This window comes from uncultured Fibrella sp. (genome assembly GCF_964250085.1).
GTDB lineage: Bacteria > Bacteroidota > Bacteroidia > Cytophagales > Spirosomataceae > Fibrella.
The window spans coordinates 1-57,671 of record NZ_CAXUEC010000008.1; the positions used below are offsets into that span (position 1 = coordinate 1).

The window sequence follows — 57,671 nt, forward strand, 5'->3', positions numbered from 1 at the left end:
ACTGGTGTCACGACCGGGAGAGTAGGCGGTCGCCACCCCTAGACAACAGAGTCCCCACTTCGCAAGAGGTGGGGATTTTTGTTGCTACATACTCCAGCAATAGGAAGGAGAGCTAGAGTTACTGTTAACTATTATTTTATCTATATCAGTATTCTGTAAACTAGGTATCAGAAAAGATTTATTTAGGTATAAACTAAGCCAGTAAATAAAATACATTGTAGGCTAATTTGTAATTAACCCGCTTATAATGAGATACTTGTTTATATGTAAATTAATTGGTATTTGCTCAATTACGTCGTGCTTCGCGCAGCCAACCGCCTTTAGGTGGCGTGAAGAGTTAACCGACAAATACATTGGAATCAATGTGTCTACGAGTCGCTACAATGGTGACTTGAGTGAACGATACAACTTCTCCCATCTGGAACTGGGTTGGGCTATTGAGGGACATGCCAGGTATCGATTTAAAGAGCAATGGTGTGTAAGTGGTCAAGTAGGTGCCTATCATATTCGGGCCGATCAACAGTACACGCGAAATAAAGCAAATTACCTCTCGTTCGCGTCAACTAACTTCGTGGCAACCGTAGGCCTACAATGGGATGTAAGAGATATTGATTATAACCAGCTTAATATACCATATGTCTTAGCTGGGGCGGGAATAACAAATCTAGCACCTACTACCGTTTTGAAGGGCATTACGTACTCGTTACCTGCTTTCAAAACGGAAGGAGTAGCGTATGCCCGCTGGGTTGGCCAAATTCACTACGGCTTAGGCATGCCAGTTACGCTCACTCCGGCCACGCAACTCAGAATAGAAGGACGGTACACGCATGTGTTTAGTGACTATCTGGATGATGTCAGTGCTCAATACGTTGATAAAGCGACGGCCTCTATCATAGAGCAAAGTCTGGCTGATAGGCGAATTGCAGAAGGCCTTCCTTCCAACTCAGTTGGGGCTACAAGAGGAAATGGAAGCAAAAACGATGGGTATTTTCTGTTTACTTTACAGCTTATCGGTAAGTTTCGATGACTTACTACTATTCCTAAACCGACTAGAATGGCTTCCTTCATTGCAGCAATTGATCAGGGTACTACTAGCACCCGGTGTATCATCGTAGATAAACAGGGAAATATTCACTCAGTTGCTCAAAAAGAGCATACACAGATTTACCCTAAACCGGGCTGGGTAGAGCATGACCCTGAAGAGATATGGCAGAACACGCTGGAAGTGATTGCCAAGGCACGTATCCAACTTCACCTGGCAATACGCGACATTGAGGCTGTTGGCATCACGAATCAACGGGAAACGACCGTTGTTTGGAATAGCAAAACTGGTAAACCCTACCATAATGCCATTGTCTGGCAGGATGTCCGGACGGAAGACAAGGTGGCAGACTTAGCCAGAGATGGCGGTCCTGATCGGTTTCGGGCTAAAACAGGCTTACCGCTCGCCACTTATTTTAGTGGCCTTAAGCTGGGCTGGTTGTTAGACAACGTACCTGGGTTGCGTGAAGACGCTGAACGCGGTATGGCGTTATTCGGTACAATCGATACTTTCCTGATCTGGAACCTGACAGGTGGTCCTCAGGGCGGTGAGCATGTTACCGATGTGACGAATGCGAGCCGCACACAACTGATGGACTTGAAAACTCTGGATTGGGACGACGAATTACTCACAATCTTACGTGTACCCAGGACGATGTTGCCTGCCATAAAGCCTAGCAGTGGCCTGTTTGGAACAATCACATCAGAAGTAATACCTGGTGTGCCTATAACCGGCGTGCTGGGCGATCAGCAGGCGGCTTTAGTGGGGCAAACGTGTTTCGAACCTGGTCAGGCGAAGAATACCTACGGAACAGGCTGCTTTTTGCTAATGAATACGGGAACCGAAATTCGCGCCTCTACCTGCGGGCTGCTCACGACGGTAGCCTACCAGTTTGGCAATGAAGTGCCCCGTTATGCGCTGGAAGGCAGCGTTGCCATTGCTGGAGCGCTCGTGCAGTGGCTGCGCGATAACCTGGGAATTATTCAGACAAGCAGCGAAGTACAAACGCTGGCCGAGCAGGTAGAAGACAATGGCGGGACCTATATTGTGCCCGCCTTCTCTGGTTTATACGCCCCTTATTGGCGGACAGATGCGCGGGGAATTATGGCTGGCCTAACCCGGTTTGTCACAAAGCACCACATTGCCAGAGCCGCGCTTGAAGCCACGGCTTTCCAAACGTACGATGTGCTGCAGGCCATGCAGGAGGATGCCGACATTGCCTTGAAGACACTACGGGTTGATGGGGGTATGGTAGTCAACGATCTATTGATGCAGTTTCAAGCCGACATCAACAACGTACCTGTGATTCGGCCGAGGGTTACCGAAACTACTGCTATTGGTGCCGCCTACGCCGCTGGGTTGGCAGTTGGTTACTGGGAGTCCATCGATGAACTCAAGGCTAATTGGGGTGTGGAGGCAACATTCACGCCAGCTATGCCCGAAGGGAAACGGAGTGATTTACTGCTACATTGGCAGAAGGCCATTCAACGATCGTTTGATTGGGCCTGATATTTTTTTAACAGAATTCACGGCCGCCGGCGAAATCCTGTTGAAAACAAAGCTTGCCTTCCACTGTAGTTGAAAAGTTGCAATATATACCCGGTATTTCACTAAATTGAGATTGTTTAGTCTAAAAGAAAGAAGCGGTATGACATTCGATTACATCATTGTTGGTGCTGGCTCGGCGGGCTGTGTATTGGCCAATCGCCTCTCGGCTGACCCGGGAACATCGGTATTGTTGCTGGAAGCAGGGGCACCAGACAAAAAGCTGGAAATACACGTACCTGCGGCCTATTCTAAGCTAAACCGGACTTCGGTTGACTGGGCCTATGAGACAGAGCCACAGGAACATATCGATGGGCGGCGGTTATACCTACCCCGTGGCAAGACACTGGGTGGAAGTAGCTCTACCAACGCAATGGCCTACGTGCGTGGTAATAAAGCAGATTACAACGCCTGGGCGGCTCAGGGCAATACAGGTTGGGATTATGAATCGATTCTGCCCTACTTCAAACGCTCGGAATGCAACGAGCAACTGAATCAGTTAGACGCGCACTATCATGGGGGCGATGGCCCCTTGAACGTCACCTATGCCACCCGGTTTAGAACGCCGCTAGCCGATGCGTTTGTCGAAGCCTGCAAGCAATATGGTATTGCCGAAAACCAGGATATGAACGGGGCTAAACAGGACGGGGCAGGTCTACTTCAATTCACCATCAGGAATGGTAAGCGGCACAGCACAGCGGCGGCTTTCCTGAAACCTGTTCTTAATCGCCCGAACCTGACTGTTCGCACACAGGCGCATACGCAGCGTGTTGTAGTGAAAGATGGAAAAGCAGTAGGTATTGAGCTAACGACTGGTAAGAGCTTAACCGAAACCATTATAGCCCGTCGCGAAGTGATTCTGTCAGCAGGATCGTTCAATTCGCCGCAGTTACTGATGCTGTCGGGTATTGGGCCAACTGATGAGCTACGGAGGCACAACATCGATGTGAAATTTGAGCTACGGGGCGTTGGGCAGAACTTACAGGACCACCTTTTTGCCGGCGTCAGCTCACTCGCCAATCAACTGGTAGGTACCAATCACTGGCTGAAACCTGCTAATCAGCTAAAAGGGTTGTGGCAATACCTGACTGCTCAGAAAGGCCCGTTTACCATCAGCCCTCTGGAGGCCAATGCATTCGTGCGTACACAGGAGGCCTTGCAGCAGCCGGATCTACAGCTTCATTTTGCCCCTATTCACATTGGCGATGACTACAAACCTGACTTTTACGACGTAAACACGTTTCCAACAAAAGCCGATGGCTGGTCTATTCTGCCAACGCTGTTACAGCCAACCAGTCGTGGGTACGTTGGGTTGCGGTCGGCGAACCCGATGGAAGCGCCGGTGATTCAGCCGAATTTCATGTCGACGGAAAAAGACCGGCAGTTGTTGCTCACCGGTGTAAAAATGGCGTTGGAACTGAACCGATCGGCTGCTTTTTCTCACTGGCGCGAACGGGCGTTAGTACCAGCCGATAACGCCTCAGACGAAGCCCTGATGGCGCATATCCGTAGAATCGTCGAAACAGTGTATCACCCGGTAGGTACGTGCCGGATGGGCCAAGATGAAGGAGCCGTTGTAGACGATCAATTGCGGGTGCGGGGCATCGACGGATTGCGCGTTGTTGATGCGTCTATCATGCCAACGATTATTTCGGGCAACACAAATGCACCGGTCATTATGATTGCCGAAAAAGCGGCCGATCTGATTCTGGGTCGCGAACGGCAACGAACTACCGCCAAAAATGCGACTACCGCCTAGAAGACTGCTGATACGAGGCTAATTTATCTACTTTTGGGGCTGCAAAGCCCCTTTTTTGTGCATGTCAGTTTTCAGTTCAATTTCTTCCCGCACGGCTGATCGCTGGGTGGCTGGTGCCATTTGTTTGCTGGCTACTGGCTTCTATGTCGCCATTGTCCGGTATGCGATCAACGTACCTCAGGTCGACGATTTCCTGTATATCGATAGCATTCGGCGCATTACAACCGCTGGGACACCGTTTTCGGAAGTAATACGGCTGCTGGTCGAGCAACATAACGACCATCGAATTCTACTTTCCCGCTTACTCGTCCTAGCCGATTACTGGGTTGAAGGCCAGGTAAACTACCGCACCCTTGCGCTCATTGGCAGCATAAGCATAGCCGGTGTAGTATGGCAGGTATATCGCTTATTCAGGCAGGCAGGGTTGTCGTCCTGGCTGCTGCTGCCCGTTGCGCTACTCTTGTTTCAACCCTCTTACCAGGAAGATGTGTGGTGGGTGTTGTGTCTCCTGCAACATACCCTGACGCTGTGGTTGATGGTGATCGTCTTTCGCCTGCTGATCCGCCCCGAAACGTCGGCACAGGTTGGTGCACTGGCGCTGGGCGGACTGGTCCTGTACTCAAATAGCAATGGGCTGTTTATGTGGGTAACCATAATTGGTCTGTTGCTGCTAACCCGCCAATGGAAATGGGCTACCATCTGGACTACAACTGGAGCAGTGCTGATCGGCCTTTACTTCAGCATCAACTACAACTTTATTGCTAAGGATTCGCTGGTAACCGTTGCACAACATCCTGACTGGGTCGTTAAAAGTATCATCAGCTTTACGGGCAGCGCCGTTTACTTCGATCAGCGACGCTGGTTTCTATTGCCGGGCCAATGGTTTGTGCTAGCACTTGGCGTCCTGGTGTTGAGCACCATCGTGGTGAGCTGGCTACGGCTGCTTAGCCAACCTGCCAGACGAATTTCGCCAGCAATACTACCATTCCTAGGGCTGGGCATGGTGCTGATTGGCTCAGGTGTAGCGGCTGCTCTGACGCGAAGCGACGGTAGTTTAATGATTATAGACCGGTATCAGGTTTACGCCGTATGGTGCCTGGTTGTTGGGTACGTGTTGCTAGTCATGCAGTTAACCGATCGGCTCCGGAAACTTGCCGGGCTAGTAGGACTGGGGTTTACCTGCTGGTTCTGGCTCAATGCCTGGTTACTGTATGGCCCTCAGTTAGCCGATCGGTACAACAGGCAGGTAGCCGAAGGCATAGCGCTCAAACAATACCGGTATTCGGTGCTAAGCCAGCGGTTTGGAATGGACCCTTACTGGCAGCGTGGCTGGGTAGAGGCGATGAACCGGGGAATTTATCAGGTTCCAGACCTACCCGAGATCCGTGGTATCGAGACCGCTATGCGTTCCGTGGCTAGTCGAGATACTGTTACTCAGTTTAGTACGGCGGTCAGACGGTTGTCGTTCCTGAATGCCGATGCTTGCTTTATTGAACAGGATACCCTGGCTAAGCCTGATTTTATGTACCTGCGGTCGGCTACCAACTGGTATGTGCTACCCGCTCAGCGTAGGCCAAAGCCCATCATGAAGCCCTGGCTCGCTAATAAAGGTGTGAAATCAGTTGTGCTGCCCGTGATGCTGAAGCCAGGTACGTATCGGCTCGGCTGGGTACGTCACACAAACGGTAGCTGGCTGACTACCCTCACTCAGCAGGAAATTTCCATTCCACTGCAATAGGTTTAGAGCATCGTAACCGAAGAAGGCCACTCAAACGGGGAGTGGCCTTCTTCGGTTACGATGCTCAGAATGAAACTAGAAAAACAGAATCCTGATCGTAAACGGGCTGGTTCCATAAAGAATCTGGTCAGTTGTTGAACTGGAATAACTGACATTATACAGTGCTGATAAGTTAGCTGAGAAAAGGCGGCCAATTGGTTGCGAGTATGTAACGCCAAGCCAAGTCGCTGTTGAAAGACCTGTAGTAGGTATATTCGGAGTGACTAATAGACTCGTTAGGCTATACGAACGCTGGTCAAGCTCAACATGGGCATAGATGTTGGGAATCAAGGCGGGCAGAATCTCATACATCCCAAAAACCCGGCCTGAATACTGGTTAAGGTTGTATCCATAGTAGTTTTTTAAATTGGAGTAGGTGTACCCTACCCCCAGACCAGCTACAAAATGCTCAGATACCTGGTAAGCAACCACCGGCGATACGCCGATGCTGAATGGGTTGAACTGAAGCGCTGAAATGCCGCCGCCAAACCGAATCCGTTCTTTTATCGGTAATGGCTCGCCAGTTGGCGTTTGCGATTTCAATGGTGTCTGGCCCTGATCGCGACGTTCTTCCGGGTCTTCGGTAATCTGCCCGAAGGCTACGCTGCTGGTCAATAGCGCAACCAGCAGTAACAAATGGTGTATATGTCTCATAATAGTCCGCCGAAGCGGTAGTGTCACAACAAAAATCAGTGTAAATAACGATATAACGGGTCGCTTTCGCGTGAAGGAACCGTTAAAACACGAACTCCTTTACGTCAGTATCATTGAGTAGTCGTTTAATGCATTTCTCATGCGCCTGCTCGGGCCCGGAAACCTTCCAGCGACCAATAATCTCAGTACCAATACGCTGTTGCGGGCCTCTTCGTGGCGACAAACCGTACTCAATAAAAATGCGTTCGTACTGGTTCAGCGTCTTGTTCTTGTAGGTGGTCACTACTTTATACTCGCGGGTCTGGTTAAGGCGCGTGATTCGGTACGATAGTTTGGCCAGAAAAAGAAGCGAACCCATGATCAGGCCAAAGCCCGCAAGCGCAATATCATAGTGACCGGCACCGAGACTCATGCCCAGGGCAGAAACGGCCCAAACGGTTGCCGCGCTGGTGAGCCCCTTCACCCGGTTTTCTTCTTTGTAGATCAACCCGGCGCCTAAAAAACCAATGCCATTGACAATGTTGGCCGCTATACGGTCGTCGCCTACGCGACCTGCTATCATGGTGAAGAGCGTTGCCCCCACGCAGATCATGATGGTGGTTCGGAAGCCCGCTGCTTTGGAACGGTACTCACGCTCAGCACCAATTAGCCCACCCAGAAGTAAAGCTAGCCCAAGCGGCATCATGTCTTCGACGTAGAAGGTCATTTTGGTGAGTTTACAGTTTCCCGTTTGCTGGTTGGTGGGCCGCTGCCGGATCAGGAGCAACGTACCTGCGGCATTTTTTCATACTTGTTCATCAGTAACTGGTCAACGAAAACTGAACGTAGTAGCGCTATTTTCCGTTGAAAATTAGATAAGGTAACGCTAATTCAACGCATGATTCAACCCGCCGAAACCGACGTTATGACCAGTAGGCCTACTGGCCCATCTGATAAGTCGGTCGACCATCTGGACCCCAAACAGTTCATCATTATCAAGGGGGCGAAGGTACATAATCTCAAGAATATTGATGTAGCCATTCCGCGCAACAAGCTGGTGGTGGTAACGGGCCTGTCGGGCTCCGGCAAGTCGTCGCTGGCGTTTGATACATTGTTTGCCGAAGGGCAGCGCATGTACGTTGAGAGCCTGAGCAGCTACGCCCGCCAGTTTTTGGGTCGGATGGAAAAACCGGAAGTGGAGTACATCAAAGGAGTATCCCCGGCCATTGCAATCGAGCAGAAAGTGACCTCCCGAAACCCCCGCTCTACGGTAGGTACGTCGACGGAGATTTATGACTACCTGAAACTGCTGTTTGCGCGGGCCGGACGTACCTACTCGCCCGTGTCGGGCAACGAGGTGAAGAAAGATACGGTGACCGATGTGGTCCGTTTCATTTTCCAGCAACCCGAAGGCACCCGGGTGATGGTGATGGCCCCACTCTACGTGCGCGAAGACCGGACGGTAGCCGATGAGCTAAAGATTCTGCTTCAGAAAGGCTACACCCGTCTGGTGGCCGATGGCCAGGTATTCCAGATGGAAGACTTGCTCGATGAAGCTACCAAACTAGCCGAAACTGGCAAAGAGGGCGATCTGGTTCGTTCATTGCTGCCTGATCAGGACGCTACGCTGGAAATCCTGATCGACCGGAGTACAGTACAGTTCGATGCCCAGGGTGAACCCGACGAAGACACGCAGTATCGGCTCTCCGATTCAGTGCAAACGGCTTTTAGCGAAAGCGACGGATCGTGCCGGGTCGAGGTGCTGGGTAGCGACAACGTAGCTGGCCAGTCCCGGTCGTTTTCTGATCGGTTCGAGCTGGATGGTGTCGCGTTCGAGGAGCCAAGCGTGAATCTGTTCACCTTCAATAACCCGTATGGTGCCTGCCGCCGTTGCGATGGCTTTGGTAAAGTGCTGGGTATTGACTCCGACCTGGTTATTCCCGATAAAAACCTGTCGCTGTTCGAGGGGGCTATTGCGCCCTGGCGGAGTGAGAAAATGAGCGAGGAATACATGAAGCCGCTGCTTCGGAACGGTATTCGCTTCGACTTTCCTATTCATCGCCCGTACAAAGAACTGACGCCCGAGCAGAAAGAGTTGCTCTGGACGGGCAACAAGTACTTCAGCGGCCTCAACGACTTTTTTGCCTTTGTCGAAAGTCAGACATTCAAAGTGCAGTACCGGGTCATGCTGTCGCGGTATCGGGGCAAAACCACCTGCCCGGAGTGCCGTGGCTCACGCCTCCGCCGCGATGCCAGCTTCGTGAAAGTAGCGGGCAAATCCATTACTGATCTGGTGCTGATGCCCATTGCCGAATCGGCCGCGTTCTTCCGCACCATCGACATTCCCACCGCGCAACGCAAAATTGCCGACCGCATCCTGATCGAAATTCAGAATCGGCTTGATTATATGGAACGCGTTGGCCTGGGCTATCTGACGCTGAACCGACTGACCAATAGCCTGTCGGGCGGTGAATATCAGCGTATTAAGCTGGCAACGTCGCTCGGCTCGGCGCTGGTGGGGTCCATGTACATTCTCGACGAGCCAAGTATTGGCCTGCACCCCCGCGATACCCAACGCCTGGTGAGTGTGCTGGAAACCCTGCGCGACATGGGCAATACGGTCATCGTGGTGGAGCATGAAGAAGAGGTGATGCGCGCCGCCGATCAGATCATCGACATCGGCCCCGAAGCCGGTTCTGGCGGTGGTCATCTGGTGTTCCAGGGCACCTGGAATGAAATAGCAGCGAGCAAGGAGCATGTGGCAGGTAATAAAGGAGAACCGAACGCCGCGCCCATGGCCCTACGCACCTGGCACAGTCATACCCTCGATTTCCTGACGGGGCGAGAGAACGTACCTGTGCCTGCATTCCGGCGCGTACCGACCCACTGGATCGACCTGAAAGGAGCCCGCGAACATAACCTGAAAGACGTCGACGTGCGGTTTCCGCTCAACACGCTCACGGTGGTGACGGGCGTGTCGGGCTCCGGCAAATCGACGCTGATTCGGAAAGTGTTATTCCCGGCGTTGTGTCGATTGAAGGGCGATGCGGGCGAAGAAGCCGGTAAATATTCAGAGCTGAAAGGCTCGGTCGATCGGATTTCGGCCATCGAAATGATCGACCAGAATCCAATTGGTAAGTCGAGCCGGTCCAATCCGGTCACGTATATCAAAGCCTACGATTATCTCCGGCAGGTCATGGCCGACCAGCCCGTATCAAAAGCACGTGGTTACAAACCGAGCCATTTCTCGTTCAACGTCGATGGGGGCCGTTGTGAAGTGTGCCAGGGTGAAGGCGAGGTGAAAGTGGAAATGCAGTTTATGGCCGATATTTTCCTGAAATGTGAAGGCTGTAATGGCCAACGTTTCAAGCAGGAAGTGCTGGAAGTGACGCTGGCCGAGAAAAACGTGTCGGACATGCTGAGCCTGACTGTCGATGAAGCCATTGACTTTTTCCGAAAAGTGGAGCCAAAAATGGCCGATAAACTGATGCCATTGCAGGAAGTTGGCCTGGGTTATATTGGCCTTGGGCAATCGGCCAACACGCTGTCGGGTGGGGAAGCCCAACGGGTGAAGCTGGCGTCGTTTCTGGGTAAAGGCAACCCAAATAAAGGGCAAACGCTGTTCATTTTCGACGAACCAACCACCGGCTTGCATTTTCACGACATTCGTAAACTGCTAAAAGCCATCAACGCGCTGGTCGACCAGGGCGATTCGGTGATTATCATCGAGCATAATATGGAGGTGATCAAATCGGCCGACCATATCATTGACCTTGGCAAAGAAGGCGGCGACGCGGGTGGGTACGTTACCTTCACCGGTACGCCCGAGCAGATGGTTGCGCTCGGCGAAGGCGTGAGCTACACGGCCGATTTTTTGAAAGGAAAATTGTAGAAAACGGCCCAATAAGCTGCTACTAAAAAACGTGCGTTGGTAAGTTGTACATTTGCCAGCGCACGTTTTTTGCTGATCGTATGGAGCCGCCCTATCTTGCAGCTTCTGTCTCGCTATTCCTATGAAAGCCCTGATTGTTTGTACGAACCATACCGATTATCCCACGAAAGCCCAGAAAACGGGTCTCTGGCTCAGCGAAGCCACGCATTTCTATGATGAATTGCAGGATCGCAACATCCAGTTCGATTTTGTGAGCCCGAAGGGCGGGCCAATTCCGCTCGATCAGCGAAGCGTTGAATCGCGCGATACAACGAATGAAAAATGGATGCACAATCCGGCTTTTCAGGAAAAACTTGCCAACTCGATGCGCCCCGACGAGGTGAACCCCGCTGATTACCAGATCATCTACTTCACCGGTGGCCACGGCACCATGTGGGATTTTCCTAACGATACCAACCTGCAAACCATTACCCGGGATATTTACGAGCAGGGTGGTATGGTAGCCGCGGTTTGCCACGGCGTAGCCGGATTGCTGAACGTGAAACTATCAGACGGAACCCTTTTTCTCAAGAATAAGCAGGTGACGGGCTTCTCGAATATGGAAGAGAAAATCGTACGCCTTACCGAAGAAGTACCCTTCCTGCTGGAAGATGAATTGAAGGCGCGCGGTGCTATTTACAGCAAATCGCTGATTCCCTACGTGCCTCACCTTGAAGTTGATGAGCGTCTGGTAACGGGCCAGAACCCACTATCAGCCCGGAAAGTAGGCCGGAAAGTAGTGGAAGAAATGTTTGAAAAGTAAGCCTGGATAGTCGTATAGAAAATAGCCTGAGTCTGGAAAGTCACCACTAAACCGGCTTTTCAGACTCAGGACTATTTTTTATACGACTATCCAGACTAGATCACCACATGCGGGAACAGTGCCCGGAAGGTGGGAAGAATCTGATCTTTTTCGGATACGTTCGGGTTGGTAATGCCCCAGTCGATATTCAGGTCGGGGTCATCCCAGCGAATGCCGCCTTCTGCCTGCTTGTTATACACGTTTGTGCATTTGTAGCTGAAAATACTGTCTTCCAGCGCGACAAATCCGTGGGCAAATCCGGCCGGAATCCAGGCCATATTCGCCAGTTTCGCATCCAGCAGAAACGTCTCGTATTTCCCGAAAGTAGGGGATTCCGGGCGGCAGTCAACGGCTACGTCAAGCACCTGTCCGGTAATAACACGAACCAGTTTTCCCTGGGCAAAAGGTTCAGTCTGAAAGTGAAGTCCACGCAGAACACCTTTTGTTGAAAAGGATTGGTTATCCTGCACAAAATCGAATGGTAAGCCTAATGAAGCAAATAAGGGCTTGTTGTACGACTCGAAAAAGTGGCCGCGTTCGTCTTCAAAAATGCGGGGGGTCAATTCGATCAGACCATCAATGTCTGTTTGGCGTACGATCATAGTACAATGTCATGTAGTTGGTGCAAAAATAGACTTCTCTACACTACGTTCGTACTTTTGGGCTGTTCCATTTTAGGTACTGGCAAAAAAGCGTATGAACTATCAGGCCCTGGCGGCGCAAATCCGGCAAAAAAAATCGTACCTCTGCGTGGGGTTAGACACCGACAGTCAGAAACTGCCACCCCATCTGGCGAACGTACCTGACCCGGTTTTTGAATTCAATAAAGCTATTATCGACGCCACTGCGCCCTATGCGGTAGCGTATAAACCCAACATTGCGTTTTACGAAGCCCAGGGGCCACGCGGCTGGGAAAGTCTACAAAAAACGCTGGACTATATTCCAAAAGACTGCTTCACCATCGCCGATGCTAAACGCGGTGATATTGGCAACACATCGGGTCTCTATGCCCGTGCTTTCTTTGACCCTTCGGCGGCTGGCCTCAACTTCGACGCCATCACGGTAGCGCCCTACATGGGGCACGATTCGGTGCTGCCCTTCCTCGATTATCCCGGCAAATGGGTGATTCTACTGGCCCTGACCAGTAACCCCGGCAGTGCTGATTTTCAGCGCCAGCAGGTTGATAATGAGACGCAGGAACTGTTCGAGACGGTGATTCAGAAAGCGCAGACCTGGGCCACCCACGAACAACTGATGTTTGTAGTAGGAGCTACCCAGGCCGATCAGATCGCCCGAATTCGGGAGCTGGCCCCCCATAACTTTCTGCTGGTGCCGGGTGTTGGCGCACAGGGCGGCTCATTGGCCGATGTCTCCAGAAATGGCCTCACCAAAGATGGTGGCTTGCTGGTCAACGCGTCGCGCAGCATCTTATATGCATCGGCCGGCCCCGATTTTGCCGAAGTCGCCGCAGCCGAAGCGAAGGCGATTCAGGCCGAGATGGCAACGTACCTGAGCTGATTTAGCGACAAGCTGACCTAGTTGACTCGCTTATAGCTGATCGTATAATAAAATGTGCCCATCGGCCCGGATGGGCAGCTTCGCTGGGTTGGGAAGCCAAATTCGTTGACGCGCTGGCTTTCATACACCATAGTGCCCACAGTACAGTAAAATTGGTCAAACGAAGTCGAACAATTCTTTATCGTTCTGGAAATTAAATTGTTGTTGGTCAGTGGGTTGTCCAGTATAACTAGTGCAAGACCAGGCGAAAGTGTCTGGTCAGAAACCGCTATCAGCGCCGCCATGATCTGAAATTCTTTACTGGTTGAAAATATGTTCTGTTGCTGATCGTATTGCTGGTCGAGTATCTGAGTGAATTGCTTCGCGTTTCTTTCTTCGCTCTTCTTCGATTCAGTCAGGTAATCCAGATGACCCTGGCTATCCAGATAGAGCCGACCCAGCGTAACATTCGTATTGACCGGATACCCCGCCTGATTCAGCGCAATGCTAACCTGCTTCACCGCCTGATTGCCAATCTGCGCCTGGGCAGTAAGTGTACTTCCGGCGTAGGTCAGGCTGAAACTAGACGACTGGCTATACGTTTGACCCGTATTGTCGAACAGTCTTGTGTTGAGCGTAATAACAGCTAAGCGATTGTTGGCGTAGGAAAACTGCACCCAGGGCGTAGCGGTAACATTACCAAAAGAAGTAAGCGACGAATCCCGAACAGACAGGAGCTGATTCGCGCTGTTGTAGGCAAACAGCGAACGGTATACCAAATGGGCCAACCCGCCTTCGGCATGCCACTCAATCGACGTAGGCAGCAATACTGGTTTTTGGAGAGGCTGTGAGTTGATCATCGATTGATCCTCACAGGAAAGCAGACCCGCGGTGAGCGAGCCCAAAATCAGAAGCAGTAGAAAGCGAATCGAGCGAGCCATAGCCAGTAATTAATAAGTTGAGTGTAAATGGGTGTACGTAATCAGTTAGCAGTAGGGCGAATTGTTAATGACGCGCCGACCAGAAACGGGTGGATAACCAATTGCCGATCGTTGCTGAAAATGGGGCTAAACCCATACTGAACAGTTGGCCCCAACTGGAGCGAATAAGCGTTTTTTAGCGGTATTCCCATCGTTAATGCCGCCTGCCCCCATAAAAGCGTTTGCCCGGTGGCGGGTAGGTACGTTCCCTGTCCACCCACACGGGCTGCATAACGGCCGGGACGTTTACCCAGTGTGTATTCTTTGGTCAAACCAGCTCCCAGCATAGTCAATGAACTGTTTTCAGCGACCGACCGGCCCAATCGGGTAACTCGATATTCGTTCAGGCCCGTAGGCTCAATTCGATACTCGTTGGTTGCCAGGTCGTAGTAAGCCCAGCGCCTTAGCTGACCGACCGTGAGCTGAACGGCAAACTGCTGCCACACCAACCCGCCACTGACCTGATAGCCCCATGTTGGCGACGAAAAGGAGGACGGTGCATCGACCTGCTGCACGTATGTTTCAGGCCTGGCCATAATAGTCATCAACTGAAACGTACTCAGAGGCGATACACTGGCCAACCAGCGTAAGGGCACCGGGCGGCTTTCCGCAGTGGCTTCGGTCAATTGTTGAGGTAGTTGTACCATCGGCCGTGTAATGGTGTAAACAGGTACACGAGACTGGCGGATCGCTACAGGTTGTAACCCGATCAGCGCCTCCTGCCCGACAATACGATCAGAGACGGCTGGTCCAGACAGTATGCGAACAGGAGTTGATAGCGCCAAATTCGGATTTGCCTGCTTTTCGGTACGGAACGTTGGCCCGCGGTCGACTGATTGATTGGCCTGATTAAGGACTGGGGATAGACGTACCTGATTGGTGGCTAGCCGCGACCGGCCAGCCCGCGCCACAGTTGGAGCGTAAACTGACTGGCGAGGCAGTGTTGCCTTCGTGTCTGAAACCAGATTATCTGACTGCACCTTTTGTATCGTTGGTTGAGCCGATGAGCCAACTGGCTGATCAGTAGCCCGATCGCCGTTAGCAACAACAGCAACCCGATCCAGGGTAACCGCTGACCTCGTCTGAGCTTGAGGCGAAACGGCATTGGTCTGTCCAGGAATTGGTCGCCTGGATTGGCCAAAAACCAACCGATTGGATTGACCATTGGGAGCCCGGCGAATCTGGGTTCGACGTGGCCCGTAAAGCGCCCCACCAATCAGTAGTAGCAGGAGAACAGCCAGAGCAACGTACCTGGAACGCCTGGTTGGAGCGGCAGCTATTTGTTGCCATATACGCTTTTTGAGCGACCTCGACGGCGTGCGCTCAAAGTCCTTGAAAACCTGCTGGAAGCGTTCTTTCAAGGCTTTATCAGTCGAATCATCCGAAGAATTCATGACGTTTGAGGCCGTTTTGATGACTAAGTTTACTCAATAAATGCTTTGCCCGGCTATACTGCGAGCGCACCGTTGCCTCTGGAATACCCAGTAGCATGGCGATGTCGGCGTGGGTGTAATCTTCGATCAGATACAGGTTTACGACCAGCCGATACTGGTCGGGCAACTGATTGATAAAAGCCAGCAGGGCATTGAGATTGAGTTGGTTGACCATCGATTCATAATCGTCGCTGACCAGTTCTTCGGTGCTCTCTTCATAGGGGTCGAAACGTTCCTGTGGGCGGGTGGTCCGGTTATAATAATTGATTGCCGTTCGCACAATGATCGATTTCACCCAGCTATCGGCCGAGTCTGGCTTATTCAACTCCTGGATATGCTGAAAGATGCGGATAAACGCTTCCTGAAAAATATCCTCTGCTTCCGCCACCGTTCGGGCGTAGCGTACGCAAACCCCCAGCATTCTGTTTTTATACCGTTCGTAGAAAGCATGCTGCGCCTGCGCCTCCTCGCGCTGGCAGCCAAGCACCAGATCGCGCAGGGTCGGGTATTTCTTACGGCCAACTAATGCCATCTGAATGAGCCGGTTAAGAGCGAGTAGCCAGCGGCTACACCAGGTTCAGGTACGTCCGGCGCACAAGCTGCCCCTGCTGATCGAAGGTCATAAACCAGGTTTGCCGCCCTTTCTGCAGGTTAACCGTGTAGGTGGTTACCCCGGCATACTGGCTTTTGCCGAGCAGACTAAACTGGCCACTATTGCTGAATTCCACCAGTTCGGGCGTTTGCTGCAGGTACGTTTGTATCGAGGCCGGTAACTGATTGATGAAGGAATAATACTGGGTATTGGCCGAGCCAGTGGCGGTAAGTAATTGACCGTTTTCCGCATAGGTCAGGTTGTAGTAATTATTGTTTTGCTGCACCGAAACGGCATACTGCTTTTTGTTTTGGGCATCAACAGTCACTAGTGCGTAACTAAAGGTAGCGCCCTGTGCCGTCAGCGACTGTTGGATAACGAGCGGTAGATCGAGCAGTGTTTCGGTGCGGAATTCCAGTTGATTGCTGGGCAGCAACTCTGTCACGTAGGTGATCTTACCGTTTACACTGGTGACGGTCCAGCGGAACGTGTAGCGGTTTCCCTGCCAGTCATAATCAGCAAAAAGAAACTGCCCACTATTGCCACCATCTTTAAACCAGCTATAATCCTGCACTCTAAGGTTTGTGAACGTACCTCCGTCGATAACGGTGTTACGGACCAGGGAAGACAGCGAATCCGGTACCGACTGTGTTTGCAACTGATAGGCGATCAATAACTTTTGTGGGTTGGCGGCGGCGCTGTATCGGGCCGATTGCTGCGTGAAATTTGCCTGCCACACCCGATTTTTCTCCAGGGTTTTAAAGACCATAGCTGTCGCTCCCGGATACTGATTGGTAAGGGCCTGAATAGCGCTTGCCGGAACCGTTTCGGTAGGAGCGGGTTGCTCATCGGTTACCCGGTTACAGGCCAGTTGGGAGACGAAGAGAAGCGAAATCAGGAATGCGTTTTTCATGTGTCGAGCAGGTTGGCTGTATCTGGTTAACGTGTGGTTACCGAAATGAGCCAGCGGTGAAGTTAGTCAGTGATATAGACACCGTACGCACTCGCCGTTGTTGCATAGCCCTGCTTTATTTTTTACGGTGGCTAGCAGTTATCTACATCAAAACCCGCTTCCTGATCTGCAACTTTTTGATTACAAGCGCATTAGTAGCATTGGCGTTGGACTCATCAACCACTAAATGTTAAACGAGCCTTTCTGGAGAATAACAGCAACCAGCCCACCGGTTGGTGAACTGGGCAAAGCAGGTAGCCTGAGATGGAAACGTACCTACTCGTCTATTCCCGGTCGATCGCCAACAGCGTTTGTAGCAGCAGATTGGCACCATTACCAATGTCGACCCCTTTTGAGAATTCTTTGGGCGAGTGACTAATGCCGCCAACACTGGGTATGAAAATCATGCCGACTGGGGCAATCTGAGCCATCTCCTGGGCATCATGTCCGGCCCCGCTTTGCATGTACCGATGCGAAAAGCCTAGCGATTTGGCTGCCCCGATGATTTTATCCTGAATGGATTTGGCCGTAAGAGCGGGCGTTACCCCGACAGACGACTGCACAAATGTGATCGGTGTTTCCTGCGCTTTGGCAATTGCCTGTGCTTTGGCCTCTACTTCATGAAATAGCGTCCAGATCTTATCATGCGACAGATCCCGTATTTCGACGCCCAGCACCACCTTGCCCGGAATAACATTATACGCCCCCGGCTCGGCCGAAATTTTGCCGATCGTGCCCACCTGCCGACCTTCATGGCTGGTGATTACCTCATTCAGGGCGACAATCAGTTTAGCGGCCGACAGTAGTGCGTCGCGTCGGGCATTCATGGGCGTGGTGCCGGCATGATTGGCCGCCCCCTCGATCGTGGCATCCCAATGTTCAATTCCAACGATGCCTTCCACCACGCCAATCTGTAGTTGCTCGGTCATCAGGATACCACCCTGTTCGATGTGCAGTTCGATAAAAGCAACTACGTCGCCCTTTTTTCGCACTACTTTGCTGAGGCTGTCCGGGTTACCGCCAATGGCCCGGATGCCGTCGGCGATGGTCAGGCCGCTCTGTGTTACCGATTTCAGGGCGGCTGGGGTTATTTTGCCGATCATGGCTCCACTACCCACTGTACCACCTTCTTCATTTGAAAAAATGATGAGTTCGAGCGGGTGTTCGGTAACGACGTTGTTTTCGTTGAGGGTTTCGATCAACTCCAACCCGCTAATCGAACCGAGGGGGCCATCGTAGTTGCCCCCATTGGGTACGGAATCAATATGAGAGCCAAAGGTGATGGGCTTCAGAGCTGGATTCTTTCCTTCTCGGCGACCGATGATGTTACCCGCGTAGTCGATCGTTACGTTGAGTTTGGCTTTTTTCATCAGCCCGATAAAGTAAGCGCGTCCTTCCTGATCGGCTTTGCTGTAGGCCACCCGCCCATTCCCTCCGTTGGCCAATTCACCAAATTTCGACAGTTCTAGCAGCCGGGTCTGAATTCGCCGCTGATTGATTTTCAGGCTGGTTGGCTGCGTTTGAGCAATGGTTCCAGACGAAGCCAGGAGTAAACAGACGAGTAGCGTGTTTTTCATTTTTTGATTTCTATTGAAGTTAAATTATGTGTGATTGGCAAAGCTGGGGTAAAAACGTCCAGGTGGCCCTTACACGTAGGATACATACCTAAAAAACGCTGAAATAGAGCCTAATCATGTTTAAGATGGAGGCCTGTCTGGCTAAAGTTAGGCTAACCTGTGCCAACTTTAGGCGTAAGCGATGCAACTTTGAGCAGCATACATCAACCACTAACCCTTAAACGAGACCTTGTCATTTATTCCTGCTTCTGAATCGCCCGCCGAACTATCGGTGAAGGCCGTTATCGTTGGTGCGCTGTTTGGCGTGCTGTTCGGGGCCGCTACGGTCTATTTATCGCTGAAAGCCGGTTTGTCGGTGTCGGCGTCCATCCCGATTTCGGTGCTGGCCATCTCGCTGGGACGGCGTTTTCTGAACACGACCATTCTGGAAAACAACATCATCCAGACCACCGGTTCGGCGGGCGAAAGCATCGCGTCGGGGGTGGTGTTCACCATGCCCGGTTTCTTGTTCCTGACCGACGGAGCCTCTGCCGATTTTTTCAACTACTGGACGATTCTGACGCTGGCTATTGTGGGCGGGCTGGTAGGTACGTTGATGATGGTGCCGCTGCGCCGCTCCCTGATCGTGCAGGAACATGACACCTTGCCTTACCCCGAAGGAACGGCCTGCGCCTCGGTGCTGATTGCCGGTGAAAAAGGCGGTGATTTTGCTAAAACGGCCTATCTGGGTCTGGGTGTGGCTTTTTTGTACGCGGCCCTGCAAAAAGTGCTGCACGTGGTGGCTGAAGTGCCCGTCTGGGCAACTAACCAGGTAAACCGCTACTTTCCGTCGGCGCAGGTAGCGGGCGAGATCACGCCGGAATACCTGGGTGTGGGCTACATCATCGGTTTTCGTATTTCGGCGGTGCTGGTGGCGGGTGGTTTTCTCGCCTGGCTGGGTTTGATCCCACTGCTGGCGTCGGTGGTGCCGGGCGAAACCATTGCCCTGCAACTCCAGAAACTGGGCTACCTCGCCGACCTTGCCAAAGCCGGCGGGCCAGGCGGCTGGAATCCCGATACGAAAACATTTACCGACACGGCCGCCGCCATTTACCGGGCCTACATTCGCCAGATTGGGGCCGGTGCCGTTACAGCGGGTGGGTTTATGACGCTCCTCAAAACGATTCCCACTATCGTTTCATCGTTCAAGGCATCTATCGGAAGCGGAGCCGGTTCCAACGCCGAACTGGCCAGTCAACCTGGCGGTATCTTGCGAACCGATGTTGAACTGAGTGGGCGGTTTGTCATTATTGGCTGCCTTGTACTGGCCGTGTTGATGATCCTGCTGCCGCAAATTCCCGGCGACACGTACCTGACCAAAGCGCTGATTGCCATCCTGGTGCTCGTCTTTGGCTTTTTCTTCGTCACCGTCGCCAGCCGCATCGTGGGCCTGATCGGGTCTAGTTCATCACCGGTTTCGGGCATGACCATCGCCACCATTATGGGCACAGCTCTGATCTTCATTGGCATCGGCCTGACGGGACGTACCTACGAACCGGCCGTACTGGTGGTTGGTAGTCTGATCTGTGTGGCCGCCGCCAATGCCGGAGCCACCTCCCAGGATTTGAAAACGGGTTACCTCGTGGGTGCTACACCGCGCGCGCAACAACTGGCGCTGTTGGTTGGCGTTGTGGTCTCGTCGCTGGTAGTGGGTGCCACGGTGAAACTGCTCGATACACCCACGCCCGATCTGGTGGCGCAGGGCATCACCCATGCCATTGGCACCGACAAATTCCCTGCGCCGCAGGGCACGCTGATGGCTACGCTCATCAAAGGCTTGCTGTCATTCAACCTCGACTGGCAGTTTGTGCTGGTGGGGGCCGTGCTGGCCTTCGTCTTTGAACTGATCGGCGTGAGTGCACTAGCCTTCGCCGTGGGCCTCTACCTGCCTCTGTCGACAACGCTGCCCATTTTTGCGGGTGGCTGCGTGAAAGCCTTCACCGACTGGCGTAAAAAGAAACCAGCCCCTCATGCTGGTATGGCTCTGGAAGAAGAAATGGAGGAAACCGATGACCTGAGCAAAGGCAATCTCTTCGCCACGGGTTTGGTGGCTGGTGGCGCATTAGCAGGTGTGCTGGTGGCGCTACTGTCCGTCAACGATAATGTATACACAGCTCTGTCGAAGCTGTCGCTCGAACCGGTGCTGGAAAGTGCGTTTGGTGATGGGGGCTACCAACTACTGGGCGCGCTGTTCTTCGCTGGCCTTGCCGGTATGTTAGGCTGGATGGGACTCCGGAAATAGATTATATAGCTGGTGACGCCTGCTATAAGGCGTCACCAGCTATAAATCATTGGTAGTTATCGATTTCGCTCAGTTATGATCATGAAAAGAATAGTAGCCATTTCTGCCTTTCTTCTTTACGCTCAGCTAGGGCTGGGGCAGGCTAAACGTCTGTCTATTCCACTGTACGGCAGTGGCGATACGTCACTCTGGTTTAACTGGCAAAAAGAGAAATTTAGTCAGGTCGGGTTACTTGATTTAGTCACGGCCACAGATAGCCTACACGTTCGTCTGTCAACCGAGACGCAGGCAGTAGACATATGGACAAGCGATCTCAAAACATTTCATGGATCTTTTGCCAACTTCACGACGAGATATGATCCCGAAAAAATTAGAAATCCAAGCAAAAAACAAGACAGGATTTTCAGTAGAAAGGTCGCGCTGAGTCCTGCCGTTGCCGGTCAGATACACGCACTTATTGATGAATTAACTATTCTTTCCATACCAACCAGCGAGCAGATAGAGGGCTGGGGCTTAGGGGCTGACGGAAATACTTATTTAATCGAACAGTCAACACCCAGTCAATACACATTTAAGGAGTATTGGACACCTTCTACCTTCAAAGACAGACTGAAAGAAGCGGCTATCATCCAACAATTTATTGATGAACTTGACACACGTCTGCAAATGAAATCGTCTTTCCGCACGTTCATCAATACACTACCTAAAGGCACTTATCGAGCTGGTGGTCTTATGCTGATTACGTCATCAAGTCGGTAACGCTGAAGTCGCTTACTTTGCCCAGACGGTACTATCCCACTCGTCCATCCACTCGATAACGGGTTGGGCGTTTTCAAATTTGATCGGTAGCCACAAATAACGGCTGTCTTTCAAATCCTTGGGATTCCAGCGGTCGGCCATGAAAATAAACGCGTCTTTTTTGCCCTGAACCGGCTGAATATAAGTTGATTGCCCATCGAACGTTTTGTCGGCCATCGGTCCTTTCATCGGGTCGCCGATGAGCTTCCAGGGACCAAACAGCGACGTCGCTACGTGCAGGCTGGCCTGGTTGGGTGCCCAGCCCGTACAGCCACTGGTGATGAGGTAATACTGCTTGTCCTTCTTGAAAACGGCCGGTGCCTCGCGGTGATTACTGAACATAAGTGTGTCCTGCGTGGTCGCGCTCAGGTAATCGTCGGTTAGTTTGGTGATGCGCAGGTCGTAGTTTTCGCGGGCCGAATAAATATGGTAGGCGCTTCCATCGTCATCAACGTACAGGGTCATGTCGCGCGACATATGGCCGTTGGGGCGAAAGCTGTTCAGGTACGTGTATGGGCCGGTCACTTTATCGCTGACGGCCACACCAGCGCGTGCTGCCTTGTAGCCCTGGCGCGGCAGTTCAAGGTGAAACCACATCACGTACTTTTTTGTCTTTGGGTTGTAGATAACCTTGGGTCGTTCCATCAGGCCACCCACGGCGATCTCACTCTGCGGATCGGCCGATTTTTCGAGCGCCATGCCTTCCGCTTTCCAGTTGTGCAGATCGGTCGACGAGTACACCGAAATGCCCTGCGAGGCCGACTGGCCCCGTTTTTCGCCAAACCAGTAGTACATGCCTTTGTCGAACAGCAGTCCGCCGCCATGCGCGTTGATGAGTTCGCCTTTATTGTCGTACCAGCGTTCGCCGGGTTTGAACGAGGCTGTCGATTTCGGTTCCGGGGCTTGGGCAAGGCATACGTTAACCCATAGGATTAGTGCTGCAGTAGCAAGTTGGATGATTTTCATAAACGTGTGTTTTTGATGATTGATGCTAGTACGGGCGGGAAGCAGCGTAGGGCGCAAAACAAACCCAACCAACGTACCCAGCTTATTTCTGATACACGCGGACGTAATCCACTTCAAAGCGGTTAGGGAATTTGGTGTTGGCCGGATCCCCGCCGTTGTCGCCACCAATGGCGAGGTTCAGCAGCATGTAATGCGGTTGATGGAACGGGTTTTTTCCCGTGCCGTCCTGATTAATAGTTTCTGTGAGCAACACCTCATTCAACAACTGGTCATCAACATAGAGGCGAATGGCCGTTTCGTCCCAGTCCATGCGCCAGACGTGAAATTTGGCCGACCAGTTTGGGTCGTTGAACGACGCCATGGGCTTTTTAGTGGTGCTCCATTTAGCCGTATACTTTTTCGACGTACCCCAGGCCACGTTTGCCAGCAACATGTTCCGGTAATACTCCATAATGTCAATCTCGCCGTTGGATGGCCATTCGCCCGCCACGCCGAGGGTCCAGAAGGCGGGCCACAGGCCAGGACTTGTATCGATTCGGCCCCGCATGTCGAAGCGGCCATATTGCCAGCTATGCAATCCGCTCGTTTTCAGGCTCGACGCCGAATAGTCGATGGTGGGGCGGTTGGTTTTCCAGTTCTGGCTCCCGGCCTGATAATTGGGATTGGGGCGATTTTCTTTCCGGCCTTCGATGATGAGAAAGCCGTTTTCGCAACGGGCGTTATCAGGTTGGTACCACTGCAATTCGTTGTTCCGAACAAAGCCCTGCTCGAAGGTCCAGTTCTTCGGATCGGGCGGACCAGCGTTGTTGAACTCGTCCGACCAGACTAGCTTCCAGTCTTTTGTCTGGCCGTAACTGGTTAGGCTCAGCAGTAATAAGGTGACGGAAAGAAGGTGTTTCACGAGTGTGAGTACTGGGGTTGGGTGTTGGTTGGGCTAAATTGTTATTCTTTGCGGATCGCTTCGTGCTTTAAGTTGCTTTTGCTTTAGGCCCTTCGACAGACTCAGGGTGACAACTCACTCAAGCAAGTTCATGACGACCTTGAGTAGGATTGGCAGCCTGAGCTGGGGGAGCCGAGCCTGTTGAAGGGCTTAAAGCAAAAGCAACTTAAAGCACGAAGCTGAATACGCATTACCAACCCGGATTCTGACGCATCGCCGGTGCTTTGCGAACTTCTGAATCTGGGATGGGTAATAAATACATTTCAGGTCGGAAATTGTGCTGGCGAATCGAGTTGACGACTTCGTAGGTGTAGGTCGTACCCGATTTTACAATCCGAATGCGTTTGTTGAAGCCGTTATTGACAACCATCGCCGTTTTCCAACGACGGATGTCATTCCAGCGGTGATCTTCAAATGCCAGTTCAATGCGGCGTTCGGTGCGTACTACTTCGCGCATTTCCTCTTTGGTCATGTTGGCTTTCAGACCGTACAGATTGTCTGTTCCCGGCAGAATACCCGCCCGGCTTCGCAACTCGATCAGCTTGGGATAAGCCAGCGCCGTTTGGCCGGTCTCGTTGATCGCTTCGGCGTAGTTCAACAGAATTTCGGCGTAACGAAGCAGTGGCCAGCCCCGGTTGGTGTTGAAACTGCTGTTGGCCGAAATATTCACATCACACATCTTCCGGCTGTAATACCCCGTTGTCTGACCAGCGGACGTAAAGCCGTCGGTCGGTGCGTTTTCGTAGGTCAATACGGGCGATAGCGCATTGGTCGATGGCAGGTAATAGGGTGATTCGTTGTAGATGATGCTGTAGCCAAACCGTGGGTCGCGGTTCAGGTACGGGTTCTTCGGGTCGTAGCCCGACGTAGGGTCGGTGATGGGCTTGCCGTTGCGCATGGGAAACGCTTCGGCCAGGTTATGCGTCGGCATGGCGTTGTTGGCTCCGCCGCGCGACGCCGGATTGTAAAACCCTTCCATGTCGCGATTGGCACCCCGGTTCTGGAACACGATGTACTCGGAGTTAACCCGTTTCAGAAATACCTGCGAGAAACCGTAACCCGGTGCCGTGGCATTGTCTACATTCAACGAATACGTACCTGAGCTGATCACCGCCTGGGCCGCATCGGCCGCTTTTTGCCAGAGTGAAGCGTCATATGTAGGCGTGCTCACGATCTTGGCCAGTTCGGTATCAGTCGTTTCGGCACCGCCGTTGAAGAGCGGGCTGGCTGCCTGAAGCAGAATCCGCGATTTCAGGGCCAGACAGGCCCCTTTCGTAACACGGCCGTAGTTCTGTTCCGAATAGTCGGTGGCCGTTGGCAACTGCGTGGCGGCCGCATCGAGTTCGCTCGTCAGGTACGTTACACACTCAGCATAGGAATTCCGGGGCTGGTTGATAAAGTCTTCAATGTCAAATACTTTATCACCGATTAGCGGCACACCGCCGAAACTGATCAGCAGCCAATCGTAATACCAGGCCCGCAGGAATCGGGCTTCAGCGGCCATCCGTGCTTTCAAGGGAGCCGACAGGGGCGTGGCGGGCAACTTTTCCAGCAGCAGGTTCACCCGGCGGATGTTGTTGTAGGGCGTCGACCAGAACTCGAAAAACGGAAAGTTGGTCGGGCTAACGGTGCCGCTGTAGAGGACTACCGCTTTCTGGCCGGTGCCCGAAAATTTATACTCGGCGTCGTCGGTGGCTTCTTCCGTGTTACCGTGCGAATCCCAGCGACCTTTTGTAAAGCTGAAGCCGATGTCGCTGTAAATCCGCGACAGGAACGCCATAGTCCGGGTGCTGTCGGTGAAGACAAGTTCTTCGGTCAGCGCGCTCGTTTTAGGCTCCAGAAAGTCGTCAGACTGCTGGCAGGCCACTGAGGCGGTGAGAAGGAAAAGTATGATCAGTATCTTTTTCATAGTCATGAAATGCCTTAAAACGTGGCGCTAACGCCGAAGTTGAGCAGCCGTTGAGGTGGGTAACTGGCGCGGTCGGTAGCGGTCGTAATCTCGGGGTCGAGCTGGTAAAGTTTGCTCAGTTTCGTGATGGTGAACAGGTTGGAGCCGTTGACATAAATGCGTGCTTCCTTAATGCCCAGCTTCTTTGTGAAGTCGCCCGGAATCTCGAAGTTGATTTGCGCCGTCCGCAGCCGGAGGTAATCGCTGGGAATCAGCCAGAACGTAGATGGGAACGCCGACGGATCGCTGATACCGCCCAGCAAAGTCAGGCGGGGGTATTTGGCGTTATCACCCAGTTCGGGTGTCCAGGCCTGCTCGTGGATCTCGGTCAGGTTTGATGAGAACGCCCGGATCGACTCGGCCACGCCCCGCACACTGAAATTACGGGCACCCTGGAAGAGCGCACTGAAACTGATGCTTTTGTAGCGAAGGCCGAGGTTAATGCCGTACACCGTGTTGGGCGTGTTGGGGAAGCCCGTCACCGACGCGTCGAACCCATCAATCTTGCCATCGTTGTTGAGGTCGGCGTATTTCAGGTCGCCGGGCTGCACGGGAACGGCCGTTTTGGGGCTGGCAGCAATATCGGCGGCATCTTTGTAGAAGCCAATGAACGAATAGACCCGCTGCTGCCCGATACTATTGCCCGTATAAGCCTGATACGGATACAGCGACGAGGGCTCGTCCTGGAATACGATCTTGTTTTTGGCGAACGAGTAGTTGCCTTTGATCGAGAACGATAGCGGCTTGTTGGTCGGGCTTTGATACCCCAGTTCCAGCTCAAAACCCCGGTTGTTTACCTTGCCCAGATTCACCGGCGGCAGGCCCTGCCCGAAGATGGCCGATACGGTTCCCCGCGTGGTCAAAATGTCGTAGCGGTTATTGTTGAAGTAGTCGATGCTACCGGTAATGCGGCTGTTCAATATGCCAAATTCCAGTGCCACGTCGAGCTTGTTCTCCTTCTCCCAGGTTACGTCATTGTTGGCCAGGGTGCCTTCGACAATACCGCCATAGTTGTTGCTCGAGTAGCCAAAATCAGCATTGGTGACGCCGTTACCGTTGGCGTAGTTCTGCTGGTAATAGTAGCTGAACGATGTGCCGAGCGCATCGTTACCCACGAGCCCGTATGATCCGCGCACCTTCAGGAAGTCAACAGCCCGTACATTGGTCTTGAAGAATGGCTCTTCCGAAATGTTCCAGCCTGCCGACACCGCCGGGAAGAAACCAAACCGCTTGTCGCTCACAAACCGGTCAGACCCGTTGTAAGCGGCGTTGAACTGGAACAGGTACCGGTCTTTGTAATCGTAACCAGCCCGCACCGAATAGCCCTGGAAGTTGCTCGGAATGAAGTTGTAGATCGCGTTATCATTCTGGGCCGTATTTGAATTTCGGTTGAACAGGCCTAGGCCATATATGTGATGTAACCCAAAGGTGCGGTCGTAATTGACAATGGCCTGGATGTTCAGCGTTCGCGACGTACTCCGGGGATCGTAGCCGATGAAGAACCGACGTACCCGGTACACGTTCGGGTCGCGGGCTTCGTAGGTGTTGGCCGCCGAGTTATAAATAAACGACGGGAACTGGTCGCGGGTCATGCTGCGGGTATAATAGTAATTGCTGGTATACGACACGCGCCCCTGAATGTCGAGGCCTTTGGTCAAAAAGCCCAGCTTCTGCTTAGCCGACGCAATGAAGTTGATGTTGCTTTCATTGCGTCGGCTATAGCCGTAGTACGTCAGTCGCCCGATCACATTGTTGACGTTGTAGTTCGGGTTTTCATTCCGAATCCAGGTGCTGTAACCCAGCGACCCGTCGGGGTTGTAGAGCGGGTAGGCGAACGGAGCCAGCGTCAGGAAGCTGCTATAGTCGTAGAACAGGTCATTGTAGCCGAACGGACTGCCCACCTGAGGCGTGTTTACCTGCCCGAAGTTACCGTACAGATCCAGGCGCAGGTCGAGGGTTTTGGTCACGTTCATGTCCAGGTTCGAGCGGTAGTTGTAGCGTTCATACGAGTAGTTGCTGTTCACACCCTGGCCCTGCCCGTAGTCTTTCAGCATGCCGCCCTGGTTCAGGTAACCCACCGATACAAAGTATTTCACCCGCTGCGTACCGCCCGACAAGTCGAGGTTGGCGCGGTACTGCTGGCTGAACTTCTTGAACAGCGCGTCTTTCCAGTTCACGTTGGGGTGACCATACGGGTCGTTGCCATTGCGGAACAGTTCCAGGTCTTCGGCCGTAAAGCGGGGTTTGAACGTCGAACTCGGGTTGGCCGTGTTGTCGTTGATCTGCGCCTGGTTATACAGGCTGGCGCTTTTATAGGCGTCCAGGTACGTTGGTATGATCGTTGGCTGCGACAGGGCCGACTCCAGGCGCACGGCAATCTGCGGCGGACCTTCTTTACCGCGCCGGGTCGTAACCACAATAACACCGTTGGCACCACGTACCCCGTAAATAGCCGTGGTCGATGCATCTTTTAAGATCGACAGGCTTTCAATCTCGTTCGGGTCGAGGCGGGCAAACTGGTCATATGAATACTGAATATCATCGACAATGATCAGCGGCTGGTTGTTGCCGTTGTAGGAGCTGAGGCCCCGAATGTAGAAGTTGGCCCCGTCGGCACCGGGGCGGCCCGATGGCTGCTGCGAGAAGAAACCCGGCAGGCGACCCGCCAGTGTATTCTGTAAACTGGCGGCTGGGTTCTGGCGGATATCGGCCCCGCTGACCGAGCTGATGGCCCCGGTCAGGGTCAGCTTTTTCTGCTCACCATACCCAACTACCACCACTTCGTTCAGGCTGTTCTCGTCGGCATCGAGCGTTACATTGACGGTGCTGCGGCTACCGATCTGAACCTCCTGTAGTTTAAAGCCGATCGAACTGAAAACCAGTACATTGCCCTGGCTTCTTAGTGTAAGTTTGAACTGACCGTTGGCATCCGTAGTGGTTCCGTTGGTGGGGGCGCCTTTTTCAACCACCGTGACGCCGGGTAAGGCTTCTTTGGCGTCGGACACCACACCGCTGACCACCCGGCCCTGAGCGCGAACGGCCTGGCCGGTGATTACCGTGAGGAGTGAGAGAATAAATAATAGTTTTTTCATAATGTCAGAAGGAAACAAAGTGAAAGGGAGTGAAACGAACGGCGGTTCTTACCAGCCCTCATTCTGTACCAGATTTAGGTTCTTCGTTGTTTCGTCGTACGGTAACGGCATGTAATACAGCCGTTTAGAGAAGGTAGACGTACCTACCTGCACCTTGCTGTAGGTCAGCGTACCGTCGGTGTTGCGCACGATCTTCTGCCCGAATAGCGGTGTGTTCAGCACCGTTTCAGCGATTTTCCAGCGGCGTACATCCCAGAACCGGTGCTCTTCAAACGCCAGTTCAACCCGACGCTCGTTCTGGATCAGCGTACGTAGATCAGCCTGAGTAATGCCGGATGGAATGCCGTAGCGGCTGGTCGTTCCGGCTTTGATGCCCGCCCGTTTCCGCACTTCGATGACCTGCTTTACGGCATCTTCCGTGCGACCCACTTCGTTCAGGGCTTCGGCATAGTTCAGCAGCGTTTCGGCATAGCGGAACAGCGGAAAGTTATGGCTCTGGTTGGTATAGGTCGTGTTGTTCGAGAAGTCGGCCATGAACTTGCGCAGGTAGTAACCGGTCCGGGTTTGTACGATGTTACCGCCTGGTCGGTCGCGGCCACCGTCGAACGTTTCCACGTTCCGTTGCAGCCATCGTTGTCCATTCGTAAACACTGTTACGGCCAAACGCGGGTCGCGGGCGGCGTAGGGGTTCTGCGGATTGTAGCCCGAGGCGGCGTCGGTGATGGGCAGGCCGGTATCGGTCGTGAAGGCGTCCACAAAATTCTGCGTGGGGCTGGTCAATCCCTGGCTGGCCGTTGGCGAGCCGTAGCCAACGGGCGCGTTCAGGCTTTCAATAGTCGTGTTGTTGCCCGACTGCTTGGCCAGAATGATCTCGGTGTTCTTCTTCACCACAAACACGTTGTTGTACACCGGTTGCAGGGCGTAGTAGTTCAGGGCGATCAGTTCGGCGGCCGCATCAACGGCTTTCTGCCAGCGCGCGGCGTCGAAGGTTGGGTAGCCGGTCAGTGCTTTTTGGGTGGCGTTGTTGCTCACACCTCCTCCGTTGAACAGCGGACTGGCGGCGTACAGGTACGTCCGGCCTTTCAGCGCAATGGCTGCTCCCCGGGGGACGCGGCCCCATTCGTTATCCGAAACAGGCTCTTTGCGCAGGTCAGCTTTCACCGCATCGCACTCAGCGACGATGTAATTAACGGTTTCCTCAAAGGTGTTGCGGGGCAGCGACAGGTCATCGTTGATCGTGAAGATTTTGTCGCCGATGAGGGGCACGCCGCCGTACCGTTTCAGGAGTTCGAAATACAGAAAGGCGCGAATAAACCGGGCCTCAGCCTTCCAGGTCACGATGCTGGCGGCTGTGGCAGGCACCCGGTCGATGTTGGCCAGGAAGATATTGACCCGCCGAATACCCGCGTAGCTGTTGCCCCAGTATGGATCGGGGTTGTTCACCGCGCTGATGAACCCGTTGGTGTAATACTCCACAGACCGGGCAATGCGCGACGGAATGGCATCAACGGCGCCAGCGTCCAGGAAATCGCCGTTTCCGGTACCGATCCGGTTGAAGCCGCCGGGAATGTAGTTGTAGATATCGTTGAGAAAAAAGACCGCCAGCGTGGCATTCCGGTCTTTCTCATCCCAGACCAGATCTTCTTTGATCCAGTCACGGGGTTCGGTTTCGACGCGTTCGCAGGCGCTTCCAATCATGGACAGAGCCACGATGAGTACGCTGAAATAGAGTTTCTTATGCATGTTTTATGGCAAGTTTGTTCGGTTCGCCGGGGCGCTGACCTAGAGTTTCAGGTTGAGACCGACGTTGAGTAAGCGCTGCACCGGGTATGTGCTCAGGTAGCTTTCGGGGTCGATCGTCTGATCTTTATTCGCCGTCAGCAGGTTGGTGCCGTTGGCAAACACCCGGATCGACTGCACGCGAATCCGGCTCAGCAGATGCACGGGTACGGTGTAGCCAATCTCCACGTTTTTCAGCCGCACGTAATCGCCCGACCGCATCCAGTAGGACGAGACGGCCTGATTATTTACGTTCGTGCCAATCCAGACGCGTGGGTACGTTGCCGCCGTGTTGGTGGGCGTCCAGCGGTCGAGGTGCTGCTCAAAGGCTTGCCCGAATCCGTTGTTCTGGAAGGCCCAGGTCGAGGCGCTCTGCATGTAGATCGACCGGTTGGCCACGCCCTGTACCAGTGCCGACACGTCGAAGCCTTTCCAGCGGAAGCCAAGGCTGGCCCCAAACGGAATGGACGGCTTGGTGTTGCCAATCGGTGCCTGATCGAGCTGGTCAATCACGCCGTCGCCGTTCAGGTCTTTGTACTTGATATCACCGGGCTGAGGCGTGTAACCAACCACCGTCGCGCTGCGTTTCACTTCTTCGGCCGTCTGGAACAGGCCATCGGCGATGTAGCCAAAGGTCTGCCCAACGCGCTGCCCGGTGCGCTGCATCCAGTCGTAGGGCCGGTACACCTCATCCATAAACAGCACTTTCGTGTTCTGAAAACCGGCGTTCACCGTTGCGTAGTAGCTGAGGCCCTTGATATCCTGCTGGAAGCTCAGTTGAAGATCGACGCCCGAGTAGCGGTTCTGTCCGATATTCTCGTCCGGGTACGTATTGCCCAGCAGCGACGTACTCCGGCCGCGTTGCATCAGCAGATCGTAGTACTTCATGTTGTAATACTCGATCGTGAATCCCAGGCGGTTATTGAAAACGGCCCCCTGTAGCCCCAGATTCAGCTTATTGGCCTTCTCCCAGCTAATGTTACGGTTGGCAATGGGCTGTTCAGTGAGCGAGGTGTTGGCACCGGCTCCTGTACCAAATACGGCACTTGGGCTGTCGAAATACCGCTGGATATAGGTGAAGTAGCCGGGGTTATCGTTGCCCGTTTTGCCGTAAGAACCAAACAGTTTCAGGTACGATAACCAGTTGTACGACTTCAGAAAATCTTCCTGATTGATGTTCCAGGCAACGCCCACCGCCGGGAAGAACCCGTATTTTGTGGTACCACCGTCGGGGTAGCGGTTCGACCCGTTCAGCCCGAACGACGCTTCGAGCACGTACTTCTGCTTGTAATTATACGACGCCCGGCCCGACGTTCCGGTGATGGTGTAGGGTAGGTCTGAGCCCGTTACCGAGTTTTGCCGGTTGGCGAGCAGCAGGGCGCTGAACCCGTTGTTACCAATCGTACGATCGTAGCCCAGGGTGAACTCCAGGTAATCGGAACGCCCCTGGTAGTCGATACCGTTCGAATTGGCCTGATCACCGTTGGCCCCAAACTGCTGGTAGGTTTCCACGCCCGTTGGCGAGATGTTGCGCTGGAAAACGGCGAAGGTTTTGGCCCGGAAAATATTCTCCGACAGCGTGGCGTAGTACGATCCCATGGCACGTACCCAGAGGCCGGGCGTCAGTTCGTCGAGCGTCCGTTTCAGGTAGAAATCGGCGAGCATATCGCGCTTGAAATTCTGCTGGTAACCCGAGCCGATGGTTTGCGCCCAGATGTTGGTCTGGTACTGCTGACTGCCGCCATACGAGCCGTTCGGATTATATACCGGATAGGCGTTGTTGGGCGTCTGCAACACGTTGGCCAGGATCGAGCCCGTGCCAAATCCGGCATCATTACCGTTCAGGATCCGGCCCAGCAGGTAAATGCCCGCCGACAGTTTAGGGCTCAGTTGCAGATCAACGTTCGAGCGGACGGTGAAGGCTTGGAAGTTGTTGTTCGTGTTGTACTTGTTGGCGTCACTTTCGCGCAGCAGACCCGTCTGGTTGATGTGATCGAGCGACACGAAGTATTTCGAGAAGTTATTCCCGCCGCTGGCGCTGAAGGTGTAGCGATCGAACCGCGATGATGGCTTGGTTACCTGATCGCGCCAGTTCACGTTGGGGTAACGGTAGGGGTCAGACCCGTTCTGATACGCCTGAATGGCCGCGTCTGAGTACACGGGTGCCTGTCCGTCGTTTTGCAGTGCTTCATTATACAGGCTGGCATACTGGGCCGCATTCAGCGGGTTCGGAAACCGGAGCGGCTGTTGAATGGCGGTTTGCGCGGTGAACGAAATACGCTGACGAAGCGGCGATCCTTTACGCGTGGTGATGAGCAGAGCACCGTTCGATCCGCGAACACCGAGCATGGCCGTAGACACCGCATCTTTCAGCGCCGTAATCGACTCGATTTCTTCCAGGTCGAAAACCGTTAACTGACGGGGAATACCGTCGATGATAACCAGCGGACTCTGATTCCGCAGGCTGATAGCGGTTCCATCATTGCCCGGCTGCCCGATGAACTGGTTTGTGAACACCCCCGCCAACCGGCCCGACAGCGCACTCAGCACCGACGTCACCGGCATCTTTTGCAGGTCGTTGTTGTACACCGCCTGCGTCGACGCCGACGTCAGATCGGCGCGGGTGGTGGTGTTGAAGAGCAACCGTACCGGCTTCAGCCGGGCCACGGCGGGGTTTTTGGTGCTAAGCACAATAGCCGGGGCCATTTCGTCGCCTACGGTGTAGGTACTCACCACCGAGCCAAGCGCCGATAGCTCCAGCAGGTCGCCTTTTTTCGCACTCAGGTCGAGCGGAGTGATTCCATCGAAAATGACCGACTGCCCGTTGCTTCGGTTGGTGACCTTGACACCCGCCAGTGGCTCTTCGTTTTCGTCGATGATGACCGGTCTGAACGTCGCGGTTATCACCGTGACTGGCTCGTCTCTCTTCTTCTGGGCGTAGACCAACGTTGGTCCCGCACAGATCAGCACGGTGCCAAGCAGCGCCAGAAGCCAATGAGGAAGGTGAGGAATTCTGTTGTTGAGTAATGGATCGCCCATATAGTCTGAGGAATTGTAGAGTATGCGTGTAATCGGATTCGGTTACAGGAAATGGTGTAAAAACGCCGCCCATTTTTTGCGACTGTAGCCGTGATTTATTGACCAGTAATCGCCTTTTGGTTAAATCAATTAATCGAATAATGCAAATTTATAGAGGCCTGGTGTGGATTTTAGGGGGCGATTTGTTCAAAAAGAGGGGGGTATTTCGTCCTGGGGAAAACCCTACAAATCGATTGATATTTTTAGACTCTATTTTAACGCGGTCTTTCTGGAACAGATTTACCGAGTGATACGTATCTTTATTTAATCGTAAAAAATATACGTGTATGGGAAAGGTGAAATTGACCCTGACAGTTGACCAGCGGATAGTAGCCGGGGCCAAGTTGCTGGCTAAACAGCAACGAAAATCGTTGTCAGCTATGATTGAGGAACTGCTGACACAGGCGGTTATCAGTCTGCCAGAAGCAATACCAGCCGTGCCCACTGCCCTGCGCTTACGAGGAACAGCCAAGAGCGCACTGAGCCAGAAAACCGATAAACAGATTCGGGAAATGATGTATAAAGACCGTTACGGCCTCTGATGATCATTTTTTTGGATACAAACGTGATTCTCGACTGGTTACTAGACCGCGAAGACACATTTGCCGACGAAGCAACCAGTTTATTTCTGGCCGCTGAAGAAAACCGGCTGACGATTTATATCTCTGCGGGTTCGGTCTACATGGTAGCCTACGTATTGCACCGCGCCGGAAAACGAGGGCAAACGCAACGTGATGCCTTGCTGGGCTTTCTGAATTTGGTTCAAGTAGCGGGAGCCGATAAAAACACCTTTGTAGCGGCTAGTCAATTGATGACCATTACCGATCTGGAAGACGGATTTCAGTATCAGACGGCGTTGGGCAACAAGGCGATTCAGTACTTTGTAACGGGTAATACTAAAGACTTTCGGCTGGCAGACCAAAGCCAATTGCCTGTGCTAACTCCCGCCGATATGGTTCGCCAATTGAGCTAACTGGCTACCTCCGCGACTTCAACTGCTGTAGAACCGACGCCAATTGCTTTGGTTTGTTCATGTATGGGGCCAGATTAAACAGCGCTACTTTACGAAATTCGATGGGGTGGCTTTCGCTTTGCAACGCGATGTACCCTTCTTTCAGCGGCTGACCATCTTTCTTCACGGTAGGATCGGCGTGGCTGACGTTACCGCCGCCAATCTGTGGTTTGGCGTAACTCAGCACCGTATCGCCTTCCATGATGTGCTGCACCAGCGAGTCGCCGAGTACCAGCATTTCGGCACGTACCCACTGCTCACCCGCGTAGGTTTTTGATTTGGAGTCGATACAGTGCGGATTAAACAGGTTGCCGTTGAGCACCACGTTGGTGCCGGGCGTACAGAGGTTGGCCGTATGCCGTTCGTGCTGGCCATCACCGCCTAAAAACTGCGTTTCCAGCGAAATCGGGAAATCCTGTTGCAGCCCCATCGTTTCGGGGTCCTGCGAATGGAGCATGGCCCCACTGTTCCGAATGGCCCAGCCCGGACCACCCTTCACCTGTTGCCCAACGAACCGGTACTCGACCACCAGCAGGTAAGCCGAATAGGGCTGTTTGTAGAAAATATGCCCATACTGCTCATCGAAGGCTTTGTACTGGTCGTAATTCACCACCATGTTGCCGTTCACCACCTGAAAGGTATTGTTGTAATTATCGTTCAGCGGATGGCCGGTAATCTTTACCTTCCAGTCACGGAGGTCTTTACCATTGAACAACTGAATCCAGTCTTTATTCTTTACCTTCTGAGCCAGACATAAGCTGGTAATGAGGAGTAGGCTGAGTGTTATCGTTAATCGGCGCATGGGGTGGGGGGAAAGTTAGAAAGGGCCGTCCGGGTCCGTAGAGACGCAAAATCTTGCGTCTCTACGGACCCGGACAGCCTACGTTTGCAAAAGCAACGCGTTATAACACGTACTCTATTTCCCCGAGGGCGTACCTATTTTGGCTGATTTTGCGGCGGTAACGGTGGGATTGAACAGCAGCCACTCCAGGCTAAGCAGATTCTGGTTTGGCGTTTCCGGTTTCACCACGACAAAATACAGATCGTGCAGCCCGCCGGGGTTCGTGATTGGCACCGTTTGCTCCGTATAGGTGTTCCAGCCACCCGTAGCGGCGTAGATCAACGTGCTGATAATCGGGCCGGTTGGCGAATCGGTATGCACTTCGACGGTTGCCGCCCTATCTTTCGACGAGTACCGGTATGTGAGTTGATCGATGCCCTTCAGGTCGATGTTTTTTAGCACGAAATAGGACTGGTTATGAATATTCCCCAGCCGTTTTCCCTGGCGGGTCATGTTGTTCAGTTCATCGGCTTCGCTGCCGAGCACTTTGGTTGGTCGCAGGACCAGCACGTCGGTTTTGGTGAGTGACAGGTTGGATTTTCCCTTGCTGGCTGTGGCGGCGGCAACAGGCCCTTTATCTGTATAGGAAGCCGTAAGCACGTACCTGCCCTGCTGCTCTTTGCCAACGTGTTCGTTCAGCGTCAGGCTACCCTGCTGTGGTAGCCGGTTTTCGGTTGGTTCGTTACCCACCGACAAAACGTATTTTACGATCTCGGTCGCTTCCTCACGCGATAGTTGCGGGTGGGCGCTCATGGCATGTTCACCCCAGACGCCACCACCACCAATGATGATTTTGTTGGCCAGTTTTGCCGTGGCCGTTTTATCGTCGCGGTAGCGTTTGGCCACTTCCGTAAACGACGGACCAACCGATTTGGCGTTCAACTGGTGACAGGCTTTACAGTCGGAACCAGCCACCAGCGATTTACCCAGGCTAAAGGTGGAGGTAAGTTGCTGGTGGCCCATCAGGGGTTCGCTACTCACTTTCGGAATGTAGTTGAGCACCACTTTCACGTTCTTCTTGTCGATCGCCTTGTCTTCTTTATCCTGAACGGTCACCGCGTAGGCGAGCGGTGCGGCGTTGGGCGGGAAGAACGTGCGGTTCTGCGGAACCGTAATGGCGACCTGCGGCGTGGTGTTGCCCACCCTGATCGTGACCGTATCGGAGTTGAACTTGCCCTGCTTGTCGCTAACCGTCAGAATGGCTTTATAAACGCCGTTTTTGCGGAATGTGTAGGTTGGGTTCGCTTCCGTCGAGGCTACTTTATTGCCCTCGAACCGCCAGGCGTAACGTACCTGATCACCCGAGTCGTAGTCGCGGCTTTTGTCGCCCGTAAAAGCCACCGTCAGCGGGGCCAGGCCAATCGTGTCGGCGGCCACTGCCTGTGCCACCGGGGCGCGGTTGCCACCGTTGAAATCGATTTTTACCAGGCGGGCATCGTCATTATCAATCCCGTAAACGGAGCCGTATTCCAGCATATACACGCTGCCATCAGGCCCAATTTCCATGTCGACCGGTCGGCGAAAATCGCCCGTGGTGGGCATGAACGCCTCCATAGACTGGTAATTCTGGTTATCGTCCAGCCGAACGGCATAGACCCAGTTCCGCATCCAGTCGTACATGAACAGGGCCTTGTCGTAGTAAGCGGGCAGTTTGGTGCTCGATTTCAGCGCGGCATCGTAGTGATATACCGGCCCGCCCATCGCGCAACGGCCGCCTACGCCCAACTGCTCAAACTCGTCTGATTTGTTATACGGGTACCAGACCATCGCCTTCTGCGTGGGCGGCAGCGTTTTCAGCCCCGTGTTGTTCGGGGAATTATTGACGGGGGCATTCGGGTCGAACAGTGAACCCGCTTCTTTGCTCGCAAAATCATACTGGTAGTACGGCTTGCTGTCGCCCACGAAGTATGGCCAGCCATAGTTGCCCGCTTTTTTCGCCTGGTTGAACTCATCGTAGCCGCGTGGTCCCTGCTTGCCATCGGTCCCGGCATCAGGGCCAATTTCACCCCAGTACAGGATCGACGTGGCCGGGTCGACCGAAATCCGGTACGGGTTACGGCAACCCATCACGTAAATTTCCGGCCGCGTGTTGGGCGTACCTACGGGAAACAGATTGCCTGCCGGAATGGTGTAGGCTGGCTGTCCCGGTGCGCTGTTTGGCTCGACGTGAATACGCAGGATTTTGCCCCGCAGGTCGTTCGTGTTCCCCGCCGACCGTTGGGCGTCAAACGTGAGCCGCCCGGTGCGGGCATCAATGGGCGCGTGGCCGTTCGATTCAAAAGGCACCGTATTATCGCCCGTTGAAATAAACAGATTCCCGTTCGTATCCCAGCACATCGACCCACCCGTGTGCGCGCTCACTTCCAGATCGATCGGAAATTCGATGATCACCTTTTCCGACGCCACCTCCAGGCTGCTGTCGTCGTTGATGGTGAAGCGGGCAATGCGCTGTTTGGTCTGTTGCTGCTCCTGAACTGTGTAGAAGAAATACAGAAAGTGATTTTTGGCGAAATTTGGGTCGATGGTCATGCCCAACAGTCCGTTGAGGTACTTGTCGACTGCCTTTGCCGGAAAATCGTAGAGCAACCGCGTTTTTCGCTGGGCAGGGTCGTAGAGATAAAACTTACCCGCTCGTTCCACAAAAAACACGCGGCCATCCGGGGCCACAGCCAGTTCCATCGGCTCGTTGAGGTCGTTAGACAGTACCGTCTTCGTGAAGCGATTCTCTTCGGGCCGGTTCAGGGTGTCGGTCAGTACGGCGGTAGTGCCATCAGCGGTTGACCTGAGCGACGGTCCTTGTTCCGTGAAGGTGGTCAGGCCGAGCATGACCCCAAGGGTGACACCGTATCTAATCAGTGGAAGTAACATGAAGTAGGAAAGAAAATATGGATATAAACGAACCAGCCGTAGCTTACATCCCTTGACGCCGCACAGTGGGATACGACAAAAGATGTTGTGAATAGTGCAAAAATAACCGCCTGAAAATCGGTAAAAGGGTCTATTTTCGTCAAAAGAAGGGGGTAAATTAGTCCCCTGTTCCCAAGTGAATAGGTACGTTATGAATTGGCTGCTTACGTCTTGTCTTTACCTCCTCGTTGTTGGCCTGACCGCTACGACCGGACTGGCGCAGCGCGAACCAGACCAGTTTCGCTTCGAGCACATCACCGTCAACGAAGGGCTGTCGCATAGCGATGCCATGTGCGTTGTTCAGGATAAGGACGGGTTCATCTGGGTAGGCACCAACAACGGCATTAATCGCTACGACGGGCACACACTAAAAAAATACCTGCTGCCCGTCAACACCCGCAACGGCTTGTCGGGCAACCGCATATCAGCGCTACACACCGACTCGCAGGGCCGATTATGGGTCGGCTCAGAAAGTAGCGGCCTCAGCCTGTTCGACGCCAGCCATGATCGATTCATAAATGTCAGCCAACTCGCGGCCAACTCGGTGCCGAAGCCACTCAGCGATCAGCTAAACCTGACCGACGTAAACACAATTACGTCGGACAACCAGGGTCGTATCTGGGCAGGAACCAGTAAAATGGGTCTTTTTGTGCTCACCCTGAACGCAGCGGCCCAGGTTGTTAACATGCAACAAATCACCCTGGCGGGCCGGGCAAACTATCGTGTAACCGAGTTGGTAGCCAGCCGCGACGGAACCGTCTGGATCGGCACGTCACAGGTTGGGCTGTGGTACGCTAAATCGCCCGTCAATTCAGTCCAACCACCTGTCTTTCAGCACGTTTCGTTACCAGACCGGGTTATTCGCGCCCTTCATATCGACTATCGGGGCGACTTATGGATCGGCACGAACGAGCATATATTCTGGGTAAGCCAGAAGAACCATCAACTACGCCGCGAGTTAGGGGCAACTCGGTTACCCCAACCGATTCAGGCTATCGAGTGCATCTACCTCGACTCGTTCGGCAAACTATGGGTAGGCACCAACTTCGGACTGCACGTCTGGCCCAAACAAACCACTACCGGTGGCGGGACTATTCCGCCGGTTAGCACCGATCAGCCAGGTACGTTCCTGCCGCTGGATGACGACCCGTACAGCATCAATTCGGGGCGAATCCACCAGATTTTTGAAGACCGCACCCATATTCTCTGGCTGGCGGCGTCAGCGGGAGGGCTCAACAAAGTTGACCTGCGCCACAAACCGTTCGATAACCTGCAACGGCAATTCTCGCAACACCCTACCCTGCCTAACAACTACATCAACGCCATTTACAAAGACGAAACCCGAAACTGGCTGTGGATCGGCACCCGAAATGGCTTTTCTCGGTATGATCTGGCTACCCGAACCTACCGAAACTACGTCAGTCGGCAATTACCGGGCGACGCTACCGGTATCGACATCGCCTCGTTCTGTCAGGCATCCGACGGTACCTTATGGGTGGGCACCCGGTATGAGGGCATCATTCGATTGCAGGGCGACAAACTCACGTCATTTACGGAATTACCCGGCCAGCCAACGTTGCTTTCCACCAGCATAGAGAGCATCGTCGAAGATCGGTTCGGCACCATCTGGGCGGCCAGTTTTGAAATAGGACTTCTCCGGTTCGACAGGCAGGGCAAGCTGTTGAAACGTTTCTCAACCAGCAATAGCGGCTTGTTAACCAAGCAGTTTACCTTTCTACTCTACGACAAAACCAGCGACATACTCTGGGCCAGTACCAAAGACAGGGGTGTGCTGAAACTGCGCGTTACCCCCGATTCGCTGCTGGTGCTGAACCAATACAGCTACAACCCGAAGGACGTCAACAGCCTGAGTGTCAACTATGCCTGGCCCCTGCTGAAAGATCGGCGGGGTGGGTTGTGGATCGGTACCATCGGTGGCGGCCTGAACCAGCTAACAACCGATAAACAGGGGCGCGACGTGATTCGTCGGTATGGCAACCTGATTCCCGAACCGAATGTCGAAAGTATTCTGGAAGATGAAGAGGGGCAGCTCTGGCTGGGTGGCGAAGGCCTGGTGCGCTTCAACCCGACAACCGGGAAATGGCTGCGCTATGACCTGGCCGACGGCCTGCAAAGCAACTCCTTTAAAGTGGGTGCCGCCTACCGGGCAACCGACGGCACGCTCTATTTCGGTGGTATCAAAGGGCTTACCTACTTCAAGCCCAGCCAGATCAGGCCCAATCCGTACCCGCCCGTTGTGCGGCTCACAAACCTGCGCATCTACAACAAGCCCGTAGCGGTCGGCGAAACGGTGAACGGCCGCGTGGTACTGGCCCAGCCGCTGGACAAAACGCCAAAGCTGGTTATCAAAGCGGCCGAAAATGATTTCTCTGTCGAGTTTGTCGGCCTGAATTATGCCAATCCGCAGAAGCATACCTACGCCTACCAGCTACAGGGATATAACGACAGTTGGGTGTATGCTACGGCGGGGCAGCGCACGGCCAGTTTTGCCAACCTGCCCGCCGGAGACTATACACTCGTGGTAAAAGCCAGCAACGGCGAAGGGCAATGGTCTTCCCGGCTCGCCACGCTCGCCATCAGCGTATTACCCCCCTGGTGGCGTACCTGGTGGGCGTACCTGATTTATATCGCCCTGATCGGGGCGGCATTGGTCTTGTACCGACGTGTTGCGCTGGCGCAGCAGGCCCTAAAAAATAAACTGGCCCTGGAGCAGTTTAAAGTTGAGAAAGAGAAGGAGGTTACCGATAGCAAGCTGCGTTTTTTTACCAACGTCTCGCATGAACTGCGTACGCCCCTGACGCTGATTCTCGGGCCGATGGATGAACTGGCCTCGGCCGGCACTGGTCAGTTGCAGAACATCAGGGAAAAGATCATGCTGATGCACCAGCAGACGCGTAAGCTGATGATGCTGGTGAATCAGTTGATGGATTTTCGGAAGGTCGAGGCGGGTCATATCACACTGCGGGCCAGTCGGGTAAACATCACGTCGTTCCTGACCGAAATAGTCCTGATCTTCAAGCTGAAAGCTGAAGAACTGAATCTGGACTATGCGATGGAAGGTACTGCTCATGATGTGATGATGTACATCGACCGCAGCAAAGTGGAGATTGTGCTGACCAACCTGCTCTCCAACGCGATCAAGTATACACCGACGGGCCGAAAAATACGGGTACTGGTGTCGGTGGCGGGTTCACCCGATCAGGAGGCTGTTTTTCGGGAGAATCGGCTGGTGGCCAATTACGTCCAGATCACGGTTCGTGATTGGGGCGTTGGCATGAAAGCCGACGAGGTCGAGCGGGTGTTTGATCCGTATTACCAGGCCTCGCATACCGAAACCATGCGCATGATGGGCACGGGCATCGGGCTCTCGCTGGTGAAGCAGTTTGTGGAGGCGCATTCAGGTGAAGTCACCGTGCAAAGTGCCGTTGGGGCGGGCACTACGTTCACGCTTCGCCTTCCGTTTGGGCGGGCGCATCTGCCCACAGACGCTATCCATACCGACGCGCCCATGCCGGAACTGCTGCCAGAGATTATGACCGGGTTTGCCGGGATCGACCCCATTGGTAATCCGGCGTTGCCAGGTACGTACCTGGAGGGTGCCCGTATCTTACTGGTTGAAGATAACGACGAATTGCGGCCGTACCTCCAGCAACTTTTCGAGCCAGCATTCACTGTCTACACAGCGGCGGATGGCATAGAAGGCTGGGATAAAACCCTTGAGCTGATGCCCGACCTGGTGGTGAGCGACGTAATGATGCCCCGGAGTAGTGGCCTTGACCTTTGCCGGAAAATCAAGCAGAATCCGAAGACGATGCACCTGCCTGTTGTGCTACTCACGGCGCGGGTATCGGCCATTCATGAGCTGGAAGGGCTGGAAACCGGTGCCGACGAATACATGGCCAAGCCGTTCAACCCCAGGTTATTGTATGCTAAAATTGTTGCCATATTGCAGAGCCGGTTCCGGCAAAAGGAATATTACCATCGCCAGATTCTGCTCGAACCAACCGATGTGGTGATTCCCGACGAAGAAAAGCAACTGCTGGAAAAAGCGATGGGTATTGTAGAGGCTAACCTGAACGAGGCCGATTTTACGGTGCCGGTGCTGGTGCGCGAAATGGGCATGAGCCAGTCGGCCTTTTACCGACAGATCAAGGCCATCACGGGCCAGTCGGCGGTTGAATTCATCCGGGATGTACGCATGAAACGGGCGGCCCAACTACTGGCCACCAGCCACCTGCGCATTGCCGAGATTGCGCATCAGGTTGGCTTTGAAGACCTCAAGCACTTCCGCAAAACGTTCCAGAATCTGTATGGCATGTCCCCGTCCGACTACGCCCGGCAGCATCGGGAGGCGACGGTACGGATAGAGTAACGTACCTGCGCAATGCCTTAACGCTCGTTGATCGTATCGAGCAGGCCAGGCAACGACGTGAGTTCGTCGAACTGGCGCACGCCTTCCTGCCGCCACCGTTCAATGCCTTGCTGAACCAGCACGAGGGCCGGTAAATGGGCCAGGGTAGTTGTAATTTTATAGCCGGAAACCCCACCTTATCTGGTTTAGGCAAACTGCCCTCTTCATTACCGATTGCTCTGTCGACTCAGCCCTGCCTTTGAGGAAATCACCTTACCGATAAGCTACCACGAGGCACCGCCGTCGCTTCTACCTAATTGACTCTTCGGTCGAAATGCTTTGTTGTTCAGCGGGTAGCCATCAACGGTGCTATGTTGAATCCCGTATTTATCTGATCAGACTTCTCCATTAAGCAGCCAATCTGTGCTCGCTCCCTCAACCTCTTTCCCGTTCTTCGGCCAGCCAGACGGGGAATTCGGTGAGCATGCTGGCAATCAACGCGGCTACCTGTCGGGGTGAGGCGCTGGTGGGTAGAAAACGACCCAGCAGTGTTTGATGAATCGGGTTTTCGTGGGCCAGCAGCACATCCTCGGCGTAATGAGGCAGTTTATCGGGTGGGAGCAGGTTCACGAAACCAGCCGCCAGGCTCGTTGGCAGCAGCATTCCCGACCCATGCACGCCCACCACCACATGACTACGGGCATATTGGGCGCACCAGGTACGTTCCTGTTCGGTCGGGAGGGGAGCGGGTTGACGCCGATCGTCGATAAGTCCATCGAAGCCAGTTATACGGCTGTTAGTCAGGCCAGTTATGGTAATCTGGCAGGTTGGGTACGTTTGCCGGAGGTGATTGGCCAGTTGGCGGTAGCGATGTACCTGCCAACGTACCCAGAGCGCGTGCGTTTTCGGAAGAAACCCCAGCCGCTGACACGCCCGGTACAGCCATCGTTCTGAACCTGACCGAAGCCAGAGTCGGTCTTCGCGCAGCACAAACGTAATGTGCCGGGTTACTCCCTGATCGAACTGAGGTAGCTCGAACTTTCGGGTACGGGTGAAGTCGGCAAAGCGGGTGGTTCGATGGTCGAAGTGAATATGACCCTTGCTAAACCAGACCGTTCCGAAACGCTTAAGCTGCTGTTTCACAAACCTGTCGAAGCCTGATACAGCGCGATCGAGGCTGGCTATTGGCTGATCAACTACCCAGGTTTCGGCCACATAATCGGGCACAAGCCAGGCCAGCGCACGGGGTACCACGGCAATAATGGGCCGGTTGGGGACGGTCCGCCGCTGCGGTTGCTCGTAATGCCGTTGTGCGTTGAACAGCATCATCAGCGCGTGACCGTAGCAGTCGTCGAGGCAGAACAGCAGGAGTACATCAGGTACGCTGGTTCCGAGGGTGCTGTTGATTATGCTACAGGTCTGGGCCAGGGCTGGCCTATTTCCCTCATTCTCAAAAACAGCACCGCAATTCATGACCAGTTTCACCAGCCATCGCCCGCGCCGGGCTGCACGAACGGCCCGCCCATCCGTGCTAACTGCTATCGGAAACCGGTTGAACTGGCCGTTGGGCAGGGTTTGGTAAAAAGCAATTCCGCAAACCGGGCAGTTTGCCCGAGCGATGGTTACAGCCCCCGCGAAACGTACCTGACCAGTAACCTCAATGGTCCCGCAAGCCGGGCATTGGGTTGGGTACGTTAAGTCAGAAGAAAGATGAATCATGCGTTTCGGCTCGTCCGTCAGTCAATCGACAACACTAATTTGCCCAATTGCTGACCGGCGTTCATTCGGTCGTAGGCTTCCTGCGCGTCGGCCAGTGGCCGCACCGAGTCGATGACCGGGCGAAGCTGATGCTTTTCGACGAACTTCAGCATATCGCCAAACTCAACGTCGTTGCCCATTGTGGTGCCGAAAATAGATAACTGCTTAAAGAAAATGACCGACGGTTGTACGTCTGTAATCTTGCCCGACGTACCCCCGAAAAAGGCGATTCGGCCAGCGGGGGCGGCTACCTGCGTCAGTTTGGCAAAATCCGGTCCGGCGGCACTGTCGATAATTACGTCGAAATAGCCCGCTTTGCTTTTGGCTGCATCGCCATTCGTCGCCAGTTTCAGCAACGTCTTGTGCCAGTCGGCTTCCTTGTAATTCACGCCCCCTTTGGCACCCAGTTCCTGCGCTTTAGCCAGTTTCTCTTCTGAACCCGATGTGACCCATACCTCGGCCCCGGTAGCCACGGCAAATTGCAGGGCAAATAAGGCTGCGCCACCACCGACGCCCGTGATCAGGACCCGTTCGGGCTGCTGCTGGCTTAGAGCGGCCCGCGACATCAGTGCGCGCCAGGCAGTAAGACCCGCCAGCGGCAGGGCGGCGGCTTCCTGAAAAGACAGATGCGACGGCTTGTGATATACGTTGGTCTGCGCGATCACAATTTTTTCGGCGAACGTACCTGCGCTGGGCATACCCAGGATCGTAAACGCCGCACTATTCACGGCATGATTCGGTCCCCAGTTCAGCGCCGGGTTGATCACCACGTCGCAATTCAGCCAGGAATGGTCGACCCCTTCACCCACCGCGGATACAATGCCCGCCCCATCAGAGCCGGGTAGCACCGGCAGCACAATGCCCGGATAAAGACCCTGCTGCACAAACACATCGCGGTGATTCAGCGCAGCGGCTTTCACATCAACAACCACCTGACCGGGGCCAGGCGTTGGGTCGGGCACATTGGCCAGCGTGAGCGGCTGGTGCAGGGCAAGGAGTTGAATGGCTTTCATGGCTTTTGGGTCCTCTGTCTTCCGTCCTCGCGGAACAGAGGACCGGGCGGCGTTCCGCGAGGACGGAAGACAGAGGACTTATTTTTTATGGTTATCAATTGCCCCTCGGACGTTGCCGAAGCGGGTTAGTAGATCCTGTGCGGTTTCTTCCGAGACGTTTAGCTCCTCCATAACCATGCGGGCGGCGCGTTGTTGAAGTTTAATGTTCGACAGTTGCATATCGACCATTTTGTTGCCCTTCACCCGACCCAGTTGAATCATGACGGTGGTGGATAACATGTTGAGGGCCAGCTTCTGGGCGGTACCGGCTTTCATGCGTGTGCTGCCCGTAACAAACTCAGGACCAGTCACCACTTCTACGGGAAACTCGGCTGCCGCTGCCACTGCCGAGCCGGGGTTGCAAACGATACAGCCCGTCAGGCAACCCGCCTTGCGAGCCGCAGTCAGCCCGCCGATAACGTAGGGGGTACGTCCCGACGCGGCGATGCCGACCACCGTATCCACGGGCTCGATCTTGTAGGCGCTGAGGTCTTTCCAGGCTTGTTCGGGATCATCTTCGGCGAATTCCACAGCCTTGCGAATGGCTCCATCACCACCGGCAATCAGGCCCACGACCAGGTCGTGCGGCACGCCGTAGGTTGGCGGGCACTCCGACGCATCGACCACGCCGAGCCGACCACTGGTGCCCGCGCCGATGTAGAACAGCCGACCGCCCTCGCGCATGCGGGCCGTTACCTGCGTGGCCAGCGCTTCAAGCTGCGGAATGGCGCGTTCAACGGCCAGCGGTACGGTCTGGTCTTCGCGGTTGATATTCACCAGCAGGTCGTGAACCGACATCTGCTCTAGATGGTCGTAATGGGAGGTGGTTTCGGTAATCATAATCAGGTACGTTGCAGAAGGCAAAACTACCAAACGTTTCTTTACCGGTAACGGCTTCGACAGACCCTATTTCTACACGAATCACCCAACGAATCAGCTATGTTGGCGGTTTATGAGGTATGGCACAACGTACCCAACTCAACCCCGACCTGCCGGCAACCTATTTCCGGAAATATGACGAAACCAGCGACGACGAATTTTACCGGTCGGCCCGGCTGGTCGTGCATATCGACGATCCGGCTATTGCGGCTACTACGGCGCTTTTTCGTGAACTGCTGCCACCCGGCGGGGCTATTCTTGACCTGATGAGTAGCTGGCGCAGTCACCTGCCTACCGACGTGGCCTACAGCCGTGTGGCCGGGCAGGGAATGAACGCGACCGAGCTTCGACAGAACCCGCAACTAACTGAGTACGTGGTGCAAAACATGAATCAGAATCCCGTACTTCCTTACAACGACGGTGAGTTCGATGGGTGTGTGGTCACTGTATCTGTGCAGTACCTGACCCAACCCGTTGCGGTTTTCCGGGAGGTAGCGCGGGTATTGAAACCGGGGTCGCCGTTCATTACGGTCTTCTCAAACCGGATGTTTCCAACAAAAGCCGTTGCCGTCTGGCAGGCACTGGATGATGCCGGGCACGCTCAACTCGTTGAAACATATTACGAACAAACCGGCCAGTTCACCCGCATACACACCGAAGACCGGAGCCCGTCGCCCCGCCGAAGCGACCCCCTTTTTGCTACGATCGGTTATCGGCAATAGAGGTTTATACGGTCATTTGTGCGTGTGACGGGTTGCAACGGTGATTACTGGCCCAATTCAGGGTTGCGTAATGGATGGCGATGCGCTATAACGCGGCTAAACATCTATTTTCACGTACCAACCTGGCATCGGCGACAACGTACCCAGTGAGGCAATCATTCACTACTCTTCACTGTATGTATGAAAGTTCACCTGATTATCGCCGGAGCGATGCTTGTCGCCGGTCAGGCGGTGGGACAGTCGATTAAACTGGCTGGTATTGATTATGCCACGTACCGACAAGTGGCCGTTAAAGGAAGCAACACCGGGCAGGAACTGGCTTTTCGGGAGTTTGGGGTATCCGTTACTGTGCCGGTTATTGCCAGGCAGTCGGGGTTGCTGCTGCTGAACGGGTTTCGCTACGCCCAGCTTAACGCAACCAGCTACAAATCACCCATTTTTGGCCAGCCTGAAGCGAAGCAAACGGTGCATACACTTGTGTATTCGTTGAATGTGGTTAAGCCGCTATCGACGAAGTGGACGTTGGCGCTGGGTGTGATGCCTACCCTGGCCTCCGACTTTGTGAAACCACTATCAGGCGACGATTTTCGAATGCAGGCCGTGACCCTTGCGCGTTATCAGGTAAGCGAAGGAGTTGGTCTCGGTGGCGGCGTGGCGTACAGCACCCGGTTTGGCACACAGGTTTTGTTGCCCGTTATAGCACTCAGCTACCGGAAAAAGTCGTTCCGGCTCAACACCGTGCTGCCCGCCAGCCTGACCGCCTATTTTCAGTCTGACAATGAGCGTGTCAAGGGCGGGTTGCGCATCCGAACGGCGGGTAGCTTTATCCATATCGGTGAGCAGTTTGCGGCGGCTCCCAACATCGATAAACTCAGTTATAGCCGTATCACCATCGGTCCGGCTCTGGAATGGAAAGTGGCTGGTCCATTGGTACTTGAGCTGGCCGCCGGTATCACAACCCGTCGCCGGTTCGACTTTATTAATACCGACAAAACCGTGCTGAGTGCTGACCCACAAACAGGTCCGTTTCTAAACATCGGTTTATCAATTGCGCCCAGGCTTAAAGGGAAAACAGGCGAAGGGATGGATATGGTATTTTAACTGGCAGGGCATCAGTCCTAAGCCGTCGGAATAACCTCAAGAACCAGTTCGTTACCTTGTTTGTCGAGGTAAACACAGGTCATCTTTTCTAGATCGACGACCCATTTCTCAACCCCGGCTTCGGCCGCCTGATCGCAAAATGTGGGGTAGTCAGTCTGGCCTTTCTGGTGAATGAGTAATGCGTGCTTGAGGGCGCTGGTGGTACCTGGTGACGCCACTGGCTTAAGCGGCCACGTTGCTTCGGCGTGAAGCGTGAAACGGTCGGCTCCGTGGTAGTCGGTGTGGCCATCGGATACGTAGAGGCTATACGACAGAACGCCGAGTGCCTTCAGCTCCTGAACATAGGCGGGGAAATCGGCCCCGCTTTTCACCTTACTGTGTATCTCCTTGATCTGGTTGATTGAAAACATGTTTCTACGGTGTTGGGAAATCGTTTTTCTTATGTAGACGCAATCGGGTGCTGGGCGTCTCGCTGGTAAACGCCTTGATTTCTGGGATTGCGCCGAATGAGTAGGCGGGACGTGTTAACCCCTCGGCTTGCTTATGTTTGTGGCATGAACCCTACCCTCGACACCGATCTGGCGCTACTGGCGTTTCAGGAAGAGCAACTGCAGTTCGATACGTTTGGGCCCGAAACGGCCTGGCAGTTGGGTACGTTGCTCAAGGAATCCGTGGAAGCGCGGGGCAAAGCCGTGGCCATCGACATTCAACTGTTTGGTCATCCGCTGTTTTTTTACGCCATGCCCGGCACCACGCCCGATAACATCGACTGGATTCGGCGAAAACGAAACGTGGTAGAGCGTTTTCACCAGAGTTCGTACGCCATCCGGTTGACGCTGAAGAAGAAACAGACCACGCTCACCGATCAGGCGGGCCTTCCCCTGCGCGACCACGCTGCGGCGGGCGGTGGGTTTCCTATTCGGCTTCGTGGCTCGATCTGTATCGGGGCCATCACCATTTCGGGTGTACCGATGCGCGAAGACCACGGCATCATTGTCGAAGTACTGGCCAAGTGGCTCAACCGCCCCCTGATCGACCTGGCGCTACCTCCCGCCGATGATATGGATGATTGATTTTGTTTTCTCGGCTTCACCCCCAACCCCGAAACGACCATAAAGACCACCGCATCACGATAACGCCTGAGGGGGTGGGTTTGAACTGGCCGGACGCGAATTGTCGTCAGGGGGCAGGGGAACAAACTCGTCGTTATCGGTGGGCGGGAGCGGAATCCGGCCCGCCTGCCAGTCGGCCTTGGCTTGCTCGATGCGCTCGCGGCTCGACGATACGAAGTTCCACCAGATAAAACGTTCGCCCAGCGGTTCGCCGCCCAGCAACATGAGCGTAGTAGGTTCTTTAGCGATCAGGACCGGATCGACGCTCTTATTAAACACCAGCAACTGCCCCACGCCATACGTGTGCCCACTGACTTCCACGCTGCCTTTGGCGATGTAGGCTCCCCGTTCGGGAAAGCCCGTTGGCGGGCCGAATCGCGCACCGGTTTGCAACACAACGTGGGCGTAGAATAAAGGAGAATGGGTAGCAACGCCGTTTTTCAGGCCATAGGCATCGCCGGCAATCAATCGCATCCAGACGCCCGTATCCGTAAAAATGGGTAGCTCGCCGGGCTGGTAATTGGTAAACGTGGGTACGTTCTCTTCGGCCGATTCAGGTAGGGCCACCCAGGTCTGCACCATCTCGAAGGCATTGGCGGCGAGTAGTGCCGGGTCTTCAAACCGCTCGGAATGAGCAATCCCCCGACCGGCTGTCATCCAGTTTACTTCGCCGGGGCGAATGATCTGTTGCACGCCCAGGCTATCGCGGTGAGTTACCTGACCGTCGAAGAGGTAGCTGACGGTGGAAAGGCCAATGTGCGGATGTGGTAATACGTCCATCTGCACCAGTTCGGCGGGCGTTTTGCTGACTGGCCCGGCATGATCCATGAAAATAAACGGCCCCAGCATGCGCCGAAGCCGGTACGGTAAAATCCGTTTTACATCAAAGCCATTACCGATAGACGCCGTTCGGGCAGTAATAACGAGATCGAGCATAGAAAAGGGCGGGTGTTTTTGTATGGCTTGTTGCTGATCGCGGCAGCATCGACATGATCTATAAAGCTAACGTACATCGCCAGAACAACCAACCAGACTGGCCTTGTGTAAGTTTGTTGCATGGATGCATCAATTGATCAGGACCTGGCCCAAATTGCGTTTCAGGAAGAACAACTTCAGTTCGACAGCTTCAGTGCCGAAACGGCGTGGCAGCTAGGTACGTTGCTAAAAGACGCGGTGGAGAAGCGGGGTAAAGCCGTGGCCATTGATATTCAGTTGATTGGTCAGCCGCTGTTCTTCTACGCCATGCCCGGAACCACGCCCGACAACATCGACTGGGTACGTCGGAAGCGGAACACCGTGCAGCACTTTCAGCGCAGTTCCTACGCCCTTGGCCTTGATCTGAAGCAAAAGCAGACGACCCTCCAGGAGAAAGCGGGCTTCGCTGTTCGTGATTATGCCACGCATGGTGGCTGTTTTCCCATCCGGCTGCTGGGTACGTTCATCGGCACCATTACCATCTCGGGCCTGCCCCAGCGCGAAGACCACAGCGTCATTGTCGAGGTGCTGGCCAGGTGGCTCAACCGCCCGCTCAGTGAACTGGCGTTAAGGTAGCGGAGTTGCCCGGCGACAGGCTTACCGAGTGGCCAGCGTACCTAACCTGGCCGCTACGAATTCTCCCGATAAGGCAGGTTAAACAGGCTGTTCGGCTTCAGGTAGATATGATCGTTCCTGAAGTCGAGGATGGTGTTGAAGCGCTTCAGGAGGTCATTTCCGAAATAGTTGATTTCGAAATCGAGCGGGCGTTTGATGCCTAAGAGCATCGCGGGAACGCGAGAAAGCGCAAAGTCGCTGACGGTCAGGCCGGGTATGCGCACCACCCGGGTTTGGTACTTCACGCCGCGCGGGTCTGTCAGGGCCAATTTTCTGATGAGGGGCAATTCAGTCGGAATGTGCCGGGCAGCCAGCCAGGCACTGTCGAGAATCATGGCACTGTCGGCGCCGGTATCCAGAAGAAACTTGCCTTTGTAGCGTCTGGCGGCGATGGTTAGCGTGCCATCCATGCACACGAACGACCGGATGAAGTCGATTTTTGATCGGGTGTAGCCGCTGATATGTTTGGGCATCGACGAATGGATGATGAGCAGCCCTTTATCATAATCGATTTCTACGGCTTTGCCTTCAAACAGGTTCCAGCCAAAGCGGCCGTCCATGTCGTGGGCGGCTAGTCCCGTTACCACCACGGTTGGGTTGGTCCAGATTGATTTACCCATCTGTAGCGTCACGACCGTTTCCCGTCTGGTGAAATCTGGCTGGGCTTTCCCCGCCACGGCGTCGGGCTGGCTGGCCAGTAGTTTCGTTCGCTTCAGGATGGCTTCCTTCGTTAACCGGAAATCAAACGAACCAATGTCGAAATACAGGCTGACGGTATCCCGGCGGTTGATGATCGCTTTGACATGAATGGTGTTATAGGCCGTCAGCACAAACGGAATGGTATCGTGGGTGCGTTTGGCGCTGGGTACGTTCCGGTCGGGTGGAATGGCGCTGGCGATCCGGGTGAAGCAGGAATCTTTCCCGTTCAGGAGCACAACAAAATCGAAGGTGGAACCCGGTTTTACCTTCACCCGAATGGAGTCGATGTCGGTGTAGAACGTGACCCATTTCGGCTGCCGGGTCCGGTCGGCGGTGAACACGTCAGGCCTGATTTTTGGTGAAAGCGACCAGGCATTTTTGTCTAGAAATGCCCCGTCACGAATTGCCACGCGGCTCGATGTGGCCTGTATAACCGGCGGTAGCTTCGATTGGCCGAAACCGACCTGTGCCAGTAGCAAGGCAAGGATAAAAGGGAAGCATCTCATCGGGAATGGGCCGGGACTTAGTGAATGGCCCGGTGAAGATACACGTCAATCTGTTCACGCCTGGCCTTGTGCTACGTATAGCTTAGTCGAAATTCCTAGTAGGGGAACATACTTAATGGGGTAATGGGAAATGACTAACGTGATGTTGCTGTTTCTTCGTTGTATAACCACGGCTTTTGACCTTATATTTATATTTGTTAATACGTTGTAGTCTACCTGCCGCTTATCCATCTATACTGTTGTGACCAGTCTTTTTTCGCCTGATATTCACCAGACTGCTTTTGCCAGAAAAGCTATGCTGGTGCTTGAGTTCAGTCAACAACCCAAGCCCCGGTTTACGGTCAGGCAAGCTACTATGGTTGGGCAGGCGCTCGTTAATGGCTTTCCGGCTTCGCTGATCGGTGCTGCCCTGGACGACTTACCGCTGCCTTTCAGTTCGCCCGAACTGACGAGACACCTTTATAAAACGCTTCAGCTTGGCATTTCCACCCAATTTCTGCTTGAGGAGCCTTGTTTGCCAGCCATCTCGCCTTGTCGGTATACCTGCCAGTTGATACAAATCGATGCGCAACAACTGGTGCTGTCGATGGACCTGCTTGAGCCCGAAAAACCACTGTCGTTGGAAAACGTGGTTGAAACAATGCCCGCGGGACTTATTGTTTTTCGCGCAATCCGGGATGATGACCAGGCAATCGTTGATTTTCAGGCAATCCTCTGTAATCAGTTTGGAGCAGATGTGGTTGGGCAAAGCCGCGAGGTTATCCTGACTCAGCCCATCAGCCAGCGGTACGAGAATATGAAAGAGTATGCCTTCTTTCATCAGTATGTGGCTGTCGTAGAAACGGGACAACCGCACCACCAGTTATTGCACCTGCCAACGCTGAATCTCTGGCTCGACGTGTCGGTGGTGAAATACGGCGACGGCATGCTGGTTTCGTTTCAGGATGTTACAGTTGGGCAGCAAACGGCATCGCTGCTGACCAGCGTAATAAACAGTTCGCCGGCAGCGGTTCGGTACTACGAAACCATTCGTGACGCATCCGGCCAGATCATTGATTTTCTTACCAGCACGGGGAATGAACTGGAGGCATACCGCTCCTTCCGGCCTTATCCGTCTACCGTTGGGCGACGGATGCTGGACCTGTACCCGCAGCTAAAAACGACCGGCACATTTGCCAGGTACGTTGCCGTGGTTGAATCGGGAACGAGTGACCGTTTTGAGATCATACACCAGACCGGTTCGCAAACGACCTGGTTCGACTGTACGGCTGTAGCGCATGGCAACGGGTTTGTACTCACGACCCTGGATATAACTCCGTTGAAGCGTTTGCAGCTCGACCAGCAGCGACAAGCCGAACTACTCACGGGGGTTCTCGACAGTTCTGCCAGCAGCATTATTGTGCTGGACCCGCTCTATGATGAAGATCGCCAACTCACGGATTTCAAAGTCAGCCTGGCAAACCCGGCTACGGAGACGCTGTTTGCCCGGTTTGTCGGCCCGGATTTCAGGCACGAAGCGATGCAGAACCAAACGATGAGGACACTTTTCCCCGCCGTTCGGGAGCGCGATCTGTTCAGGGCCCTGGTCGCTGTTGTAGAAACGGGACAACCCATACATCAGTCAATCGATTATCCGCAGATGAGGATTGCCTACGATTATGCGATTACACCGTTCCAAACGGGTGTACTGATGATCACGACCGATATTACACCCATTCGGGCGTACCAGCAGCAACTTGAAGCGAATAATGCCGCATTGAGTCGCTCGAATGAATACTTACAGCAATTTGCCTACGTAGCCTCGCACGACTTGCAGGAGCCGCTTCGCAAAATTTATTCGTTCGGCGATCTGCTGCTGAAGCAATACACGGATTTGTTCGACGATACGGGCCGGGATTTACTCCAGCGGATGCAGAACGCGGCCATGCGGATGCAAACGCTAGTGAAAGACCTGCTCGACTACTCGCGCCTGACAACGATGGAAGCATCCTTTGATCCAGTGTCCCTTCAAACGCTGCTTCAGGATACGTTCGACGATCTGGAAACGACCATCCGGGAGACAAACGCCACGATTAAAGTGAACGGTGACGAGCTACCCACTCTGCCCGGCGATAAGACACAACTCAGGCAGCTTCTCCAGAATCTGCTTGCCAATGCGCTCAAGTTTACCAAGCCTGGCCAGCCGCCTCAGGTACGTATCACGGTCGAGTTGCTCAGGCCGGACCAACTCCCGCAACCGGTTCACCCTATTGGCAGTCGGCAGTGGGTAAGCCTTCAGGTTGCCGATCAGGGGATTGGGTTCGATGAGGCATACCAGGAACGAATTTTTGACCTGTTTCACCGGCTACATGGCCGCAGCAAATATACCGGAACGGGCATCGGGCTGGCTGTGGTGAAGAAAGTAGTGGAGAATCATCACGGTCTGATCACCGCGCACAGCCAATCCGGAGCTGGCGCTACCTTTACCGTTTATCTACCGCTTGCCTAACCAGTTTATTGCGCAGTATGGCAACCATGATCCAAGTAACGGCCTCGCTCTACCAGATCAGTCTGGGTGTGGTCAATGTCTTTATCCTCAAAGACAAGGCCAACGGACTAACCCTAATCGATACGGGCTATAAAGGTAGTAGTCAGCCAATTCGTGCGGCTATTCGCCAGGCGGGGGCAGACCCGGCGTCGATAGAACGGATTATACTGACCCATTGCCACCCCGATCATGCGGGTAGTGCGGCGGCCCTTAAAGAAGAACTGGCCATTCCGGTCTGGGCATTTGAACAGGATGTGTCACTACTCGAAAGAGGCATTGCCGGCGAAACGCCCATTCACCTGTCGCCGGGGGTGATTAACTGGGTAATCTATCACCTGTTCATCAAACGGGGAAGCAGTGCCATCGATCCCGTTGTGGTTGATCGGCCATTGACCGACCAGGAGGTGCTGCCCATTGCGGGCGGACTTCAGGTGATTCATACGCCGGGGCATAGTAGTGGCCATATCGCCCTGTGGCTGAAACAGGAAGGCGTATTGATTGCCGGTGACCTGTGCGCCCACGTAATGAGTCTGGATTTTAGTACGGTCTACGAAGACAGGGCTTTGGGTGTGAAGAGTATACTGGATGTAGCCCGGCTACCTTTCGACAAAGCTGTATTCGGTCATGGTCGGCTACTGGCACCGAATGCCAACCAGAAGCTGATCGCCAAATTCCGGCGCTATCAATAGCGTCATGCTAATGGCAGCAGCAATTCATGCACGACCTATTTCTCAACAAGCAACTGGTAGCAAAATAATACGTTCATCTTCCACCGCATCTCCAGGGCACTTATTGCTACCATACCGCGAAGCTGACTGCACACGGCTGGTTTACTGGCCCGGCAATCTGCTACACGCCCTCATTCTGGATACAACCATACGGGGTTCGGCTACTTTTTGGCCCGTGTGCTTACTGACCTTTGCAGAGTCGAAATAAGACGCACACAGAACAAAAAGAGACAATGAACAGTATTCCAAAAACAACATTGGGTAGTCAGGGGCTGGTGGTTCCGTCCATCGGACTTGGCTGCATGGGCATGACCCAGATTGCCGGGGCTGATATTTACGGTAAATCTGACGAAGCCGAAGCGATCGCTACCATCCACCGCTCGCTCGAACTGGGCGGGAACTTCCTGGATACGGCTGATCTGTACGGACCTCTTCACAACGAACGGCTGCTGGCTAAAGCCATTAAAGGGAACCGCGATCGGTACATTATTGCCAGCAAATTCGGTTACGAGATCGACGATTCCGGTGATCTGACGTGGCAAATCAACGGTCGGCCCGACTACGTGAAGAAAGCCATCGAACGATCGCTGAAAAACCTCGGCACCGACTACATCGACCTCTATTACCTGCACCGGCTAGACACCGCTACGCCCATTGAAGACACCGTTGGCGCAATGGCCGACCTGGTAAAGGAAGGTAAGATCGGCTATATCGGCCTGTCGGAAGTGGCGCTGGATACCGTAAAGCGCGCCCATCAGGTTCACCCAATCACCGCCGTTCAAACTGAATATTCACTGTTTGAACGCAACCCCGAAGAGCTGGGTACGTTGCCGGGTCTTGCCGAACTGGGTATCGGTTTCGTAGCGTATTCGCCGCTGGGTCGTGGCTTCCTGTCAGGCGACATCACCAGCCCGGATGATTTTCCGGCCGACGATTTTCGTCGCAGTATTCCCAAGTTTCAGGGCGAGCAATTCCAGAAAAACATTGAGTTGGTACGCGCCATTAAAGCAATGGCCAGCGCGAAGAACATTACGCCGTCGCAGCTTGCCATTGCCTGGGTATTGGCAAAAGGGGCGTTGCCCATTCCGGGCACCAAGCGGGTCAGGTACGTTGAGCAGAACATCGCCGCAACCAACATCACGCTGACGCCCGATGAACTGGAACGCCTGGAAGCCATTGTTCCGTTAGGGGTATCAACAGGCGACCGCTACGATGCCGTGAGTATGAGCATGGTTGATAAATGACTGTAACACGGGCTTCAGCCCGTTTTTGTAGTAAATAAAAACGGGCTGAAGCCCGTGTTACGTTTTTATGAAAAAAGAAGCCAATCACCCCTACGTCATCGAGTCTGTTTCTGACCTGCACCGGCTGATGCAACTGCCGAAACCGGCCCATCCGCTGGTGAGCGTGATTGATCTGAGCGACGTCAACTGCCGGATCGATGAAGCTATTCAGAGCCTGGTTTACAACTTCTATTCGATCTGTATCAAGAAGAATTTCACGGGCAAGCTGAAGTACGGACAGAACTACTACGATTTCGATGAGGGGGTGATGACCTTTTTTTCGCCCGGTCAGGTGATCTCGACCGAAACCCCCGACGACATGGCAATTTCGGGCTGGTGGCTGGTGGTGCATCCCGATTTTATTCGCCATCACGCACTGGCCAAACGCATGACCGAGTACGGTTTTTTCTCGTACGCCGTCAACGAAGCGCTACACCTGTCGGATAAGGAAGAGGCACTGATCAAGTCCATCATGCTGAACATCGCGCAGGAATACCACGCGCCAATCGACGGCTTCAGCCAGGACGTCATGCTGTCGCATATCGACCTGCTACTCAATTATTCAAATCGGTTTTATAACCGCCAGTTCATCACCCGCAAGCACGTCAATAATGACTTGCTGACGAAGCTGGAAACGATTCTGACGGACTATTTCGACAGCGAAAAGGTGCAGGAACTGGGCCTGCCGACGGTGCAATACCTGGCCGATCAACTCTCGGTTTCGCCAACGTACCTGAGCGACATGCTGCGCTCGCTGACCGGCCAGAGCACCCAGCAGCATATTCATAACAAGCTGATCGAAAAGGCAAAAGAGAGCCTGACAACCACCTCGTTATCGGTCAGCGAAATAGCCTACCGCCTCGGTTTCGAGTACCCCCAATCGTTCAGCAAGCTGTTCAAAAGCAAGACCAGCGTTTCCCCGCTTGAGTTCAAGCACTCGTTCAATTAGTAAGCTGCTCGTCGCATAGCGACTAGTCGCTTCTGCAAAATTTAGTCTGATCTCTTGACGATGAGAGCTGATGCTTTCGACACGTCAGCGCGTTGATATCAAGAAAAAGCATACTATTCGACATCAACGAGTCCGTCATATTAAGTTTTAGCCTAAAATTTAACATGACGGACTCGTTGATGTATAGCTGCTTAATATGAAGGACAGCTTTATGTATGATTCTATTCAAAA

Annotated in this window: 42 protein-coding genes; 20 read left to right on the forward strand and 22 right to left on the reverse strand. The window is 53.8% G+C overall.

The annotated features are described in order from the left end of the window. Nucleotides 1-247: 247 nt before the first annotated feature. The 4 genes from ACFE8Q_RS21640 to ACFE8Q_RS21655 all read left to right on the forward strand — a co-directional run bounded on the left by ACFE8Q_RS21640 (nucleotide 248) and on the right by ACFE8Q_RS21655 (nucleotide 6,084). Nucleotides 248-1,027 (forward strand): outer membrane beta-barrel protein, encoded by a 780-nt coding sequence (locus ACFE8Q_RS21640; protein WP_375447531.1) that lies wholly within the window; start codon nucleotides 248-250, stop codon nucleotides 1,025-1,027. A 27-nt stretch (nucleotides 1,028-1,054) separates the two neighbouring features. After that, nucleotides 1,055-2,551, forward strand: a complete 1,497-nt coding sequence (gene glpK, locus ACFE8Q_RS21645; protein WP_375447532.1) for a glycerol kinase GlpK — start codon at nucleotides 1,055-1,057, stop codon at nucleotides 2,549-2,551. A 139-nt stretch (nucleotides 2,552-2,690) separates the two neighbouring features. Next, entirely contained in the window at nucleotides 2,691-4,346 is a 1,656-nt protein-coding gene (locus tag ACFE8Q_RS21650; protein ID WP_375447533.1) for a GMC family oxidoreductase, read from the forward strand. Between the two features lie 61 nt (nucleotides 4,347-4,407). After that, the gene (locus ACFE8Q_RS21655; RefSeq protein WP_375447534.1) at nucleotides 4,408-6,084 is read left to right on the forward strand and encodes a hypothetical protein; all 1,677 of its coding nucleotides are present in this window, start codon (nucleotides 4,408-4,410) and stop codon (nucleotides 6,082-6,084) included. Nucleotides 6,085-6,159: 75 nt separating this feature from the next. On the opposite strand, the gene ACFE8Q_RS21660 is transcribed toward ACFE8Q_RS21655, so the two are convergent. Both ACFE8Q_RS21660 and ACFE8Q_RS21665 read right to left on the reverse strand, forming a co-directional pair. Continuing rightward, nucleotides 6,160-6,777 (reverse strand): hypothetical protein, encoded by a 618-nt coding sequence (locus ACFE8Q_RS21660; protein WP_375447535.1) that lies wholly within the window; start codon nucleotides 6,775-6,777, stop codon nucleotides 6,160-6,162. Between the two features lie 82 nt (nucleotides 6,778-6,859). Continuing rightward, nucleotides 6,860-7,483: an MgtC/SapB family protein gene (locus ACFE8Q_RS21665; RefSeq protein ID WP_375447536.1), complete on the reverse strand. Its 624-nt coding sequence runs from the start codon at nucleotides 7,481-7,483 to the stop codon at nucleotides 6,860-6,862. A gap of 171 nt (nucleotides 7,484-7,654) precedes the next feature. On the opposite strand from ACFE8Q_RS21665, the gene uvrA reads away from it, so the two are divergent. Together uvrA and ACFE8Q_RS21675 are read left to right on the forward strand one after the other, a co-directional pair. Continuing rightward, complete coding sequence (gene uvrA, locus ACFE8Q_RS21670) at nucleotides 7,655-10,648, forward strand: excinuclease ABC subunit UvrA (protein ID WP_375447537.1); 2,994 nt, start codon at nucleotides 7,655-7,657, stop codon at nucleotides 10,646-10,648. A gap of 121 nt (nucleotides 10,649-10,769) precedes the next feature. Beyond that, nucleotides 10,770-11,450, forward strand: coding sequence for a type 1 glutamine amidotransferase domain-containing protein (locus ACFE8Q_RS21675; protein WP_375447538.1), 681 nt, complete (start codon nucleotides 10,770-10,772; stop codon nucleotides 11,448-11,450). A gap of 95 nt (nucleotides 11,451-11,545) precedes the next feature. On the opposite strand, the gene rfbC is transcribed toward ACFE8Q_RS21675, so the two are convergent. Beyond that, on the reverse strand, nucleotides 11,546-12,091 hold the full coding sequence (gene rfbC / locus ACFE8Q_RS21680; protein WP_375447539.1) for a dTDP-4-dehydrorhamnose 3,5-epimerase: 546 nt from the start codon (nucleotides 12,089-12,091) through the stop codon (nucleotides 11,546-11,548). A gap of 94 nt (nucleotides 12,092-12,185) precedes the next feature. Here rfbC and pyrF point away from each other — a divergent pair, with 94 nt between their 5' ends. Further along, complete coding sequence (pyrF, locus tag ACFE8Q_RS21685; protein ID WP_375447540.1) at nucleotides 12,186-13,007, forward strand: orotidine-5'-phosphate decarboxylase; 822 nt, start codon at nucleotides 12,186-12,188, stop codon at nucleotides 13,005-13,007. A gap of 17 nt (nucleotides 13,008-13,024) precedes the next feature. Here pyrF and ACFE8Q_RS21690 read toward each other — a convergent pair whose 3' ends face one another. The 5 genes from ACFE8Q_RS21690 to ACFE8Q_RS21710 form a co-directional block, all read right to left on the reverse strand. Beyond that, the gene (locus tag ACFE8Q_RS21690) at nucleotides 13,025-13,927 is read right to left on the reverse strand and encodes a hypothetical protein (protein ID WP_375447541.1); all 903 of its coding nucleotides are present in this window, start codon (nucleotides 13,925-13,927) and stop codon (nucleotides 13,025-13,027) included. 41 nt (nucleotides 13,928-13,968) lie between these two features. Further along, the gene (locus tag ACFE8Q_RS21695; protein WP_375447542.1) at nucleotides 13,969-15,360 is read right to left on the reverse strand and encodes a hypothetical protein; all 1,392 of its coding nucleotides are present in this window, start codon (nucleotides 15,358-15,360) and stop codon (nucleotides 13,969-13,971) included. Next, nucleotides 15,344-15,931: an RNA polymerase sigma factor gene (locus tag ACFE8Q_RS21700; protein WP_375447543.1), complete on the reverse strand. Its 588-nt coding sequence runs from the start codon at nucleotides 15,929-15,931 to the stop codon at nucleotides 15,344-15,346. The genes ACFE8Q_RS21695 and ACFE8Q_RS21700 overlap by 17 nt, the downstream gene beginning before the upstream one ends. A gap of 34 nt (nucleotides 15,932-15,965) precedes the next feature. Next, entirely contained in the window at nucleotides 15,966-16,904 is a 939-nt protein-coding gene (locus ACFE8Q_RS21705; RefSeq protein ID WP_375447544.1) for a hypothetical protein, read from the reverse strand. A 323-nt stretch (nucleotides 16,905-17,227) separates the two neighbouring features. Further along, a complete protein-coding gene (locus ACFE8Q_RS21710; protein WP_375447545.1) occupies nucleotides 17,228-18,520 on the reverse strand; it encodes a Zn-dependent hydrolase in 1,293 nt (430 codons plus the stop codon). Nucleotides 18,521-18,749: 229 nt separating this feature from the next. On the opposite strand from ACFE8Q_RS21710, the gene ACFE8Q_RS21715 reads away from it, so the two are divergent. Both ACFE8Q_RS21715 and ACFE8Q_RS21720 read left to right on the forward strand, forming a co-directional pair. Continuing rightward, entirely contained in the window at nucleotides 18,750-20,801 is a 2,052-nt protein-coding gene (locus tag ACFE8Q_RS21715; RefSeq protein ID WP_375447546.1) for an OPT family oligopeptide transporter, read from the forward strand. Nucleotides 20,802-20,882: 81 nt separating this feature from the next. Further along, nucleotides 20,883-21,560, forward strand: coding sequence for a hypothetical protein (locus tag ACFE8Q_RS21720; protein WP_375447547.1), 678 nt, complete (start codon nucleotides 20,883-20,885; stop codon nucleotides 21,558-21,560). A gap of 12 nt (nucleotides 21,561-21,572) precedes the next feature. On the opposite strand, the gene ACFE8Q_RS21725 is transcribed toward ACFE8Q_RS21720, so the two are convergent. The 6 genes from ACFE8Q_RS21725 to ACFE8Q_RS21750 form a co-directional block, all read right to left on the reverse strand. Further along, entirely contained in the window at nucleotides 21,573-22,565 is a 993-nt protein-coding gene (locus tag ACFE8Q_RS21725) for a glycoside hydrolase family 43 protein (RefSeq protein WP_375447548.1), read from the reverse strand. Nucleotides 22,566-22,647: 82 nt separating this feature from the next. Continuing rightward, entirely contained in the window at nucleotides 22,648-23,466 is an 819-nt protein-coding gene (locus tag ACFE8Q_RS21730; protein ID WP_375447549.1) for a family 16 glycosylhydrolase, read from the reverse strand. A 229-nt stretch (nucleotides 23,467-23,695) separates the two neighbouring features. Next, nucleotides 23,696-25,414: a RagB/SusD family nutrient uptake outer membrane protein gene (locus ACFE8Q_RS21735; RefSeq protein WP_375447550.1), complete on the reverse strand. Its 1,719-nt coding sequence runs from the start codon at nucleotides 25,412-25,414 to the stop codon at nucleotides 23,696-23,698. 14 nt (nucleotides 25,415-25,428) lie between these two features. After that, entirely contained in the window at nucleotides 25,429-28,545 is a 3,117-nt protein-coding gene (locus tag ACFE8Q_RS21740) for a SusC/RagA family TonB-linked outer membrane protein (RefSeq protein ID WP_375447551.1), read from the reverse strand. A 48-nt stretch (nucleotides 28,546-28,593) separates the two neighbouring features. After that, complete coding sequence (locus ACFE8Q_RS21745) at nucleotides 28,594-30,288, reverse strand: RagB/SusD family nutrient uptake outer membrane protein (protein WP_375447552.1); 1,695 nt, start codon at nucleotides 30,286-30,288, stop codon at nucleotides 28,594-28,596. Nucleotides 30,289-30,327: 39 nt separating this feature from the next. Next, nucleotides 30,328-33,363 carry a SusC/RagA family TonB-linked outer membrane protein gene (locus tag ACFE8Q_RS21750; RefSeq protein ID WP_375447553.1) on the reverse strand — a complete coding sequence of 1,012 codons (3,036 nt, stop codon included), beginning with the start codon at nucleotides 33,361-33,363 and terminating at the stop codon, nucleotides 30,328-30,330. A gap of 326 nt (nucleotides 33,364-33,689) precedes the next feature. Between ACFE8Q_RS21750 and ACFE8Q_RS21755 the strand changes: the two genes are divergently transcribed. After that, a complete protein-coding gene (locus ACFE8Q_RS21755) occupies nucleotides 33,690-33,944 on the forward strand; it encodes a DUF6364 family protein (RefSeq protein WP_375447554.1) in 255 nt (84 codons plus the stop codon). Beyond that, entirely contained in the window at nucleotides 33,944-34,375 is a 432-nt protein-coding gene (locus ACFE8Q_RS21760; protein ID WP_375447555.1) for a type II toxin-antitoxin system VapC family toxin, read from the forward strand. The genes ACFE8Q_RS21755 and ACFE8Q_RS21760 overlap by 1 nt, the downstream gene beginning before the upstream one ends. A gap of 4 nt (nucleotides 34,376-34,379) precedes the next feature. On the opposite strand, the gene ACFE8Q_RS21765 is transcribed toward ACFE8Q_RS21760, so the two are convergent. After that, a complete protein-coding gene (locus tag ACFE8Q_RS21765) occupies nucleotides 34,380-35,216 on the reverse strand; it encodes a DUF1080 domain-containing protein (protein WP_375447556.1) in 837 nt (278 codons plus the stop codon). A 114-nt stretch (nucleotides 35,217-35,330) separates the two neighbouring features. Next, nucleotides 35,331-38,123, reverse strand: a complete 2,793-nt coding sequence (locus tag ACFE8Q_RS21770; RefSeq protein WP_375447557.1) for a PQQ-dependent sugar dehydrogenase — start codon at nucleotides 38,121-38,123, stop codon at nucleotides 35,331-35,333. A gap of 190 nt (nucleotides 38,124-38,313) precedes the next feature. On the opposite strand from ACFE8Q_RS21770, the gene ACFE8Q_RS21775 reads away from it, so the two are divergent. Beyond that, complete coding sequence (locus ACFE8Q_RS21775) at nucleotides 38,314-42,555, forward strand: two-component regulator propeller domain-containing protein (protein WP_375447558.1); 4,242 nt, start codon at nucleotides 38,314-38,316, stop codon at nucleotides 42,553-42,555. A 414-nt stretch (nucleotides 42,556-42,969) separates the two neighbouring features. On the opposite strand, the gene ACFE8Q_RS21780 is transcribed toward ACFE8Q_RS21775, so the two are convergent. The 3 genes from ACFE8Q_RS21780 to murQ all read right to left on the reverse strand — a co-directional run bounded on the left by ACFE8Q_RS21780 (nucleotide 42,970) and on the right by murQ (nucleotide 46,184). Beyond that, the gene (locus ACFE8Q_RS21780) at nucleotides 42,970-44,253 is read right to left on the reverse strand and encodes a hypothetical protein (RefSeq protein ID WP_375447559.1); all 1,284 of its coding nucleotides are present in this window, start codon (nucleotides 44,251-44,253) and stop codon (nucleotides 42,970-42,972) included. Between the two features lie 17 nt (nucleotides 44,254-44,270). Further along, complete coding sequence (locus ACFE8Q_RS21785; RefSeq protein WP_375447560.1) at nucleotides 44,271-45,305, reverse strand: zinc-binding dehydrogenase; 1,035 nt, start codon at nucleotides 45,303-45,305, stop codon at nucleotides 44,271-44,273. Nucleotides 45,306-45,383: 78 nt separating this feature from the next. Then, the gene (gene murQ, locus ACFE8Q_RS21790) at nucleotides 45,384-46,184 is read right to left on the reverse strand and encodes an N-acetylmuramic acid 6-phosphate etherase (protein WP_375447561.1); all 801 of its coding nucleotides are present in this window, start codon (nucleotides 46,182-46,184) and stop codon (nucleotides 45,384-45,386) included. A 119-nt stretch (nucleotides 46,185-46,303) separates the two neighbouring features. Between murQ and ACFE8Q_RS21795 the strand changes: the two genes are divergently transcribed. Together ACFE8Q_RS21795 and ACFE8Q_RS21800 are read left to right on the forward strand one after the other, a co-directional pair. Continuing rightward, nucleotides 46,304-46,945, forward strand: coding sequence for a class I SAM-dependent methyltransferase (locus ACFE8Q_RS21795; protein ID WP_375447562.1), 642 nt, complete (start codon nucleotides 46,304-46,306; stop codon nucleotides 46,943-46,945). Nucleotides 46,946-47,125: 180 nt separating this feature from the next. Continuing rightward, nucleotides 47,126-48,046 (forward strand): DUF6268 family outer membrane beta-barrel protein, encoded by a 921-nt coding sequence (locus tag ACFE8Q_RS21800; protein WP_375447563.1) that lies wholly within the window; start codon nucleotides 47,126-47,128, stop codon nucleotides 48,044-48,046. Nucleotides 48,047-48,063: 17 nt separating this feature from the next. On the opposite strand, the gene ACFE8Q_RS21805 is transcribed toward ACFE8Q_RS21800, so the two are convergent. Beyond that, nucleotides 48,064-48,456 (reverse strand): DUF1398 domain-containing protein, encoded by a 393-nt coding sequence (locus tag ACFE8Q_RS21805; RefSeq protein ID WP_375447564.1) that lies wholly within the window; start codon nucleotides 48,454-48,456, stop codon nucleotides 48,064-48,066. A 144-nt stretch (nucleotides 48,457-48,600) separates the two neighbouring features. Between ACFE8Q_RS21805 and ACFE8Q_RS21810 the strand changes: the two genes are divergently transcribed. Continuing rightward, nucleotides 48,601-49,119, forward strand: coding sequence for a heme-degrading domain-containing protein (locus tag ACFE8Q_RS21810; protein WP_375447565.1), 519 nt, complete (start codon nucleotides 48,601-48,603; stop codon nucleotides 49,117-49,119). A gap of 54 nt (nucleotides 49,120-49,173) precedes the next feature. On the opposite strand, the gene ACFE8Q_RS21815 is transcribed toward ACFE8Q_RS21810, so the two are convergent. Next, nucleotides 49,174-50,094, reverse strand: a complete 921-nt coding sequence (locus ACFE8Q_RS21815; protein WP_375447566.1) for a pirin family protein — start codon at nucleotides 50,092-50,094, stop codon at nucleotides 49,174-49,176. Between the two features lie 120 nt (nucleotides 50,095-50,214). Here ACFE8Q_RS21815 and ACFE8Q_RS21820 point away from each other — a divergent pair, with 120 nt between their 5' ends. Continuing rightward, entirely contained in the window at nucleotides 50,215-50,709 is a 495-nt protein-coding gene (locus ACFE8Q_RS21820; protein ID WP_375447567.1) for a heme-degrading domain-containing protein, read from the forward strand. A 53-nt stretch (nucleotides 50,710-50,762) separates the two neighbouring features. On the opposite strand, the gene ACFE8Q_RS21825 is transcribed toward ACFE8Q_RS21820, so the two are convergent. Continuing rightward, on the reverse strand, nucleotides 50,763-51,953 hold the full coding sequence (locus ACFE8Q_RS21825; RefSeq protein WP_375447568.1) for a hypothetical protein: 1,191 nt from the start codon (nucleotides 51,951-51,953) through the stop codon (nucleotides 50,763-50,765). Between the two features lie 241 nt (nucleotides 51,954-52,194). On the opposite strand from ACFE8Q_RS21825, the gene ACFE8Q_RS21830 reads away from it, so the two are divergent. The 4 genes from ACFE8Q_RS21830 to ACFE8Q_RS21845 all read left to right on the forward strand — a co-directional run bounded on the left by ACFE8Q_RS21830 (nucleotide 52,195) and on the right by ACFE8Q_RS21845 (nucleotide 57,440). Continuing rightward, nucleotides 52,195-54,441, forward strand: a complete 2,247-nt coding sequence (locus tag ACFE8Q_RS21830; protein ID WP_375447569.1) for an ATP-binding protein — start codon at nucleotides 52,195-52,197, stop codon at nucleotides 54,439-54,441. Nucleotides 54,442-54,458: 17 nt separating this feature from the next. Further along, nucleotides 54,459-55,169: an MBL fold metallo-hydrolase gene (locus tag ACFE8Q_RS21835; RefSeq protein WP_375447570.1), complete on the forward strand. Its 711-nt coding sequence runs from the start codon at nucleotides 54,459-54,461 to the stop codon at nucleotides 55,167-55,169. A 272-nt stretch (nucleotides 55,170-55,441) separates the two neighbouring features. Further along, on the forward strand, nucleotides 55,442-56,452 hold the full coding sequence (locus tag ACFE8Q_RS21840; protein ID WP_375447571.1) for an aldo/keto reductase: 1,011 nt from the start codon (nucleotides 55,442-55,444) through the stop codon (nucleotides 56,450-56,452). A gap of 67 nt (nucleotides 56,453-56,519) precedes the next feature. Beyond that, complete coding sequence (locus ACFE8Q_RS21845; RefSeq protein WP_375447572.1) at nucleotides 56,520-57,440, forward strand: helix-turn-helix domain-containing protein; 921 nt, start codon at nucleotides 56,520-56,522, stop codon at nucleotides 57,438-57,440. The last annotated feature ends 231 nt before the right edge of the window (nucleotides 57,441-57,671 follow it).

What these genes read in the sequence shown, in the direction of transcription:
- ACFE8Q_RS21700 (WP_375447543.1), bottom strand. Translation starts at nt 15,931, where the DNA reads ATGGCATTAGTTGGCCGTAAGAAATACCCGACCCTGCGCGATCTGGTG.
- ACFE8Q_RS21745 (WP_375447552.1), bottom strand. Translation starts at nt 30,288, where the DNA reads ATGCATAAGAAACTCTATTTCAGCGTACTCATCGTGGCTCTGTCCATG.
- ACFE8Q_RS21770 (WP_375447557.1), bottom strand. Translation starts at nt 38,123, where the DNA reads ATGTTACTTCCACTGATTAGATACGGTGTCACCCTTGGGGTCATGCTC.
- ACFE8Q_RS21840 (WP_375447571.1), top strand. Translation starts at nt 55,442, where the DNA reads ATGAACAGTATTCCAAAAACAACATTGGGTAGTCAGGGGCTGGTGGTT.
- ACFE8Q_RS21845 (WP_375447572.1), top strand. Translation starts at nt 56,520, where the DNA reads ATGAAAAAAGAAGCCAATCACCCCTACGTCATCGAGTCTGTTTCTGAC.
- ACFE8Q_RS21660 (WP_375447535.1), bottom strand. Translation starts at nt 6,777, where the DNA reads ATGAGACATATACACCATTTGTTACTGCTGGTTGCGCTATTGACCAGC.
- ACFE8Q_RS21835 (WP_375447570.1), top strand. Translation starts at nt 54,459, where the DNA reads ATGGCAACCATGATCCAAGTAACGGCCTCGCTCTACCAGATCAGTCTG.
- rfbC (WP_375447539.1), bottom strand. Translation starts at nt 12,091, where the DNA reads ATGATCGTACGCCAAACAGACATTGATGGTCTGATCGAATTGACCCCC.
- ACFE8Q_RS21720 (WP_375447547.1), top strand. Translation starts at nt 20,883, where the DNA reads ATGAAAAGAATAGTAGCCATTTCTGCCTTTCTTCTTTACGCTCAGCTA.
- ACFE8Q_RS21650 (WP_375447533.1), top strand. Translation starts at nt 2,691, where the DNA reads ATGACATTCGATTACATCATTGTTGGTGCTGGCTCGGCGGGCTGTGTA.
- ACFE8Q_RS21805 (WP_375447564.1), bottom strand. Translation starts at nt 48,456, where the DNA reads ATGTTTTCAATCAACCAGATCAAGGAGATACACAGTAAGGTGAAAAGC.
- ACFE8Q_RS21810 (WP_375447565.1), top strand. Translation starts at nt 48,601, where the DNA reads ATGAACCCTACCCTCGACACCGATCTGGCGCTACTGGCGTTTCAGGAA.
- ACFE8Q_RS21695 (WP_375447542.1), bottom strand. Translation starts at nt 15,360, where the DNA reads ATGAATTCTTCGGATGATTCGACTGATAAAGCCTTGAAAGAACGCTTC.
- ACFE8Q_RS21780 (WP_375447559.1), bottom strand. Translation starts at nt 44,253, where the DNA reads ATGATTCATCTTTCTTCTGACTTAACGTACCCAACCCAATGCCCGGCT.
- ACFE8Q_RS21735 (WP_375447550.1), bottom strand. Translation starts at nt 25,414, where the DNA reads ATGAAAAAGATACTGATCATACTTTTCCTTCTCACCGCCTCAGTGGCC.
- ACFE8Q_RS21750 (WP_375447553.1), bottom strand. Translation starts at nt 33,363, where the DNA reads ATGGGCGATCCATTACTCAACAACAGAATTCCTCACCTTCCTCATTGG.
- ACFE8Q_RS21640 (WP_375447531.1), top strand. Translation starts at nt 248, where the DNA reads ATGAGATACTTGTTTATATGTAAATTAATTGGTATTTGCTCAATTACG.
- uvrA (WP_375447537.1), top strand. Translation starts at nt 7,655, where the DNA reads ATGATTCAACCCGCCGAAACCGACGTTATGACCAGTAGGCCTACTGGC.
- ACFE8Q_RS21705 (WP_375447544.1), bottom strand. Translation starts at nt 16,904, where the DNA reads ATGAAAAACGCATTCCTGATTTCGCTTCTCTTCGTCTCCCAACTGGCC.
- ACFE8Q_RS21820 (WP_375447567.1), top strand. Translation starts at nt 50,215, where the DNA reads ATGGATGCATCAATTGATCAGGACCTGGCCCAAATTGCGTTTCAGGAA.
- pyrF (WP_375447540.1), top strand. Translation starts at nt 12,186, where the DNA reads ATGAACTATCAGGCCCTGGCGGCGCAAATCCGGCAAAAAAAATCGTAC.
- murQ (WP_375447561.1), bottom strand. Translation starts at nt 46,184, where the DNA reads ATGATTACCGAAACCACCTCCCATTACGACCATCTAGAGCAGATGTCG.
- ACFE8Q_RS21675 (WP_375447538.1), top strand. Translation starts at nt 10,770, where the DNA reads ATGAAAGCCCTGATTGTTTGTACGAACCATACCGATTATCCCACGAAA.
- ACFE8Q_RS21760 (WP_375447555.1), top strand. Translation starts at nt 33,944, where the DNA reads ATGATCATTTTTTTGGATACAAACGTGATTCTCGACTGGTTACTAGAC.
- ACFE8Q_RS21665 (WP_375447536.1), bottom strand. Translation starts at nt 7,483, where the DNA reads ATGACCTTCTACGTCGAAGACATGATGCCGCTTGGGCTAGCTTTACTT.
- glpK (WP_375447532.1), top strand. Translation starts at nt 1,055, where the DNA reads ATGGCTTCCTTCATTGCAGCAATTGATCAGGGTACTACTAGCACCCGG.
- ACFE8Q_RS21825 (WP_375447568.1), bottom strand. Translation starts at nt 51,953, where the DNA reads ATGAGATGCTTCCCTTTTATCCTTGCCTTGCTACTGGCACAGGTCGGT.
- ACFE8Q_RS21765 (WP_375447556.1), bottom strand. Translation starts at nt 35,216, where the DNA reads ATGCGCCGATTAACGATAACACTCAGCCTACTCCTCATTACCAGCTTA.
- ACFE8Q_RS21740 (WP_375447551.1), bottom strand. Translation starts at nt 28,545, where the DNA reads ATGAAAAAACTATTATTTATTCTCTCACTCCTCACGGTAATCACCGGC.
- ACFE8Q_RS21815 (WP_375447566.1), bottom strand. Translation starts at nt 50,094, where the DNA reads ATGCTCGATCTCGTTATTACTGCCCGAACGGCGTCTATCGGTAATGGC.
- ACFE8Q_RS21655 (WP_375447534.1), top strand. Translation starts at nt 4,408, where the DNA reads ATGTCAGTTTTCAGTTCAATTTCTTCCCGCACGGCTGATCGCTGGGTG.
- ACFE8Q_RS21690 (WP_375447541.1), bottom strand. Translation starts at nt 13,927, where the DNA reads ATGGCTCGCTCGATTCGCTTTCTACTGCTTCTGATTTTGGGCTCGCTC.
- ACFE8Q_RS21795 (WP_375447562.1), top strand. Translation starts at nt 46,304, where the DNA reads ATGGCACAACGTACCCAACTCAACCCCGACCTGCCGGCAACCTATTTC.
- ACFE8Q_RS21755 (WP_375447554.1), top strand. Translation starts at nt 33,690, where the DNA reads ATGGGAAAGGTGAAATTGACCCTGACAGTTGACCAGCGGATAGTAGCC.
- ACFE8Q_RS21800 (WP_375447563.1), top strand. Translation starts at nt 47,126, where the DNA reads ATGAAAGTTCACCTGATTATCGCCGGAGCGATGCTTGTCGCCGGTCAG.
- ACFE8Q_RS21775 (WP_375447558.1), top strand. Translation starts at nt 38,314, where the DNA reads ATGAATTGGCTGCTTACGTCTTGTCTTTACCTCCTCGTTGTTGGCCTG.
- ACFE8Q_RS21725 (WP_375447548.1), bottom strand. Translation starts at nt 22,565, where the DNA reads ATGAAAATCATCCAACTTGCTACTGCAGCACTAATCCTATGGGTTAAC.
- ACFE8Q_RS21785 (WP_375447560.1), bottom strand. Translation starts at nt 45,305, where the DNA reads ATGAAAGCCATTCAACTCCTTGCCCTGCACCAGCCGCTCACGCTGGCC.
- ACFE8Q_RS21710 (WP_375447545.1), bottom strand. Translation starts at nt 18,520, where the DNA reads ATGAAAAACACGCTACTCGTCTGTTTACTCCTGGCTTCGTCTGGAACC.